The 57,050-nt window shown below is 66.5% G+C and carries 45 protein-coding genes and 3 tRNA genes (1 of these 48 only partly in view); 29 read left to right on the top strand and 19 right to left on the bottom strand.

The annotated features are described in order from the left end of the window. The 8 genes from recA to DOM66_RS00730 form a co-directional block, all read left to right on the top strand. Positions 1 to 738 carry the 3' portion of a recombinase RecA gene (gene recA, locus DOM66_RS00765; protein ID WP_035475546.1) on the top strand. Its footprint begins 330 nt before the window's first position, so the window shows 738 of its 1,068 coding nt (coding positions 331-1,068); its start codon lies beyond the left edge, outside the window; its stop codon occupies positions 736 to 738. 94 nt (positions 739 to 832) lie between these two features. Further along, a complete protein-coding gene (locus DOM66_RS00760; RefSeq protein ID WP_110688977.1) occupies positions 833 to 1,288 on the top strand; it encodes a regulatory protein RecX in 456 nt (151 codons plus the stop codon). 604 nt (positions 1,289 to 1,892) lie between these two features. Continuing rightward, the gene (gene alaS / locus DOM66_RS00755) at positions 1,893 to 4,496 is read left to right on the top strand and encodes an alanine--tRNA ligase (RefSeq protein ID WP_110688976.1); all 2,604 of its coding nucleotides are present in this window, start codon (positions 1,893 to 1,895) and stop codon (positions 4,494 to 4,496) included. Between the two features lie 65 nt (positions 4,497 to 4,561). Then, positions 4,562 to 5,806, top strand: coding sequence for an aspartate kinase (locus DOM66_RS00750; protein ID WP_110675099.1), 1,245 nt, complete (start codon positions 4,562 to 4,564; stop codon positions 5,804 to 5,806). A 229-nt stretch (positions 5,807 to 6,035) separates the two neighbouring features. Continuing rightward, on the top strand, positions 6,036 to 6,233 hold the full coding sequence (gene csrA, locus DOM66_RS00745) for a carbon storage regulator CsrA (protein WP_035475538.1): 198 nt from the start codon (positions 6,036 to 6,038) through the stop codon (positions 6,231 to 6,233). Between the two features lie 212 nt (positions 6,234 to 6,445). Continuing rightward, a tRNA-Ser gene (locus tag DOM66_RS00740) sits at positions 6,446 to 6,538 on the top strand. 97 nt (positions 6,539 to 6,635) lie between these two features. Next, positions 6,636 to 6,712: transfer RNA gene (locus DOM66_RS00735), tRNA-Arg, on the top strand. Between the two features lie 58 nt (positions 6,713 to 6,770). Further along, positions 6,771 to 6,847: transfer RNA gene (locus tag DOM66_RS00730), tRNA-Arg, on the top strand. 216 nt (positions 6,848 to 7,063) lie between these two features. Here DOM66_RS00730 and DOM66_RS00725 read toward each other — a convergent pair. From DOM66_RS00725 to DOM66_RS00695, 7 genes are all read right to left on the bottom strand, one after another. After that, positions 7,064 to 8,059, bottom strand: a complete 996-nt coding sequence (locus DOM66_RS00725) for a tRNA dihydrouridine synthase (RefSeq protein WP_110689155.1) — start codon at positions 8,057 to 8,059, stop codon at positions 7,064 to 7,066. Positions 8,060 to 8,248: 189 nt separating this feature from the next. Then, positions 8,249 to 9,748 carry a tripartite tricarboxylate transporter permease gene (locus DOM66_RS00720; RefSeq protein WP_245392333.1) on the bottom strand — a complete coding sequence of 500 codons (1,500 nt, stop codon included), beginning with the start codon at positions 9,746 to 9,748 and terminating at the stop codon, positions 8,249 to 8,251. A 22-nt stretch (positions 9,749 to 9,770) separates the two neighbouring features. Beyond that, the gene (locus tag DOM66_RS00715; RefSeq protein ID WP_110688974.1) at positions 9,771 to 10,301 is read right to left on the bottom strand and encodes a tripartite tricarboxylate transporter TctB family protein; all 531 of its coding nucleotides are present in this window, start codon (positions 10,299 to 10,301) and stop codon (positions 9,771 to 9,773) included. Then, positions 10,298 to 11,320, bottom strand: coding sequence for a Bug family tripartite tricarboxylate transporter substrate binding protein (locus DOM66_RS00710; protein ID WP_110675096.1), 1,023 nt, complete (start codon positions 11,318 to 11,320; stop codon positions 10,298 to 10,300). Before DOM66_RS00710 ends, DOM66_RS00715 begins: the two co-directional genes overlap by 4 nt. 103 nt (positions 11,321 to 11,423) lie before the next feature. Continuing rightward, a complete protein-coding gene (locus tag DOM66_RS00705) occupies positions 11,424 to 11,954 on the bottom strand; it encodes a chromate transporter (protein ID WP_110675095.1) in 531 nt (176 codons plus the stop codon). Then, the gene (locus DOM66_RS00700; protein ID WP_245392332.1) at positions 11,951 to 12,514 is read right to left on the bottom strand and encodes a chromate transporter; all 564 of its coding nucleotides are present in this window, start codon (positions 12,512 to 12,514) and stop codon (positions 11,951 to 11,953) included. Before DOM66_RS00700 ends, DOM66_RS00705 begins: the two co-directional genes overlap by 4 nt. A gap of 17 nt (positions 12,515 to 12,531) precedes the next feature. Continuing rightward, positions 12,532 to 14,160, bottom strand: a complete 1,629-nt coding sequence (locus tag DOM66_RS00695; RefSeq protein ID WP_110688972.1) for a gamma-glutamyltransferase family protein — start codon at positions 14,158 to 14,160, stop codon at positions 12,532 to 12,534. A gap of 316 nt (positions 14,161 to 14,476) precedes the next feature. Here DOM66_RS00695 and DOM66_RS00690 point away from each other — a divergent pair, with 316 nt between their 5' ends. Continuing rightward, the gene (locus DOM66_RS00690) at positions 14,477 to 15,151 is read left to right on the top strand and encodes a GntR family transcriptional regulator (RefSeq protein ID WP_110688971.1); all 675 of its coding nucleotides are present in this window, start codon (positions 14,477 to 14,479) and stop codon (positions 15,149 to 15,151) included. A gap of 53 nt (positions 15,152 to 15,204) precedes the next feature. Here the strand turns inward: DOM66_RS00690 and DOM66_RS00685 are convergent, their stop codons facing one another. Together DOM66_RS00685 and DOM66_RS00680 are read right to left on the bottom strand one after the other, a co-directional pair. After that, positions 15,205 to 15,822, bottom strand: a complete 618-nt coding sequence (locus DOM66_RS00685) for an IMPACT family protein (protein ID WP_110675091.1) — start codon at positions 15,820 to 15,822, stop codon at positions 15,205 to 15,207. Continuing rightward, complete coding sequence (locus tag DOM66_RS00680) at positions 15,822 to 16,295, bottom strand: LexA family protein (RefSeq protein ID WP_035472589.1); 474 nt, start codon at positions 16,293 to 16,295, stop codon at positions 15,822 to 15,824. The genes DOM66_RS00685 and DOM66_RS00680 overlap by 1 nt, the downstream gene beginning before the upstream one ends. Before the next feature lie 163 nt (positions 16,296 to 16,458). On the opposite strand from DOM66_RS00680, the gene smc reads away from it, so the two are divergent. The 4 genes from smc (at position 16,459) to DOM66_RS00660 (ending at position 23,964) form a co-directional block, all read left to right on the top strand. Continuing rightward, complete coding sequence (gene smc, locus DOM66_RS00675; protein ID WP_110688970.1) at positions 16,459 to 19,965, top strand: chromosome segregation protein SMC; 3,507 nt, start codon at positions 16,459 to 16,461, stop codon at positions 19,963 to 19,965. A gap of 210 nt (positions 19,966 to 20,175) precedes the next feature. Continuing rightward, positions 20,176 to 21,453: a cell division protein ZipA gene (zipA, locus tag DOM66_RS00670; protein ID WP_110688969.1), complete on the top strand. Its 1,278-nt coding sequence runs from the start codon at positions 20,176 to 20,178 to the stop codon at positions 21,451 to 21,453. A gap of 203 nt (positions 21,454 to 21,656) precedes the next feature. Then, positions 21,657 to 23,690, top strand: a complete 2,034-nt coding sequence (gene ligA, locus DOM66_RS00665) for an NAD-dependent DNA ligase LigA (RefSeq protein ID WP_110689154.1) — start codon at positions 21,657 to 21,659, stop codon at positions 23,688 to 23,690. A gap of 1 nt (position 23,691) precedes the next feature. Then, a complete protein-coding gene (locus tag DOM66_RS00660) occupies positions 23,692 to 23,964 on the top strand; it encodes a YheU family protein (protein WP_110688968.1) in 273 nt (90 codons plus the stop codon). Between the two features lie 220 nt (positions 23,965 to 24,184). Here DOM66_RS00660 and DOM66_RS00655 read toward each other — a convergent pair whose 3' ends face one another. Continuing rightward, complete coding sequence (locus DOM66_RS00655) at positions 24,185 to 25,498, bottom strand: 2-hydroxycarboxylate transporter family protein (protein ID WP_110675087.1); 1,314 nt, start codon at positions 25,496 to 25,498, stop codon at positions 24,185 to 24,187. Positions 25,499 to 25,766: 268 nt separating this feature from the next. Here DOM66_RS00655 and DOM66_RS00650 point away from each other — a divergent pair, with 268 nt between their 5' ends. Together DOM66_RS00650 and DOM66_RS00645 are read left to right on the top strand one after the other, a co-directional pair. Next, positions 25,767 to 27,431, top strand: a complete 1,665-nt coding sequence (locus DOM66_RS00650) for an ATP-binding protein (RefSeq protein WP_245392331.1) — start codon at positions 25,767 to 25,769, stop codon at positions 27,429 to 27,431. Continuing rightward, positions 27,428 to 28,162 (top strand): response regulator, encoded by a 735-nt coding sequence (locus DOM66_RS00645; protein WP_232825177.1) that lies wholly within the window; start codon positions 27,428 to 27,430, stop codon positions 28,160 to 28,162. The genes DOM66_RS00650 and DOM66_RS00645 overlap by 4 nt, the downstream gene beginning before the upstream one ends. A 105-nt stretch (positions 28,163 to 28,267) precedes the next feature. On the opposite strand, the gene mnmC is transcribed toward DOM66_RS00645, so the two are convergent. The 3 genes from mnmC to DOM66_RS00630 all read right to left on the bottom strand — a co-directional run bounded on the left by mnmC (position 28,268) and on the right by DOM66_RS00630 (position 31,333). Continuing rightward, positions 28,268 to 30,304, bottom strand: a complete 2,037-nt coding sequence (gene mnmC, locus DOM66_RS00640; protein ID WP_110689152.1) for a bifunctional tRNA (5-methylaminomethyl-2-thiouridine)(34)-methyltransferase MnmD/FAD-dependent 5-carboxymethylaminomethyl-2-thiouridine(34) oxidoreductase MnmC — start codon at positions 30,302 to 30,304, stop codon at positions 28,268 to 28,270. Between the two features lie 178 nt (positions 30,305 to 30,482). After that, positions 30,483 to 30,782 (bottom strand): YciI family protein, encoded by a 300-nt coding sequence (locus DOM66_RS00635; RefSeq protein ID WP_110688967.1) that lies wholly within the window; start codon positions 30,780 to 30,782, stop codon positions 30,483 to 30,485. Further along, a complete protein-coding gene (locus DOM66_RS00630) occupies positions 30,782 to 31,333 on the bottom strand; it encodes a septation protein A (protein ID WP_110688966.1) in 552 nt (183 codons plus the stop codon). The genes DOM66_RS00635 and DOM66_RS00630 overlap by 1 nt, the downstream gene beginning before the upstream one ends. A 101-nt stretch (positions 31,334 to 31,434) precedes the next feature. On the opposite strand from DOM66_RS00630, the gene DOM66_RS00625 reads away from it, so the two are divergent. Both DOM66_RS00625 and DOM66_RS00620 read left to right on the top strand, forming a co-directional pair. After that, positions 31,435 to 32,421 carry a PHP domain-containing protein gene (locus DOM66_RS00625; protein WP_110675082.1) on the top strand — a complete coding sequence of 329 codons (987 nt, stop codon included), beginning with the start codon at positions 31,435 to 31,437 and terminating at the stop codon, positions 32,419 to 32,421. A gap of 136 nt (positions 32,422 to 32,557) precedes the next feature. Then, positions 32,558 to 33,178: an L-threonylcarbamoyladenylate synthase gene (locus DOM66_RS00620; protein WP_110675081.1), complete on the top strand. Its 621-nt coding sequence runs from the start codon at positions 32,558 to 32,560 to the stop codon at positions 33,176 to 33,178. A gap of 143 nt (positions 33,179 to 33,321) precedes the next feature. On the opposite strand, the gene DOM66_RS00615 is transcribed toward DOM66_RS00620, so the two are convergent. From DOM66_RS00615 to DOM66_RS00605, 3 genes are all read right to left on the bottom strand, one after another. Continuing rightward, positions 33,322 to 34,110: a 5'-nucleotidase, lipoprotein e(P4) family gene (locus DOM66_RS00615; RefSeq protein WP_110675080.1), complete on the bottom strand. Its 789-nt coding sequence runs from the start codon at positions 34,108 to 34,110 to the stop codon at positions 33,322 to 33,324. A 204-nt stretch (positions 34,111 to 34,314) separates the two neighbouring features. Then, the gene (locus DOM66_RS00610; protein WP_110688965.1) at positions 34,315 to 36,015 is read right to left on the bottom strand and encodes a methyl-accepting chemotaxis protein; all 1,701 of its coding nucleotides are present in this window, start codon (positions 36,013 to 36,015) and stop codon (positions 34,315 to 34,317) included. 92 nt (positions 36,016 to 36,107) lie between these two features. Further along, complete coding sequence (locus DOM66_RS00605; protein WP_110675078.1) at positions 36,108 to 37,001, bottom strand: ion transporter; 894 nt, start codon at positions 36,999 to 37,001, stop codon at positions 36,108 to 36,110. A 352-nt stretch (positions 37,002 to 37,353) separates the two neighbouring features. Between DOM66_RS00605 and DOM66_RS00600 the strand changes: the two genes are divergently transcribed. After that, complete coding sequence (locus tag DOM66_RS00600; RefSeq protein WP_110688964.1) at positions 37,354 to 39,285, top strand: GGDEF domain-containing phosphodiesterase; 1,932 nt, start codon at positions 37,354 to 37,356, stop codon at positions 39,283 to 39,285. 60 nt (positions 39,286 to 39,345) lie between these two features. Here the strand turns inward: DOM66_RS00600 and DOM66_RS00595 are convergent, their stop codons facing one another. Beyond that, positions 39,346 to 40,257: a CYTH domain-containing protein gene (locus tag DOM66_RS00595; RefSeq protein ID WP_110688963.1), complete on the bottom strand. Its 912-nt coding sequence runs from the start codon at positions 40,255 to 40,257 to the stop codon at positions 39,346 to 39,348. A gap of 127 nt (positions 40,258 to 40,384) precedes the next feature. Here DOM66_RS00595 and DOM66_RS00590 point away from each other — a divergent pair, with 127 nt between their 5' ends. From DOM66_RS00590 to glrR, 6 genes are all read left to right on the top strand, one after another. Beyond that, a complete protein-coding gene (locus DOM66_RS00590) occupies positions 40,385 to 41,065 on the top strand; it encodes a TIGR00153 family protein (protein ID WP_110675075.1) in 681 nt (226 codons plus the stop codon). A 53-nt stretch (positions 41,066 to 41,118) separates the two neighbouring features. Beyond that, positions 41,119 to 42,387 (top strand): inorganic phosphate transporter, encoded by a 1,269-nt coding sequence (locus DOM66_RS00585; protein ID WP_110675074.1) that lies wholly within the window; start codon positions 41,119 to 41,121, stop codon positions 42,385 to 42,387. Between the two features lie 106 nt (positions 42,388 to 42,493). Further along, the gene (argA, locus tag DOM66_RS00580) at positions 42,494 to 43,804 is read left to right on the top strand and encodes an amino-acid N-acetyltransferase (protein ID WP_110675073.1); all 1,311 of its coding nucleotides are present in this window, start codon (positions 42,494 to 42,496) and stop codon (positions 43,802 to 43,804) included. A gap of 807 nt (positions 43,805 to 44,611) precedes the next feature. Beyond that, complete coding sequence (locus tag DOM66_RS00575) at positions 44,612 to 46,111, top strand: sensor histidine kinase (protein WP_110688962.1); 1,500 nt, start codon at positions 44,612 to 44,614, stop codon at positions 46,109 to 46,111. Beyond that, positions 46,108 to 46,641, top strand: a complete 534-nt coding sequence (locus tag DOM66_RS00570; RefSeq protein WP_110688961.1) for a hypothetical protein — start codon at positions 46,108 to 46,110, stop codon at positions 46,639 to 46,641. Before DOM66_RS00575 ends, DOM66_RS00570 begins: the two co-directional genes overlap by 4 nt. Before the next feature lie 154 nt (positions 46,642 to 46,795). Next, positions 46,796 to 48,175, top strand: coding sequence for a two-component system response regulator GlrR (glrR, locus tag DOM66_RS00565; protein WP_110675312.1), 1,380 nt, complete (start codon positions 46,796 to 46,798; stop codon positions 48,173 to 48,175). Between the two features lie 86 nt (positions 48,176 to 48,261). Here glrR and DOM66_RS00560 read toward each other — a convergent pair whose 3' ends face one another. Then, on the bottom strand, positions 48,262 to 49,209 hold the full coding sequence (locus DOM66_RS00560; protein WP_110688960.1) for a LysR substrate-binding domain-containing protein: 948 nt from the start codon (positions 49,207 to 49,209) through the stop codon (positions 48,262 to 48,264). A gap of 109 nt (positions 49,210 to 49,318) precedes the next feature. Between DOM66_RS00560 and DOM66_RS00555 the strand changes: the two genes are divergently transcribed. Then, positions 49,319 to 50,143, top strand: coding sequence for an NAD(P)H-dependent oxidoreductase (locus DOM66_RS00555; protein WP_110688959.1), 825 nt, complete (start codon positions 49,319 to 49,321; stop codon positions 50,141 to 50,143). 52 nt (positions 50,144 to 50,195) lie between these two features. Here DOM66_RS00555 and xseA read toward each other — a convergent pair whose 3' ends face one another. Continuing rightward, complete coding sequence (gene xseA / locus DOM66_RS00550; protein WP_110688958.1) at positions 50,196 to 51,578, bottom strand: exodeoxyribonuclease VII large subunit; 1,383 nt, start codon at positions 51,576 to 51,578, stop codon at positions 50,196 to 50,198. 244 nt (positions 51,579 to 51,822) lie between these two features. Between xseA and guaB the strand changes: the two genes are divergently transcribed. From guaB to DOM66_RS19405, 4 genes are all read left to right on the top strand, one after another. Beyond that, positions 51,823 to 53,292 (top strand): IMP dehydrogenase, encoded by a 1,470-nt coding sequence (gene guaB, locus DOM66_RS00545; RefSeq protein ID WP_110688957.1) that lies wholly within the window; start codon positions 51,823 to 51,825, stop codon positions 53,290 to 53,292. 170 nt (positions 53,293 to 53,462) lie between these two features. Next, complete coding sequence (gene guaA / locus DOM66_RS00540) at positions 53,463 to 55,037, top strand: glutamine-hydrolyzing GMP synthase (RefSeq protein ID WP_110675066.1); 1,575 nt, start codon at positions 53,463 to 53,465, stop codon at positions 55,035 to 55,037. Between the two features lie 128 nt (positions 55,038 to 55,165). After that, positions 55,166 to 56,278: a DUF262 domain-containing protein gene (locus DOM66_RS00535; protein ID WP_223161858.1), complete on the top strand. Its 1,113-nt coding sequence runs from the start codon at positions 55,166 to 55,168 to the stop codon at positions 56,276 to 56,278. A gap of 8 nt (positions 56,279 to 56,286) precedes the next feature. After that, a complete protein-coding gene (locus DOM66_RS19405; protein WP_157958954.1) occupies positions 56,287 to 56,916 on the top strand; it encodes an MAE_28990/MAE_18760 family HEPN-like nuclease in 630 nt (209 codons plus the stop codon). The last annotated feature ends 134 nt before the right edge of the window (positions 56,917 to 57,050 follow it).

Genomic DNA, 57,050 nt, shown 5'->3' with positions numbered 1-57,050 from the left:
GACCTCGACCAGCTGCTGGTGTCGCAGCCGGATACCGGCGAGCAGGCGCTGGAGATCTGCGACATGCTGGTGCGCTCCGGCGGCGTCGACGTCATCATCATCGACTCGGTGGCAGCGCTCACCCCGCGCGCCGAGATCGAGGGCGAGATGGGCGACTCCCACGTCGGCCTGCAGGCGCGTCTGATGTCGCAGGCACTGCGCAAGATCACCGGCAACATCAAGAACGCCAACTGCATGGTGGTGTTCATCAACCAGATCCGCATGAAGATCGGCGTGATGTTCGGCAGCCCCGAGACCACCACCGGCGGCAACGCGCTGAAGTTCTACTCCAGCGTGCGTCTCGACATTCGCCGCATCGGCTCGGTCAAGCAGGGTGACGAGGTCACCGGTAACGAAACCCGGGTCAAGGTGGTCAAGAACAAGGTGGCGCCGCCGTTCCGCCAGTCCGAGTTCCAGATTCTCTACGGCAAGGGCATCTACCATGCCGGCGAAGTGATCGATCTGGGCGTGCAGTGCAGCCTGGTCGACAAGGCTGGTGCCTGGTACAGCTACAAGGGCAGCAAGATCGGTCAGGGCAAGGCCAACGCGGCCCAGTACCTGGAGGAGAATCCGGCGATCATGACCGAGATCGAGGATCAGATTCGCGCCCAGCTGCTGGCTGTCGCCGCGCCCAAGGAGAAGGAAAAAGAGAAGGAAGCCGAGGCTGCGGCCGACGACGCCAACGACTCGCTGCTGTAGATCGAAAGGTAGGTGAAGGTTGGATTGAAGTCGGCGAAGTTTGGGTTGAGGGAAAGATTGGTGTTCAGGTCGGCGCCGAGGAGGGCGGCACGCCATGGCTGATGCTGCTGACATCCCACCCCGGGAGCGGGCGATCGCGCTGCTGGCGCGCCGCGAGTACAGCCGCGCCGAGCTCGAGCAGCGTCTGGCGGCCAAGGGCGTCGAGCGTGATGAGATTGCCGTCACCCTGGATGCGCTGGCCGCGGAGGGGTTGCAGTCCGACACGCGCTTCGCCGAGATCTTCGTGCGCTCCCGGGTGCAGCTCGGTCACGGCCCGGTGCGGATCTGCGGTGACCTGGCCCAGCGCGGGATCGACGACGCCCTGGCGGCGCTGGCGTTCGAGGCGGAGGCGCCGGACTGGCAGGACCTGGCGTGTCAGGTCCTGGCCAAGCGCTTCACGGGGCCCGGTAGCACGCCCCGTGAGCGGGCCAAGCGCGAACGCTTCCTGGCCGGTCGCGGGTTCGGCTTCGATCAGGTGCGCCACGCCATGCGCCACGCCTGGGAGGATTGAGCCTCCGGGCTGGTTGGCGTGGCGCCGCTCTTTCACTGGCTTGCGCGCTCTTTCTTGCCCCGCGCGTGCGCTCTTCGTCTCACGCGCCTTGCCTTGGCGCTTCATTCTCAGTCTGACCTGGCAGCGCACCCTTGGTGCGCTGCTCTCGCATCGTTTCTTCTCGACCCTCGCACCGCGCCCCTCTCGCCACGATCCTCTCGCAGGGTCCCTTCACCTCGCCCCCGGCGCCACGCTCCTTCATCGCAGCTGTTGTGCGCGCCGCTGTCTGCGTTCTCCTCCTCACGGGTGACAGGACGCCTGCCCATCAGGGGCATGGTGCACGCCGGAGAGGGGGATCCGACCCGCCCGGCAGTGGCGAATGGCGGCGACATGGGTGTCGCACTCGACAGACTCACAGTCGACCACGTTATACTAACGCGCCTTGCGATGGCCGCAGGGGGCAGCGCCTTGCCCGCTGAGACGGCCGTCTGCGCGTCGCCACGTGGTCCGTTTGCCGCCGTGGGCACGCCTATCGTCACGGACTTTCGCCAAGGTCCTTCGCCGGGGTCTCTTGTCACGGACTCTCGCCATGGACTCTGCCACGGACTCTCGCTACGGATTGTTTATGAAAAGCGCAGCTATCAGACAGGCTTTCCTGAACTACTTCGAGGAGCGCGGACACACCATCGTGCCTTCTGCCTCTCTGGTGCCGGAAAACGACCCGACGCTACTCTTCACCAACGCCGGCATGGTGCCGTTCAAGGATGTCTTCCTGGGGCGCGACCCACGGCCTTACGTGCGCGCCACCTCGGCCCAGCGCTGCGTGCGCGCCGGCGGCAAGCACAACGACCTCGATAATGTCGGCTACACCGCGCGCCACCACACCTTCTTCGAGATGATGGGCAACTTCAGCTTCGGCGACTACTTCAAGCCCGATGCGATCCGCTTTGCCTGGACCTTCATCACCGAGGTGCTGGGGCTGCCCAAGGAGCGTCTGTGGGTCACCGTGCACCACAGCGACGAAGAGGCGGCGACCATCTGGGTCGACGAGATCGGCGTCGATCCGGCGCGGGTGTCGCGGCTCGACGAGGACAACTTCTGGCAGATGGGCGACACCGGCCCGTGCGGCCCGTGCTCTGAGATCTTCTACGACCACGGCCCGGAGGTGTGGGGTGGCCCGCCGGGAAGCCCGGAAGAGGACGGCGACCGCTACATCGAGGTGTGGAACCTGGTCTTCATGCAGTTCGACCGGGATGCCAACGGCGAGCTGCACCCGCTGCCCAAGCCGTCGATCGATACCGGCATGGGCCTGGAGCGCATGGCGGCGGTGATGCAGGGCGTGCACTCCAACTACGAGATCGATCTGTTCCAGGCGCTGCTGGCGGCGGCCGCCGAGCTCACCGGTCACGCCGATACCACCACGCCGTCACTGCGCGTGATCGCCGACCACATTCGCTCCTGCGCCTTCTTGATCGTCGATGGCGTGCTGCCCTCCAACGAGGGGCGCGGCTACGTGCTGCGACGGATCATCCGCCGCGCCATCCGCCACGGTCACAAGCTCGGCGCCAGCGGCACCTTCTTCCACAAGCTGGTGGCGGCGCTCGACGCCGAGATGGGTGACGCCTATCCCGAACTGCGCCAGGCGCGGGAGCAGATCGAACGCGTGCTGCTCAAGGAGGAGGAGCAGTTCGCACGCACCCTCGACCACGGCATGGGGCTGCTCGAAGCGGCGCTCGCCTCCCTCGACGGTGAGGTACTGTCGGGCGAGACGGTGTTCAAGCTCTATGACACCTACGGCTTCCCCTATGACCTGACCGCCGATGTCTGCCGCGAGCGCGGCGTGACCCTCGACGAGGCCGGCTTCGAGCGCGAACTGGAAGCGCAGCGCCAGCGTGCCCGCGCCGCCAGCCAGTTCGGTGGCGACTACGAGGCCGCGTTGAACCTCGAGGGCAGCACCGAGTTCACCGGCTACGACCGGCTGGAGGATAACTCCCGGGTCACTGCGATCGTCGACGCCGAAGGCAACGAGCGCGTGACCCTCGAAGCGGGGCAGAAAGGGGTGGTGGTGCTCGACCGCACGCCTTTCTACGCCGAGTCCGGCGGTCAGGTCGGCGACACCGGCTATCTGCGCGGCGATGGCGCGCGCTTCCAGGTCACCGACACGCGCAAGCAGTCGGGCCATCACCTGCACGAGGGCGTGCTGCTCGAGGGTGAGCTGAGCGTGGGGCAGACGCTGACCCCGCAGGTCGACGCCTCGCTGCGCCAGGCCACCATGCGCAATCACTCCGCCACCCACCTGCTGCACGAGGCGCTGCGGCGGACCCTGGGCGATCATGTCCAGCAGAAAGGGTCGCTGGTGAGCGCCGAGCGCCTGCGCTTCGACTTCAGCCACTTCGAGCCGGTGACGCCGAATCAACTGGCGGAAATCACCCGCATCGTCAACGCTGAGATCCTGGCCAACGCGCCGACCCACACCGAGCAGATGACCCTCGACCAGGCCAAGGCCAAGGGCGCGCAGGCGCTGTTCGAAGCCAAGTACGCCGATTCCGTGCGCGTGCTGACCATCGGCAGCGACGGCTTCTCGATCGAGCTGTGCGGTGGCACCCACGTGGCGCGTACCGGTGATATCGGGCCGTTCCATATCGTCGCGGAGTCCGGCACCGCCGCTGGTGTGCGCCGTATCGAAGCGGTCACCGGGCACCAGGCGCTGGCGTGGTTCGCCGCCCAGGAGCGCGAGCTGAACGCCGTGGGCGCGCGGCTCAAGGCGCGCCCGGAGCAGGTGGTCGAGCGGCTGGACAGCGTGCTCGAACGCCAGCGCACGCTGGAGAAGGAACTCGAGCGGCTCAAGGCCAAGCTGGCCAGCGCGGCCGGCAACGAGCTGCTCGACGCCGTACGCGACGTCGCCGGCGTGCGCGTGCTCGCCACCCGTATCGAAGGGGTCGGGGGCAAGGAGCTGCGCGGCCTGCACGACCAGCTCAAGCAGAAACTGGGCTCTGGCGTGCTGGTGCTCGGCGCGGCGCAGGAGGGCAAGGTCAGCCTCATCGCCGGGGTCACCGACGACCTCACCGGGCGTCTGAAGGCGGGGGAACTGGTCAACCACGTGGCAGCCCAGGTCGGTGGCAAGGGCGGCGGGCGTGCCGACATGGCGCAGGCCGGCGGCAGCGACCCGAGCCAGCTGCCGCAGGCGCTCGACAGCGTGCATGCGTGGGTGGCCGATCAGTTGGGCTGAACCGACATACACGGCGGCCGCCACCCCAGGGCGGCCCACAACGCTAGGGAGTGACGAACAGACTCATGGCGCTATACGTACAAAAGTTTGGTGGGACCTCGGTGGGAACCGTCGAGCGGATCAAGGCGGTCGCGGAGAAGGTCAAGCGCTTCCGCGACAACGGTCACCAGATCGTGGTCGTGGTCTCCGCGATGAGCGGCGAGACCAATCGTCTGATCGACCTCGCCAGCCAGATCAACGAGGACCCCACCCCGCGCGAAATGGACATGCTGGTCTCCACCGGCGAGCAGGTCACCATCTCGCTGCTGGCCATGGCCCTGCATCAGCTGGGCGTACCGGCCACTTCCTACACCGGGGCGCAGGTGGGTATTCGTACCGACAGTGCGCACACCAAGGCGCGTATCCAGCGTATCGAGACCGATGACCTCAAGGACGATCTGGACGAGGGTCAGGTCGTGGTGGTCGCCGGTTTCCAGGGGGTGGACGAAGAGGGCAACATCACCACCCTCGGGCGTGGCGGCTCCGACACCACCGGCGTGGCGCTGGCCGCGGCCCTGGGCGCCGACGAGTGCCAGATCTACACCGACGTGGACGGGGTCTACACCACCGACCCACGGGTCTGCTCCAAGGCGCAGCGCCTGGAGCGCATCACCGTCGAGGAGATGATCGAGCTGGCCAGTCTCGGCTCCAAGGTGCTGCAGATCCGCTCGGTGGAGTTCGCCGGCAAATACAATGTACCGCTTCGCGTGCTGTCGAGCTTCGAGGAAGGGCCCGGCACGCTGATCGTGGCAGACGAGGAAATCGAATCGATGGAAGAACCGCTGATCTCCGGTATCGCCTTCACCGCCAACGAAGCCAAGCTGACGCTGCTCAACACCCCTGATGTTCCCGGGGTCGCGTCGCGCATTCTCGGCCCGATCGCCGACGCCAACATCGAAGTCGACATGATCGTGCAGAACGTGGCGCCGACCGGCGACTACACCGACTTCACCTTCACTGTGGGCAAGGGCGACTACAAGCAGACCATGCGCATCCTCCAGGATGACGTGATTCCGGCGCTCGGCGGCGGTGAGCTGCGCGGCGACGACAACATCGCCAAGGTCTCTCTGGTCGGCGTGGGCATGCGTTCGCACGCCGGTGTGGCGTCCAAGATGTTCCGCGTGCTGGCCGAAGAGAACATCAACATTCGCATGGTCTCGACCTCCGAAATCAAGATCTCCGTGGTCATCGACGAGAAGACGATGGAACTCGCCGTGCGCGCGCTCCACACCGCCTTCGGCCTCGACAAAGACAGCATCCAAAGCGAATAACCGAATAAACCTTCAAGAATGTCTCAGGCGTTCTACGCTTAGGGTGAGTTGGACGAAGTGAAAGGAAGAGAGCGCTTCTTCAACGTAGCCGAGGGTTGTCATGGAACGGCGTCATTGGCCTGGTTGGCCTTATGACGCATAATCGCTCCTCGGGCGGTGAGCGACCGCCGCAAGCGGCCCGAGAGCGTGACCCGAGAATGGAAGAAGGCCCTGAGAAGGAGATCAGACAATGCTCATCCTGACCCGTCGAGTGGGAGAGACTCTCATGATCGGCGACGACATCACCGTCACCGTCCTGGGAGTGAAAGGGAATCAGGTGCGCATCGGCGTCAATGCGCCTAAGGATGTGGCCGTTCATCGCGAAGAGATCTATCAGCGCATCCAGCGTGAGAAATCCGAAGACGAAGATGGCGGTCCCGGCGTATAGCGCAGCGCGCATACTGGAACCGTCTGGGCTGGTGAAGTCGTCCCCTTTATCGGCTCGGGCTCGTCTCGGAATCCTCCTCTTACGCTCTCTATCCCACGCCCTGCCTCGCCTCTCGCGGTAAACCATTCATCCTTTGAGGTTTTTTTGAAAAAAGTTTGGGCTTCGACTGGACAAGCCCCGGCGAAATGGGTAATCTACGCGCCGTCGATCAGGGAGAGGTGGCCGAGTGGCTGAAGGCGCTCCCCTGCTAAGGGAGTATGGGGTTTATAGCCTCATCGAGGGTTCGAATCCCTCCCTCTCCGCCATTGATCGTGAGGTTTGACCTTCGAGTCGTGGCACAGATCGACAATCGCAGTGACAGCCAAGACGTCGACTGCGAATCGCGACAAGCATCAGTGACAAGCGCCCGTAGCTCAGCTGGATAGAGTACCTGACTACGAATCAGGTGGTCGGAGGTTCGAATCCTCCCGGGCGCGCCACTCACTGAAAGCAGCATCGCACAGCAGTACCAGGGACTTAGCGTCTCGACCGATTTTAGCGCCCGTAGCTCAGCTGGATAGAGTACCTGACTACGAATCAGGTGGTCGGAGGTTCGAATCCTCCCGGGCGCGCCATACAGATGACACCCGCATGCTTCGGCATGCGGGTGTTTTCGTTTGGGCGCAGGCGGTGTCGAGGCGCAGCGCCGGTATGGGCACTGCCGGACGCCGGACAGCGTCCGCTAGCGCGTCGCGACCGGATCAGGCAGGGCAGGGGCTCAGGAGAGCGTGGCGCCAGAGCGTGATGGCCATGGTGGCCGGCTGTCGCGCCCTGGCCGGCCCGCTGGCGCCTCAGGCCGGTGTCGGTGCCGGGGAGGTCGCGGGTTCCGTGGCCGGATGCGCCAGCCCCGCCAGCCCCGCCAGCAGCGGCGCCAGCGCGGTCTCCCGGCGCAGCGCGGTGAAACGTGCGGCGGCCTCGGCATCGCGTCCGCGCATGATGTTGAGCCACTGCTTGAGCAGCGAGACGATGAACTTCTCCGCCATCCCTGCGGCCTGCTTGCGCGCGGCGTAGTGGCACAGCACCTCGGCGCGGGCAGACCACGGTGTCGCTGCCAGGCGCTCGCCGCCGCTCGCCTGCCAGTGGCGGATGCGGCGCGCCAGCCACGGGTCGGCGAGCATGCCGCGGCCGAGCATGACATCGTCGCAGCCGGAGAGCGTGCGCGCCTTCCAGTACGCTTCGAGCGTCCAGATATCACCGTTGACCACCACCGGCACGCTGACAGCGGCGCGAATCTTGGCGACCCACTCCCAGTGCGCCGGCGGGCGGTAACCCTCGCGCCGGGTGCGCGCGTGCACCACCAGCTCGTGGGCACCGCCAGCCTCGGCGGCCAGCGCGCAGGCCAGCGCCACCCGGCGGTCGTCGAAGCCCAGGCGCAGCTTGGCGCTCACCGTGGCGCCGCGGGCGGCGGCCACCTCGGCGACCGCCGCCACTGCGCGCCCCACCCGCACCGGCGTGCGCAAAAGCGAGGCGCCGCCATCGTGGCGATTGACCATCTTGGCCGGGCAGCCGAAGTTGAGATCGAGTCGGGTGGCACCCAGGGTGATCGCCTGCTCGGCATTGGCTGCCAGCGCCGCGGGGTCGGAGCCTAGCAGCTGCAGTGTCACCGGGGTCGCGGTCGGGGTCAGCGGCCCTGCCGTGCCGGCCTCGGCCAGTTCCGGGCAGTGGCGCAGGAAGACCCGCGGCGGCAGGCGCGCATCGACCACGCGCACGAACTCGGTGACGCACCAGTCCAGCGCGCCATCGGCGCTGAGCAGTGCCCGAGTGTCGGCGTCGATCACGCCCTCCATGGGTGCCAGGCCGAGACGGCCGGCGGGGGAGGGCTCGAGGTGGAAGAGCGAAGAGGGCTGTGCCATCGCGATACGGATCATCCGGCCTGGAAAATTCGGTCGCTAAGCTAGCACAGCCGTCCCTGCGCGTAACGCCTGGCGTGCACTTTCGTCGGTCTCACCGGCGCGGGGCGCGCCGATGACACCCGATCAGCCTGGCCTGCGCTGCTTGAGCAGGCGCCGAATGCTGAAGGCGACCGACAGCGCTGCCAGTACCAAGAGCGCCAGCGAGATCGGACGGGTGAAGAACAGCGTCCAGCTCTCGTCGGCCATCAGCGCGCGGCGCAGGTTGGTCTCGGCGATCGGCCCCAGGATCACCCCCAGCACCAGCGGCGCCAGCGGATAGTCGAGCTTGGCCAGCAGATAGCCGACCAGCCCCACCCCGATCAGCAGGTAGAGGTCGGTCACCCGGTTGTTGAGCGCCAGTGCGCCCACCGCGCAGCACACCAGTACCACCGGCACGATGATCGACTTGGGAATCTCGGTGATGCGCAGGAACCAGCGCAGGCTGAGCAGGCAGAACACCAGCACCATGCCGGCGGCGAGGAACATCGCCAGGAACATGCCGTAGACCAGGTCGGGATTGTCCATGATCAGCCGCGGCCCGACGCTGATTCCCTGTACCATCAGTGCCGCCATCAGCACCGCGTCCACCGCGCTGCCGGGGATGCCCAGCGCGATCATCGGGATCAGCCCGCCGCCGGCGGTGGCGGAGTTGCCCGACTCGGAGGCGACCACGCCATCGGCGATCCCGGTGCCGAAGCGCTCCGGGGTCTTCGAGGCGCGCTTGGCCTGATCGTAGGCGATCAGATTGGCGATGCTGCCGCCGGCGCCGGGTACCGCGCCGATCACCACTCCCACCAGCGACGAACGTAGCAGGTTGAGCGGGCGCGAGAGCACCTCGCGCATCACCGCCAGCGGGCGGACGGCGATGTGGCCCTCGATCAGCGCCTGCCCCTGGCGCAGCTCGTCGGGGTTCTCCACCTCGCCGGCGAGCTGGCTGACCGCAAAGATCCCGATCAGCACCACCAGGAACGGCAGGCCCGCGGCGAGCAGGTCGAGATCGAAGGTGAAGCGTGCCACGCCCATCATCGGGTCGGGCCCCACGGTCGCCACGAACAGCCCCAGCAGGCTCATCATCAGCCCCTTGAGGATCGAGTGTCCGACCAGACTGGCGACCACGGTGATGGCGAACAGGATCAGCGAGAAGTACTCCCACGGCCCCAGCTTGACCGCGATCAGCGCCAGCGGTGGCGCCGCCACGATCAGCACCAGCGCGCTGATCAGGGCGCCGAAGAACGAAGCCCAGATGCCCAGGCCCAGGGCGCGCCCGGGCTCGCCGCCGCGTGCCATGGGGTAAGCGTCGAAGGTGGTCGCCACCGACGAGGGGGTGCCGGGGATACCCAGCAGGGCGGCGCTGATCAGCCCGCCGGAGCAGCCGCCGACATATACCGCCAGCATCGTCGCCACGCCCTGCAGCGGTGGCATGCTGAAGGTCACCGGCAGCGTCAGCACGATCGCCATGGTCACGGTGAAGCCGGGGATGGCGGCGGCGATCACCCCGGCGACGACGCCGATCAGCATGCTGATCAGGGTCGCCAGCGAAAATAGCTGTTCCACGCTCGACAGCAAAGCATCGGTCATTGGCATGCAGATATCCCTCGTCGTCGGGCTACCACAGCCGCCCTGTGGGCAGCGGGATCTGGAACACCTGGCCGAACAGCAGATAGAGGCCCAGGCCGAACGCCACGGCGACGATCGCCGCCACCAGCAGACGCCGCCCACGGCGGGCGCCGAGCAGCCACTGCACCGCCAGCAGGAAGCTCAGCGAGGCGAGCGGGAAACCGAGCCACGGCATCGCCAGCGCATAGAGCGAGAATGCCGCCAGGGTGGCGAAGGCCAGCCGCCGCTGGTAGAGCCAGGCGAGGGTGCCTGCGCCGCGCCTGGCCTGGCCCAGCGCCATGGCCGCCTGCAGCGCGAGTGCCAGGTTGAACAGGATCAGGGTGCCCAGGACCAGGCGCGGAAAGGCGCCCGCGCCCAGCGGCTCCCACATCGAGGAGGGCAGGTCGCCGGCGTCGACGAACAGCGCCGCGAACAGGGCGCCCAGGGCGAGATTGAACAGCAGGTTGGCCAGCACCGCACCACGGGTGCCGTCGGCCGCCGGCCCCGTGGGGGCGGCGGCCGGGACGCTGTCGGTGCTCATCGGGCCAGCTTGCCGGAGAGGCGCTGGACGGTGGCGTCGACCTCGGCCAGATAGTCGGCATAGGCCGTGGGGCCCATGAAGTCGACCTCGGCGCCGAGCGCGTGCATCTTGTCGACGAAGGCGGGGTCCTTGGACATCGCCTCGAAGTCCGCTGCCAGCGTCTGCACCTTGGCCGGGTCGATCCCCTTGGGCGCGACGATGCCGCGGTTGATGCTCAGCTTGAGAGTATCGTAGCCGAGCTCCTTGAAGGTCGGCACGTCCGGGGTCTGCGCCGGCCGCTGCGGGGTGCCCACGGCGAGGAAGCGCAGATCGCCGTTGTCGACGAAGCCCAGCGAGGAGGAGATGTCACCGATCGCGGCGTCGATGTGCCCGCCCACCAGACCGCGAATGCGCGCGCCGGTCCCCTCGTAGCCGACGTAGCGGAAGGAGGCGCCGATGGCGTCCTCGATCATTGCCCCGTGGACATGCGGAATCCCGCCGAGGGTGGCACCGAAGCGCACCTTGCCGGGGTTCGCCTTGGCGTAGGCGGCGAAGTCGGCGAAGGTCTCCCAGCCGCTGTCGGCGTTGACCACCAGATACTGCGGCGACGAGGCCAGCGAGGCGATCGGCTGGAAATCATCCCAGTCGAGCGGGGTGAGACCGGTGGCGTGGGCCGCCATCAGCCCCTCGTGGACCTGGCCCAGGGTGTAGCCGTCGGGATCTTTCTGGGCGAGGGCCTTGAGGCCCAGGGTGCCGCTGACCCCGGGCATGTTGATCACCGGCAGTGGCTGGCCGAGGTACTGCTCGGCGGCGTTGGAGATCACTCGCATCAGGGAGTCGCTGCCGCCACCCGGCGACCAGGGCACGATGAACTCGATGGCGTGGTCGGGGTAGTCGTCGGCCTGGGCGGCGCTGCTCAGGCCGAGCACGCCCAGCCCCAGCGAGCCCAGACCCAGGCCGGTGGCGAGGGAGGCGATGGCGGCGCTGGCGCCAAGTCGGCGGCGCGCGCCACCGGTAGTCTTGATCAGTCGAGGAAACATCGAATCGTCCTTTATTGGCATTGGATATGGCGTCGGATGTCGTCTGTCGCAGATTGTCGTTATGGCCCGGGATGCCTGCCGCGATCACCGGGGATCGGCCAGCTCAGCCGAGCAGCAGCCCTCCATAGATGAGTCCGAGCAGGACTGCCCAGATCGGGTGGAGCTTGAAGCGCCACAGCAGCAGCGTGGCCGCGGCGCCGATGATCGCCACGTGCAGCCAGCCGGCGTTGTCCACGCCCTCGGCGGCGAACGACCAGGTCAGGTAGGCCATCAGTACCATGATCACCGGGCGCACCCACTGGCTCATCGACTTCACCTTGATCGAGTCGCGGTAGCGATAGAGGGTGCCCAGTGCCACCAGCATCAGCAGCAGCGACGGCGCCACGGTGGCGAAGGTGGCGACCGCACTGCCGCCGATGCCGGCGACGTCATAGCCGATGTAGCCGGCCATCTTGGTGGCGATCGGGCTGGGCAGGGTGTTGCCCAGCGCCAGGGTCTCGGCGAACTGCTGCGAGGTCATCCAGCCGTAGCGGCCGACCACCTCGTTCTCGATCAGCGGGATGATGGCCGGGCCGCCGCCATAGCCGACGATGTTGGGAATGAAGAACGCCAGGAACAGCTCCCAATAGATCATGAGCTGGCCTCCTTGCGCCGCCGGTTGCGCTCCGGCCGCAGCAGAGCCGCGACCAGGATGGCGCCGATCACCAGCCCCGGATGGATATCGAGTCCGTAGATCAGCCCGCCGGCCACGACACCCATGACCAGGCTGGCGATCCAGCCCAGCGCAGCCCGGGACTTCTGCCAGAAGTCCCAGGTCAGCTGCGCCATCATCACCATCACCACCGGCACCACACCCTGGCTCATGCCCTCGATCCAGCGCTGGTCGCGGTAGCGGGTGAACAGCCCCAGCAGTGCCACCATGGCCACGATGCAGGGCAGGATCTGGGCCAGTACGGCGATCAGGCAGCCGCCGAGGCCGCCGACCCGGTAGCCGATATAGCCGGCCATCTTGGTCGCGATCGGCCCCGGCAGGGTATTGCCGATGGCGAGCACATCGCCGAATTCGGTGTCATCCATCCACGCATGGCGCGTGACCACTTCGGCCCGCACCAGCGGAATCATCGAGGGGCCACCGCCGAAGCCGAGCAGGCCGACGCGCAGGAAGGCGAGAAACAGCTGCCACTGGGTTCGCATGCCCTGATTCCGCATGGTCAGAGCACCGCGATGCTGGAGTCGGTGCGCGGCTCGGTGCCGCCGCAGTAGACCCCGGTGTCAGGGTGACGCAGGATGATCTGGCCGCGGCCGTAGCTGGTGCTGTCGATCGCCAGCGAGACCTGATGGCCGCGCGCGGCCATGTCGCGTACCAGATGCAGCGGATAGCCGGGCTCGATGCCGATCTGGCGCCCGCCCATCCACTGCCAGCGCGGGGCGTCCAGCGCTGCCTGCGGGTTGAGCCCGTAATCGATCAGGTTCATCACCACCTGCATATGTCCCTGTGGCTGCATGAAGCCGCCCATCACCCCGAACGGCCCCAGGCCGATGCCGTCGCGGCTGAGAAAGCCAGGAATGATGGTGTGGAAAGTGCGCTTGCCGGGGGCGAGCACGTTGACGTGGTCGGCATCGAGGCTGAAGCCGTGGCCACGGTTCTGCAGCGAGATGCCGGTGTCGGGGACCACCACGCCGGAGCCGAAGCCGTGATAGTTGCTCTGGATATACGAGACCATGTTGCCGTCGGAATCCGCGGTGGCCAGATAGACCGTGCCGCCGGCCTGGGGCTTGCCCGGCTCGGGGTCGATGGCGGTGGCGCCGATCAGCCGCCGGCGGGTGTCGGCGTAGGCGTCGCTGAGCAGCGCCGCCACGCTGGTGCGCATATGGCCGCTGTCGGTGATGTGGTGGTGGCCATCGGTATAGGCGAGTTTCATCGCCTCGAGCTGGCGATGCAGCAGCTCGGGGTCGTCGCGCACGCTGGGGTCGAAGCCCTCCATCAGCCGCAGCGCCATCAGCGCCACCATGCCCTGGCCGTTGGGCGGAATTTCCCAGACCTGATAACCGCGGTAGTCGGCGGCGATCGGCTCGACCCACTCCGGGGTATAGCCGGCCAGATCCTCGGCGCGCAGATAGCCGCCGGTCTGGCGCGAGAAGGCGTCGATGGTCTGCGCCAGCGCGCCGCGATAGAAACTCTCGCAGCGGCTCTCGGCCAGCGCCTCCAGGGTAAGTGCCTGGGCCTCGTTGCGGTGCAGCTCACCGGGCCTGGGCGCACGGCCGAGGGGCGCGAAGGCGTCGAGCCACGGGGCCACCGCGGGGTCGTCGGCGCGGGCACGGAACTCACCCTCGGCGCGCTGCCACAGGGCGCTGATCACTGGCGACACCGGAAAGCCCTCCCGCGCGATACGGATCGCCGGTGCCAGCAGGGTGGCGAAGTCGAGCTTGCCGAAGCGCTGCGACAGGGTGGCCCAGGCCGCCGGCGTGCCCGGCACCGTCACCGGCGTCCAGCCGTGCAGCGGCATCTCGCTGTGGCCGGCCGCGCGTACCGCCTCCGGGGTCAGCGCGGCCGGCGCATGGCCGCTGGCGTTGAGGCCGTGGAGCTGGCCGCGGCCATCCGCCTCGGCCATCCACACCAGGGCGAAGGCGTCGCCGCCGATGCCGTTGCCGCTGGGCTCGACCACGCTCAGCACCGCGGCGGTGGCGATCGCGGCGTCGACCGCGTTGCCGCCCTGGGCCAGCATGTCGCGCCCCGCCTGGCTGGCCTGGGGCTGCGAGGCGGCAACCATGCCACGCTGCGAATAGGTCGCGCTGCGACGCGAGGGGTAGGGGTTGTTGTGGTCGAAGGCGAGGCTCATGGCGGCGATCCCGAGTGCGCTTGTTGTTGAAATTCGTACTCCGGGCCGCGGCACCGTGCGGTGTCCTGGGGCCGGGCGAAGACGTGGTCGCCCTAGGGTACGATCGGTTATGCTAGAAAAATCGATTTTTTACTATGACGTCGATTTTACACGAGGGTCAAGCGCTACCCGGCCGAGAGGGGTGGATGTTGCCTGCGGGCAGCGGGAAATCGGGGCGCGGACGGCGGCGGATACGTAAGCGGATGGCGCTGGGTCTGCCTATCACACAGACAGCCAGATCGAGGCGCACGCCATGGAACAGAGGGCGAGGCAACGCATGAGTGTGAGACAGGCGCCGGCGACGGCGCTGGATGCCACCACGGCGGCGAGTCAGGTCTACGCCGCGCTCAAGCGCGATCTGATTCGCGGGCGCTTCGTCGCCGGCGAGAAGCTCGCGATCAACCATCTCAAGGAGACCTACGCGGTGGGCCTGAGTCCGCTGCGCGAGGCGCTCAACCGCCTCGCCGCCTACGGGCTGCTGGCGCAGGAGAACCAGCGCGGCTTTCGCGTGCCGGCGCTGAAGCGGCGCGAGCTCGACGATATCGCCGGGCTACGCCAGCAGTTCGAGGTCCAGGCACTGGAGGCGGCGCTGCGCCAGGGTGACGCGCAATGGGAGGCGGAGCTACTGGCGGCCTTTCATCGGCTCAAGCGCGCCGACGAGCAGCCCGATGCGCTCGAACACTGGGAGCAGATGCATCTGCAGTTCCACCGCCGCCTGCTCGAACCCTGCGGCTCAGCGTGGCTTTTGCGCTTCATCGAGCAGCTACACGACCAGTTCGATCGCTACCGGCGCATGGCGCCGGCGCATCAGGATATTCGCGCCCAGCTCGACGTGCAGCACGCCGAGCTGGTGGAGCTGGCGCTGGCGCGGGGGATCGCTGAGGCGCGGGAGCTGATCCACGCCCATATCCAGCTCTCCTACGATGTGGCCAAAAGCGCCTGCAGCGAGTGAAGGGGAGCCTGCAGCGAGTGATGGGGCGCCTGCAGTGAGCAGGTGCGCGTTGCCTACTCGTCGAGGCGTTCCAGCTCGCCACGCAGACGCTGCTCCAGCAGCGCCAGATCGAGACTGTCATCCGCGGGCCAGGCCAGCGTCAGGGCGACGCCCTGGCCGTCGTAGTCGGCGGCTTCCACCGGCACGTCGTTGGCCTGCAGCCAGTGGCGCGCCTGGGCCTCGAGGGCGAAGCCGACGCGTACCCGCCGCGCGCGGCGCTCGGTGAATTCGCGCCGTGGCAGGCTCTCCAGCGCCTGGGTCACCGCCTGGGTATAGGCGCGTACCAGGCCGCCGGTACCCAGCTTGATGCCACCGAAGTAGCGTGTGACGACCACCGCGATCTGGCCCAGGCCGCTGCCCTCCAGCGCCTGGAACATCGGCCGGCCGGCGGTTCCGCCGGGCTCGCCGTCATCGGAGAAACCGATCGCCACCTGCTCGCCGGGGGCGCCGGCGATGAAGGCGGAGCAGTGGTGGCTGGCATCGGGGTAGGTGGCGCGTGCCTCGCTCAGCAGGCGGTCGAAGGCGGCGGCGTCCGGGGCGTGGGCGACCCAGGTGACGAAGCGACTCTTGTCGATCTCGAGACTGTGGGTGTGGATCGCCCCCGGCGCCAGTGCGGGAATCGCATAGCGCATCAGGCCGCCTGGGGCGGATTGCGCATGACGCCCATCACCAGTCCGAGCACCTGCACGTCCTCGTTCTTGAGAAAGATCGGGGCCATGGTGTCGTTGGCCGGCTGCAGGCGCACGCCGGATTTCTCGATGAACAGCTTCTTCAAGGTCACTTCCTGGTTGTTGATCAGTACCACTGCGGTCTCGCCGTTCTCGGCGGATTCGTAGCGCTCGATGATGATGATGTCGCCATCGAAGATATTGCAGTCGATCATCGAGTCGCCGCGCACGCGCAGGGCATAGGTGTTGCGTCGCACCAGCTGGGCGGGCACGTGGACGGTGGCATCGTCCAGGCACGCCTCCATCGGCAGGCCGGCGGCGACCTGGCCCAGCAGTGGAATCTCGACCAGATCGGTGGCGTCCACCGACTCCCAGTGGCCGTCGATCAGGGGCAGGTGGGGCTGGCGCTGCAGAAAGCTCGGTGCGGAATTTGTCATCGTCTTCTCCCGAGGAAACGGCTTCATCATAGCAAGCCGGCGGTGGGCGGCAAGGCGCCGACGACGACGGCCGGCGCGCGCGGGCTGGATATCGCCCCCGCGGTGCCTTAGGCTCTGCCGATTCGTTTCGCGGTGCGCTTATTCAAGGAGTCGTGCAGTCGGCATGCGCCTCAAGTCGATCAAACTGGCGGGTTTCAAATCGTTCGTCGATCCGGTCACGGTACCGTTCGACGGCAACATGACCGCGATCGTCGGCCCCAACGGCTGCGGCAAGTCCAATGTCATCGATGCGGTGCGCTGGGTCATGGGGGAGTCCTCGGCCAAGACCCTGCGCGGCGAGTCGATGACCGACGTCATCTTCAACGGCTCCAGCGGCCGCGCGCCGGTGGGCCAGGCCTCCATCGAGCTGCTTTTCGACAATCGCGACGGCAGCCTCGGTGGCGCCTACGCCGGCTACGCCGAGATCGCGGTCAAGCGCCAGGTCACCCGCGACGCCCAGTCCAGCTACTTCCTCAACGGCCAGAAGTGCCGCCGCCGCGATATCGCCGACATCTTCCTGGGCACCGGTCTGGGGCCGCGCTCCTACGCCATCATCGGCCAGGGCATGATCTCGCGCCTGGTCGAGGCGCGTCCGGAAGAGTTGCGCACCACCCTCGAAGAGGCGGCCGGCATCTCCAAGTACAAGGAGCGCCGGCGCGAGACCGAGAACCGGCTGCGGCGTACCCAGGAGAACATCGAACGACTCGACGATATCCGCGAGGAGCTCGACAAACAGCTCGAACGGCTCAAGCGCCAGGCCGACGCCGCACGCCGCTACCGCACCCTGAAAGAAGAAGAGCATCGCCTGCGCGGCGAGCTGGCGCTGCTGCGCGAGCGCGCGCTGCGTAGCCAGCAGCGTGAAGAGGCGGCGCGGGTCGGTGAGTACGAGAACCAGGTCGAGCGCGAGGTGCTCGGTCTGCGTCAGTGCGAGAACCGCCTGGCCGAGGGGCGCGAGCGGCATGACGAGATCGCCGCCGAGCTGGAGCAGCACCAGGCGGCTTTCTACCAGACCGGAGCCGATATCGCGCGGCTGGAACAGTCGCTCGAGCATGTGCGTCAGCGCGACCAGCAGCTCGCCGCCGATCTCGACGCCGCCCGCCGCGAGCGCGACGCGCTCTCGGCGCTGGCCGGCGAGGACGACGCCCGCGGCGAAGCCCTGGCCGAACGCCTCGAAGCGCTGGCACCCGAGGCCGAGCTGGCCGATGAGACGCTGCTGACGCTGGCGCAGAGCCTGGAGGAGGCCGAAGCCGAGGCCGATGCCCACCAGGCGGAGTGGGAGCGCATCGATCAGCAGGCGCGGGACAGCCGCCACCGGGCCGAGCGTGAGCAGGAGGCGATCCAGCGTCTGGAGCGCCAGAGCGAGGAGCTGGCGGCAGAGATCGAACGCCGCCAGCAGCAGCGCGCGGCACTTCCCGACGTCAGCGAACTCGAGGCCGAGCGGAGCGAACTGCAGGCGGCGCTGGCGATTCTCGACGAGCGCCAGGAGACCCTGACGATCCGCCGCGAGGCGCGTCAGGAGGAGCGCGAACAGGCCCGCGAAGGGCTCGCTGCGGCCCAGCGCGAGCGCGATGCCCTGCGCGAGACGCACCACCGCGCCCAGGGCGAGATCGCCTCGCTGGAGGCGCTGATCGAGGCCGCGCTGGCGGATGACGACAGCGCCCTGACCGAGCAGCTGGCCGCGCACTCACTGGACACCGCCCCCCGGCTGGCCGAGTGCCTCGAGGTCGAGCCGGGCTGGGAGCGCTGCGTGAGCTGGGTGCTGGCGCCCTGGCTCAAGGCGCGGGTCGCCGACCTGGCCCCGGCACGGGAGGCGTTGGAGCAGTTGGCGAGTGGCGAACTGCCGCTGGTCGCCCCGGGGGCGTCGACAGCGCCGGTGCCTGCCGGCTCGCTCGCCGCCAAGGCCCGCGGCAGCGCGGCGTTGGGTGCGCTGCTCGGGGCCGTGCGCTGTGTCGACGATCGCGCCAGCGCCTGGGCCGCACACCCCGAACTCGCCCCCGGTGACAGCGTGATCACCGCCGACGGGCTGTGGCTCGGCCACGGCTGGGTGCGCCGGCTGGGCGAGCAGGATGCCCAGGGCGACAGCGTGCTGCTGCAGCGTCAGCGGCGGGAGTCACTGGTGCTGCAGGTGGCGGAGATCGACCAGCGCCTGGCAGCGCTGGTGCAGACCCTAGACGCGGGCGAGGCGGCGATCGAAGAGAGTGAGCGCGGACTCGAAGCGCTGCGCCAGGCGGAGCTCGACCTCTCCCGCGAGCGCCAGCAGCAGGCCACGCGGCTGGCCACCCTGGAGAGCCGGCTCGAGCACAGCAGCGCGCGCGCCGACGAACTCGCCGCCGAGTGCGAAGCGCGCCAGGGGCGCCTGGAAGAGACCCGCGAGACGCTGGAAGAGACCCGCGAACGCTGGCAGCAGGCGCTGGCCGAGGTCGAGACGGGGGCCAGCCAGCGCGCCGGCATGGACGCCACCCGCCAGCAGGCGCGTGAGCGCCTGGCCGAGCTGCGTCGCCAGCAGCAGCAGGCAGGGCAGCGCCAGCAGCAGCTGGCGCTGGAGCGCCAGCGTCTCGAGACCCAGCGCGGCGAGCTGGCGCAGCAGGCGCAGCGCAGCCGCAGCCAACTGGCCGCGCTGGAAGAGCGCTGCGCCGGGCTGGCGGCCGAGCGCGAGCGCCTCAACCAGCCCGATGACGACCAGCAGGTGCGTCTGGCCGAGCTGCTCGAACAGCGCAGCCAGCAGGAGACCGCCCTCAACCAATGTCGCGACCGCGCCAACCAGCTCGGCGAGATGCTGCGCCAGAGCGAGCTCGAGCGCCAGCAGCACGAGCGCGATCTGGAAGGGCTGCGCACCCGTCTGCAGGAGGGGCGCATGCAGCTCCAGGCGCTCGCGCTCAAGGCCGATGCCCAGGCCGAACAGCTCGCCGAGCAGCAGCATGACGCCGAGGCCCTGGGCGCCGCGCTCGATCCCAACGCCACCGAGTCGGCTTGGCAGACCCGGCTCGAGGAGACCGGTGAGCGCATCCGTCGCCTGGGCGCGATCAACCTGGCGGCGATCGAGGAGTACGACCAGCAGGCCGAGCGCCGCGACTACCTCGAGGCCCAGCACGCCGAGCTCAGCGAGGCGATCGAGACCCTGGAGCGTGCGATCCGCCGCATCGATCAAGAGACCCGGACCCGTTTCAAGCAGACTTTCGAGCAAGTCAATCAGGGCCTGATGACGCTTTTCCCCCGAGTCTTCGGCGGCGGGGCCGCGTGGTTGACCCTGACCGGGGAGGATTTGCTGGAGACCGGGGTGGCCATCATGGCGCGCCCCCCGGGCAAGAAAAACAGCACCATTCATCTGCTCTCCGGGGGGGAAAAGGCACTCACCGCACTGTCGCTGGTGTTTGCCATCTTCCAGCTCAATCCGGCGCCTTTTTGCATGCTCGACGAGGTCGACGCGCCGCTGGACGATGCCAATGTGGGGCGCTATGCGAAACTGGTGAAGGAGATGTCCGAGAGCGTGCAGTTCATCTTCATCACCCACAACAAGATTGCCATGGAAGCCGCCGAACGATTGATGGGAGTGACCATGCAGGAGCCGGGCGTCTCACGCCTGGTCGCGGTCGGGGTCGACGAGGCGGCATCGATGGCGGAGGCGTCCTGAGCTTGCCCGAAATAGCCAAAGCGGCTATCGGCGTAATAGGATGTCGAGCATTAGGGAAAATTGAAGGGCGGTTGCTGGCGGGCAAAAACTTTACTTGACAACGAAAAAAAGTCGCCCATTTTAGGAAAATCACGCTATGCTAGAGCCCACATGCCGCAAGCATGTTGTCCTCTACCCGCATAGTGGCACCGCGAACAGGCAAGACGACCCATGGAACTAAGAGAGTGGCTGATCATCCTGGGGCTGGTTTTGGTGGCGACCATCGTGATCGATGGCTTTCGTCGTCTACAGCGCCAACGTCGTGTTCCGCGCCTTGACCAGGCGATGGAATCCAGCGGAAGCGACGCCGAATCCCACGTGGATCCGGAAGAGGAGGCCCGTGCGGCCGAGATCAACTGGGAATTGCCCAATGGAGGGGCACGTGTCGTCCGGCCGGCGACGTTCGAGCGCAGCAGTGATGGCGCCGAACCCATCCGCCCGGCCGAACCCAAGCGTCAGGAGCGGATTCCCGACGATCAGATCAAGGGCGGTGTGTTCGGCCGCTACAAGTCGCGCACCTCGTTCGCCGACATGCAGGAGAATGTCAGGAGCGCGATGAAGGCCGGGGCCAAGCGGGTCAGCGACTCCGCCCATCGCCTGGGTCAGAAACGCGACGAGGCCGCGGCCGCGCGCGACGAGGCTGCCCACGCCCGCGCGCAGGAGCGTCTGCATGAAGAGCCGCGTCTGTTCACCGCCGAACCCGCCGAGGCGAGTGATGGCCGGCAAGCGCGCGCTGACACACCGCACCTGGATGCCTCGCGTCTGCAGATCACCGCGCTGACACCGGCCGGCGAGATGCCGGCTGCGAGTGAAACGCCCAAGGCTGCCGCGGAGGCAGTCGAGGTACGCGAAACTGCCGATGCGACGACTTTCGATCAGGCAGCTTTCGATCGGGCGACCCAGGACGAGGAAGCGCCGCGGCGCGACGTGGTCACCACGCATCCGGCGGTGGAGCGCGCCAAGCGCCATCACGTCAGTGCGGCACGGGCCCGCGAAACCCTGTCGAATGCCGAGGAAGTCATCGTCATCAGCGTGCTGGCGCGGACGGAAGAGGGCTTCGACGGCACCACGCTGCTCAACCTGATGCTGGCCTGCGGCCTGCGCTTCAGTGAAATGGGTATCTTCCATCGCTACGAGACCGAGGCGAGCGACAGCGAGCTGCAGTTCTCGATGGTCAACGTGCTCAAGCCGGGCGTGTTCGATCTCGACAAGATGGATGAGATCGTCACCCCTGGGGTCACCTTCCTGATGCCGCTGCCCGGCGCCAATGACACCGCCGCGGCGTTCGAAGCCATGCTCGAGACTGCGATGGTGCTGGTGCGCCATCTGGGTGGCGAGCTCAAGGACGAGAACCACAGCGTGATGACCGCACAGACGATCGAGTTCGCGCGCCAGCGGGTGCAGGAGTTCGAGCGCCGCCACCGGCTGCATCGCTATCAGGCCAACTGACACAGCCCGATACGACACGCGGTAGCGGTATTGATGACGGGGCCTTCGGGCCCCGTCGTCGTTGATGGGCCCAGCCTGCGCGATGGCCACTGCCTGCGTGACGGCCCCTGCCTGTACCGGCAGTGGTGTCATCGATGGCGTTCGGCCTGCCCGCCGCCTTCCGCTACAATGCCCCCACCCTGTCAGCGATCGAACCGGACGCCATGAGCCAGACCCCACAAGCGGCGCAGGATCGCGCCGCGACCCTGCGTCAGCAGCTCGAAGACGCCAACTACCACTACTACGTCGAAGACGCGCCGCAGCTCACCGATGCCGAGTACGACCAGCGCTTGCGCGAGCTGCAGGCACTGGAAGCCGAGTACCCTGAGCTGGCGACGCCGGACTCGCCGACCATGCGCGTCGGTGCCAAGCCCGATAGCGGCTTCCCCGAGATCGAGCACGTGGTACCGATGCTGTCGCTCGACAACGCCCTCGACGAAGAGGAGCTGCTGGCGTTCGGCAAGCGGGTGGCCAAGGGGCTGGAGCGCGACGCCTCGGCGCTGGTGTTCTGCTGCGAGCCCAAGCTCGATGGCCTGGCGGTATCGCTGGTCTACGAAAATGGCTATCTACGCTATGGCGCGACCCGCGGCGATGGTCGCACCGGCGAGGAGATCACCAACAACCTGCGCACCCTGCGCTCCATCCCGCTCAAGCTGCGTGGCGATCAGTGGCCGGCGCTGCTCGAGGTGCGCGGTGAGGTCTACATGCGTCACTCCGGGTTCGAGGCGCTCAATGCCCGCGCCCTGGAGAACGGCGACAAGGTCTTCGCCAACCCGCGCAACGCCGCGGCCGGCAGCCTGCGCCAGCTCGACCCCGCGATCACCAACCAGCGCCCGCTGGAGTTCTGCGCCTATCAAGTGGCGCGCATCGAGAGCGATGTCGAGCTGGCCGCCACCCACTCCGGGCGCATGGCCCTGCTGCGCGACTGGGGCCTGCCGACCAATCCCGAACTGGCGGTGGTGGAGGGGATCGACGGTGTGGTCGACTTCTGCCGCCGCCTGGGGGAGAAACGTGAGTCGCTCGACTACGATATCGATGGTGCGGTGATCAAGCTCGATGCGCTGAGCGATCACAACGTGCTGGGCTTCGTCTCACGCGCGCCGCGCTGGGCGATCGCCTTCAAGTACCCCGCCCAGGAGCAGGTGACGCAGCTGCTCGACGTCGAGTTTCAGGTCGGACGGACCGGCAAGCTGACCCCTGTGGCCAAGCTCGAACCGGTGCAGGTGGCCGGGGTCACCGTCTCCAACGCCACCCTGCACAACATGGATCAGATCGCGCGGCTGGATCTGCGCATCGGCGACAGCGTGAGGATCTACCGTGCCGGCGACGTGATCCCCAAGGTGGTCGAGGTGGTGCGCGAGCAGCGCCCGACAGATGGTCGCGAGATCGTGCTGCCGGAGAGCTGCCCGGTATGCGGCTCGCGGGTCGAGAAGCTCGACGGCGAGGTCGATGCGCGCTGCTCCGGTGGACTCTACTGCCCGGCGCAGCGCAAGGAGGCGCTCAAGCACTTCGCCAGCCGCCGCGCGCTGGATATCGATGGCCTGGGCGAGAAGCTGATCGATCTGCTGGTCGAGCGCGAGTGGGTCGAGACCCCCGCCGACCTGTTCCGGCTCGAGGCTGCGCGCCTCGCCGAGCTGCCGCGGCTGGCGGAGAAGTCCGCCAACAACCTGGTCAAGGCCCTGGAGACGGCCAAGCACACCACGCTTGCGCGCTTCATTTATGCCATCGGCATCCGCGAGGTGGGCGAGACCACCGCGGCCAATCTGGCGCGCCATTTCGGCACCCTCGAGGCGCTGCGCCACGCCGAGCTGGAGGCGCTGGAAGCGGTCGCCGACGTCGGCCCGGTGGTCGCCCATCACGTTCATACCTTCTTCCGTCAGAGCCATAACCAGCAGACGCTGGACGACCTGATCGCCGTCGGCGTGACCTGGAAGGAGGAGGAGGTCGGCGAACGTCCGCAGCCGCTGGCGGGCCAGACCTGGGTGCTCACCGGCAGCCTTGAGAGCATGACCCGCGATGACGGCAAGGCGCGCCTGCAGGCGCTGGGGGCCAAGGTCGCAGGCTCCGTCTCCAAGAAGACCGCCGCGGTGGTCGCCGGCGAAGCGGCGGGAAGCAAGCTGGAGAAGGCCATGCAGCTCGGGGTCGAAGTGATCGACGAGGCCACCTTCATCCAGCGTCTGGCCGAGTGGGAGGGTTGAGATGAGCCGTTTCGTCGAAGTCCCCCACCGCATGCTGCCGGCACAGACGCTGGATGCGCTGCTCGAGACCTTCGTTACCCGTCAGGGATACGACACCACCGACGTCGCCAGCGACATGCACGACTGGGTGCGCGAGCTTCGGCGCCAGCTCGAACGCGGCGAGCTGCTGATCGTCCACGATCTGCAGACCGAGTCGACCGAAGTGATGACGCTGGCCCAGTGGCAAAGCTTCGGTCGCGCCGTGGCCGACGACGAGGAGGAGGGCGACTGGTAGGTCGTCTGGCGCGTGAATGAACGCCACAAATGACAACGGCGCCCGCAGGCGCCGTTTTTCACTGCATTCACCCGAAGTCTAGGGCTCGTACGAAAAGTCGGCGAGCGAAGGCAAGACAAGGCAAAAATCGGCGAAAACGCGGAGTTTACGGGGTGTAAATGAGCATTTTGAGCCGATTTTTAACGCCGTATTGCCGAGCGCAGGCAGTTTTCGTACGAACCTAGGTGAAGAACAGCGGCACCACGATGCTCGAGATCAGCAGGATCAAGGCGCCGCCGAGGCGCGATGAGATCTGCGCGAACGGCATCAGCTGCATGCGCTTGGCCGCGGAAAGCACGGCGACGTCGCCGGTGCCGCCCATGTTGGCCATGCACAGGCCGGCGGTGATGGCCGACTCGATCGGATAGAAACCGACCAGCTTGCCCACCAGCCCGGCGCCGAAGGCCGCACCGGCGACCACCGCGAAGACGATCAGGACGTAGGTGACCGAGATGGCGTCGATGACCTGGCCGAGATCGGTGTAGGCGATGCCGATACCGAACAGCAGGGCAAAGGTCCAGTTCTTGGCGACGAACTTGAACCACTGCGCCGCGGCTTCGTTGACCGACTCCGGCACCACGTTGACGATCTTGAGCACGGCAACCAGCACGATCATCAGCGCGTAGGGGTGCAGCGGAATGAAGTCACCCAGGATCTCGCCGGCGACGAAGAAGGTCAGCGCCGCGACCAGGCCGATGCCCAGCTTGGAGAGGTCGGGATTGCTCTCGCGCTCTTCGATCTCCACCCCCGGCATCATCTGCCCGTTGCCGGTCAGGCTCGGCATCCGGTTGCCCAGACCGTTGAGCAGGCCGGCGATGATGATGGCGAAGACGTTGCCCAGCGCCAGTGCCGGGACCAGGATCGAGATGTAGTAGCTTGCCGGCTGACCCAGGAGCTGCTCGTAGATCTGGCTCATCGGCACTGCGCCGGCGCCCATGCCGCCGCCCATGATCGGCAGCGTGATCACCACCACCGCATCCTGCGGCGAGAAGCCCAGCAGCCAGCCCACCGCCACCGCGAACAGCGCCGCGAACAGCACCGCGCAGGTCAGCGGCAGGGCGTAGCGCGAGCCGACCTTGACCAGCACCTTGGAGTCCATGCCCAGGATGCTGCCGGTGATCAGCGCGGCGATGTAGAAGTTGAGAAAGCCGCCGCTCTTCATGAACTGGGTGACGTTGTCGGTGACGTCGGTGGGCAGCCAGTTGACGTAGGCCAGCGCCGCGGCACCGAAGATGGCGAGAATCGCGCCACCGCCGAGATAGCTCTTGATGATCGGCAGGCGGTCGCCGAGGAAGCCGAGCAGCTCGCCGAAGATCATCATCACCAGCAGCGCGCCGATCATGCCGGTGGGAATCGTATCCGTGGCGATGGCGGCGATCAGCACCAGCGTGGCGATGGCGAACAGCGGTAGCGGAATGCCGAAGATCGGCGTCGACAGCCAGTGGCGCGGTCGGGCCGACTCGGCGTGAGCGTTTTGCGTCACGGTTGCGGTCATGGTTCACTCCCAGAATTGCGCGCCCTGCCGGGCGGGTAGGCAGCAGGATAAGAAGCGAGGCGGCGGCGGCCAAACTTTCTGAAGTTAACTAAGCCTTAATAAAATATTGAAAGGGAGCGGCGCGGTGCCGGCACAAAGCGCCTGGCCGGGGAATACCCCCTTGGTCTAAAACCACGGCATCTAGAACGAGGCGGCTAAAACGTCAGCCTCGAGCCGTGATCCGACATCACACCCCCCGATTTGCCCGTGCCACCCTCGGATAGCCATCGTGAAACGACTGCGTCTCAGTGCCCAGATCTTCATCCTCGTCGCCAGCATGATCGTGCTGACCCTGGGGGTGGCTTTTCTGCTGTTCGACTACCAGCTCAAGGCGAACCTCGAGCGCGCCCAGGGTGAGCGGGTGATGGGGCTGGCGGCGGTACTCGCCGACCGCAGCGACATCCGCCGGGCGCTCGAAGCCACGCCGGTCGTTCATGATGCCGACTCGGCCCTGCGCCAGCACATCGAACGTCTGCGCGAGCGCCTGGGGGTCGACTTCATCACCGTGATGGATCGCGACCATCTGCGTCTCACCCACCCCGATCCCCGGGAGGTGGGGCGCCACTTCCGCGGCGGTGACGAGGGGCCGGCGCTGGCGGGCGAATCCTATGTATCGCGCTCCGAGGGCACGCTCGGGGTGAGCATCCGCGGCTTCGCCCCGGTGCGTGCCGACGACGGCCGGGTGATCGGTGCGGTGGCCACCGGTGTCACCCTCTCCCGTGTCGGGCTGCTGCTGGCCGAGAAGCGCCAGGTGGTGCTGCTGGGCACCCTGCTGCTGATGCTCGTCGGCGGTCTCGGCGCCTGGTGGCTGGCGCGCTACATCAAGCGCATCCTGCTCGGCTTCGAGCCGCACCAGATCTCGCAGTGGGTGCAGGAGCGCCAGGCGCTGCTGGCGTCGCTCCACGAGGGGGTGCTGGCGATCGATGCCGGCGGTGAACTGAGCCTGATCAATCCGGCGGCCCGCGAGCTGCTGGCGCCGGTGGGGGCGGCACCCGCCGCCGACGTGCCCGCCACCACCCTGGCCCAGCTGTTCGGCGACGGCACCCCGGCGCTCGACCAGCGGCTGACCCTCAACGGGCGCGCGCTGATCGTCAACCGGGTGCTGATCCGTGAGGGGGCCCGGCCCCGCCGCCGTGGGCGTGAGGCGGCCACCGAGCGCGGCGCGGTGCAGGGTGACGAGACCCGCGGCGGCGGCAGCGTGGTGACCCTGCGCGATCGCAGCGAGGTCAACCGCCTGGCCGAGGAGCTGACCGGGGTCAGCCGCTACGCCCAGGCGCTGCGGGCTTCCACCCATGAGTTCAAGAACCGCCTGCACGTGATCCTGGGGCTGGTCCAGCTGCGCGACCTGGGGCGCCTCGAACGCTACCTGCACGAACTCGACGATACTCTGATCGCCCCCGCCGCGGCGCGCGTTTCGGGGGTCAAGGACCCGGTGCTGGCGGGCTTTCTGCTGGCCAAGGGCAGCGAGGCGCGGGAGCGGCGCATCGAACTCGAGGTCGAGCTGGAGAGCGATATCCCGGCGGCGGCCGAGGAGGAGGTGTGCCACCTGCTGGTGACGATCATCGGCAATCTGCTGGAGAACGCCTTCGAAGCGGTCGCCGGGCGCGACGAGCGCCATGTCACCCTGACCCTGGGGCTGGATGCCGGGGCGCTGTCGCTGCACGTAGCCGACAGCGGTTGCGGCATGGACGCGGCCCAGCGCGGCGAGGTGCTGGAGCAGGGGGTGTCGACCAAGGGCGAGGGGCGCGGCTACGGTCTGGCGATGGTGCGGGCCCACGTCGACTCCCGCGGCGGCCATCTGGCGATCTATTCCACCCCCGGACGTGGCACCCTGGTCGAGGTGACATTACCCTACGCGGTAGCCCCATCCTGGATTACCGACGGAGTGACATGAGCATGCGTGTACTGGTGGTAGAAGACGACCCGATGGTCATGCGGCTCAACGTCGAGTTTCTCAATCGTATCGAGGGGGCCAGCCTGGTCGCCCAGTGCGAGGATCTGCCCGCCGCGCGGGACGTGCTGCAACGCGAGCCCGTCGATCTGCTGCTGCTCGATGTCTATCTGCGTGAGCACAACGGCCTGGCGCTGGTGCGCGAGCTGCGCCGCCAGGCCCGTGATATCCAGATCATCCTGATCACCGCGGCCTCGGAGATGGAGACGGTGCGTGAGGCCAAGCACCTGGGCGTCGACGACTACCTGGTCAAGCCGTTCGAGTTCCAGCGCTTCCAGGAGGCGCTGAGCCACTGTCTGGATACCCATCGGCGGCTGGCCGGACTGCCGGCGCGCGCTCACCAGCGCGACGTCGACGCGCTGTTCCGCCGCGATGGCGCCGTCGCGGCGCCGCCCCAGCGCCCGGGCGACCTGCCCAAGGGGCTCACCCTCAATTCGCTGTCACAGGTGGCGCGAGCCGCCGCCGAGCACCACGAAGCGACCTTCACCACCGAGGCGCTGAGCGAGGATACCGGGATGTCACGGGTGTCGGTGCGCAAGTACCTCAAGCATCTGGTGGACCAGGGCGTGCTCGAAGAGTCCTTCCACTACGGCCATATCGGCCGCCCCTCCTTCACCTACCGCTGCCTCGACGCCGAGACGCTGGCGCGGCTGGGCGGTACGCCGGCCCCCTGAGCGACTTCTTTTCGAGACCCCTCGACCGGCCCAGGCTATCGATGGCGCAAGGCGACCGACAGCTTCAGGTGACCGATAGCGGGGCCCGCGATGGCGGGCCGCCACTCACGCCTGCCGGATCAGCTCGGCGATCAGCCGCCGCCCCGGGTGCAGATGGTCCACCAGCTCGCGCTCCAGCGGCAGCGGCTCGTCGTGAAGGCGAGAGGCGATCAGCTCGGCGCACAGCGGTGCGCTGACCAGCCCGCGGGAACCGTGGGCGGTGCTGACCCAGAGCCCCGGGTGGTGACGACCGGGGGTGGTGAAGCGCTGCCGCGCATCCTTGGCCAGCGCGGCGTACTCCTGCCGCCATCCGGCGCTGTCTGGCAGCGGCCCGGCGTAGGGTGTCTTGTCCGGGCTGGCGGCGCGCACGCTGGCGCGACCGTCGAGCGCGGCCAGGGCCGCCGCCTCGCCGTCGGCGCAGAGCGTGGCGTGCAGCGCCGGGGCGGTGCGCGAAAGCTCATCCAGGTTGCGCTGCTGGTCGGCCTCGCGCAGGCGCGTATCGCCATCTTTGGGGGTGAAGGTGGCGCCGAAGGTGAGCCTGCCCGCGTAGGGCGGCAGCACATAGCCCTCGCCGCACAGCACCTGCGCCGGGGCGTCCGGTGCCGTCCACGGCAGGCTCGCGATCTGGCCGCGTACCTGCTGCAGCGGCAGGCCGTCGAGCCAGGCACCACTGGCATGGCCGCTGGCGAACACCACTTGATCCACCTGCAGCTGGCCATCGGAAAGCGCGAGCTGCCAGCCCGCGTCGATGGCTTCGAGCGAGTCGAGCGTCGCACGGCGGTACTCGACCCCCGGTGTCGCCGCCAGCCGCTGGCACAGCGCCGCCGGGTCGACCCAGCCCGCCAGCGGGTAGGCCAGCGCCGAATGCGCCAGCGGCGTGCCTGCCAGCTCGCTGGCGCGGGCCGCATCGCAGCCGCTGACCAGCGTCTCGGGTAGAACGTAGTTGTCCAGGAAGCGCTGCTGGCGGCGCTGCTCGCGTTCGCCGATGGCGAGCTGCAGCAGGCCGCTATCGCGCCACAGGCTGCGTTCCGGGTCGAGGGCCGCCAGCCAGCGCTGCACGTAGAGCAGGGCAGCCAGGTAGAAGCGGCTCTGCCGGTTGGTCTCCGCCGCCAGTTTCACGTAGAGCGCCGCCTGTGGATTGCCCGAGGCGCCGCTGGCGATACCCCCGCGGTCGATCAGGCTGACCCGGCTACCGCGGCGCGCCAGCGCCTCGGCCACGCTGGTGCCGGCGATACCGGCGCCGATCACTGCCACATGCTGGGCGGGGCGCGGCGGCGGCGGGATGAACCAGGGCGTGGCCGCGCGCGGCGCGGAGCGCCGTGTCGGGCACTGTGACGCGTGCGGGGTTGTCAGCCCATCGGGCTGCCATTCACCGCGCAGCATCTCGCGCTTGCGGCCGAACCCGGGCACCTTGCGCCAGCGGAAGCCCTCGGCGGCGAGGCCGCGTCGGACCAGCCCGGCACAGGTGAAGGTGGCGAAGGTGGCGCCCGGACGGCTGGCCGAGGCCAGCGCGGCGAACAGCGCCGGCTGCCACATGTCGGGGTTCTTGGCCGGGGCGAAGCCATCCAGGAACCAGGCATCCACCTGGCCGTCGAGCCGCGCCAGGCAGGCGGCGGCATCGCCGAAGTGCAGATCCAGGGTCACCCGCGGCGAGAGGCGCAGGCGGTGGACGCCCGGTACCGGCTGCGGCCACTGCGCGATCAGGGCCTGGGCACGGGTGGCGAAGTCCGGCCAGCTCTGCCACACCCGCTGCAACGCCTCGCGCGAGAGCGGGTGCTTCTCGGTAGAGATCAGATGCAGCCGCGCCGCGGCAGGGGCGTGCTGTTCGAAGCACGCCCAGGCGCACAGCAGATTGAGCCCGGTGCCGCAGCCGGTCTCGCCGATCACGAAGGGGCGTGCGGTGTCCCAGGTGCGGAAGCGGCGCGGCAGGTCGTTGTTGTCGAGGAACACGAACTGCGTCTCCGCGCGGCCGTTGTCGCGGGAGAAGTAGACGTCGTCGTAGCGGGTCGAGAAGGGCGCTTCCTGCTGCGCGGCATCCTGGCGCCAGTCGAGTTCCGCTGGCTCCAGGCGCTCGCCGAAGACGGCGAGTCGATCGTCGGTCATGGGGGAGAAGGTCTCGCAGTGGCCGGTTTTTTGCGCGTAGGTGATCAAAAAATGATCGACTCGCGCCAGCGGACGTCGTTTCCGGGGCAGCGAAAGGCGTCCGCGGGATCTTCACAACGTTATCCACAGCAGCTGTGAAAAAGCCCTCACCGAAGACTTGTGGATAACGCTCGGCGGTTCAGGGCAGCACGTGCTTGAACGGTTTGACCTCGACCTGGGCGTAGACGCCGGCGGCGACGTAGGGGTCGGCCTCGGCCCAGGCCCGGGCGGCTTCCAGCGACTCGAACTCGGCCACGATCAGACTGCCGCTGAAGCCGGCTTCGCCCGGGTCCTCGCCGTCGATGGCGGGGAAGGGGCCGGCCAGGATCAGGCGGCCGTCGTCGCGCAGCGCTTCCAGCCGCGCCAGGTGCGCCGGGCGCGCTTCGCGGCGCTGTGCAAGGCTCGAATCGTTGTCGTGACCGATGATGGCGTAGCGCATCAGGAGGGCTCCTCAGGGGTGGAACGGGACATGTGACGTGCCAGGAACAGCGCTTGTCCGACCACGAACAGCAGCGTCAGTCCGAGCATGCCGAACAGCTTGAAGTCGACCCAGGTCGCTTCGTCGTAGTGGGTGAAGACGAAGACGTTGAGGATCGCCATGGCGAAGAAGAACAGCACCCAGGCGAGATTGAGACGCCGCCAGACCGCCGCCGGCAGTGACACCGCCTTGCCCATCATGCGCTGCGCCAGGGTCTGGCCGCCGAACAGCGGCGAGAACAGGAAGGCGACGCCGAACAGGGCGTTGATCACGGTCGGCTTCCACTGGATGAACGCCGGATCGCGGAAGGCGATGGTGGCCCCGGCGGAGGCGATCACGATGATCGAGGTGATCAGCAGCATCTTCTCGATGCGCCGCTGGCGCCACCACACCACGCCGAGCTGGATCACGGTGGCGGGGATCAGGATGGCGGTGGCGCTGATGATATCGCCGGTCAGATGGTAGACGGCGAAGAAGATCGCGATGGGTAGGAAGTCGAACAGCAGTTTCATGCGCAGGGCTCCGAGAGGGCGGGGCGCGGATTGACCGCGACGGCGGCGGCCCTCACCATGTGCGGCCTATTCTGACAAAGACGCCCCCCGGCGTCATGCCCATGTCCGTTGCTGCCAGCGATTCCGAGAAGACCGCCGCGCCGTCCGAACGAGCGCCGTTGACCGCCGCCACCTCGCTGGACGAGGCTCGCGGCATCGATCTGCACCTGCACTCCAGCGCCTCCGATGGCCGGCTCACGCCCACCGAGCTGGTGGATCTATGCCATGCCAAGGGGCTTTCGCATATCGCGTTGACCGACCACGACACCCTGGCGGGGGTCGCGGAGGCGCGCGAGCGCTGCGCCCACCACGGCATGCGCCTGCTCTGCGCCAGCGAGCTGTCGTGTCAGTGGCGCGGCATGACGATTCATGTCGTGGCGCTGCTGCCCCAGGGGCCGAGTGCGGCATTCGACGTCAGCCTCGTGGGGCTGGCCGAGGCGCGGGTGCGGCGTGCCGAGGAGATCGCCCGGCGGCTGGAGAAGCTGGGACTCGACGACGCCCTGGCGCGGGCGCGGGCGATCGCCGGAAGTGAGCGCCCACTGGGGCGGCCCGATTTCGCCCAGGCGCTGGTCGATGCCGGGCTGGCGGCGGACCGCCAGGCGGCGTTCAAGCGCTACCTGGGGGCCGGCAAGCGCGGTGACGTCAAGACCCACTGGCCGGCGCTCGAGACGGTGGTCGGCTGGATCGTCGAGGCTGGCGGTGTCGCCGTGGTCGCGCATCCGCTGCGCTACGGCATGACCCGGCGCAAGCGCGACCTGCTGTTCGAGGCCTTTATCGGCGCTGGTGGGCAGGCTGCGGAGTTAGTGAGTGGTTACCAGAATCGCGATACCACCTTCGACCTCTCGCGCCAGCTCGCGCACCATGAGCTCTACGGCTCGCTCGGCAGCGACTTTCACTTCCCTGGCGGTGCGCTGGCGCCCGGCACCCTGAGCCCGGCGCCGCGCTCGCATGTGCGTCCGGTGTGGGCGCATCCCGCCCTGGCCGATTTCGTCACGCCTATCGAGCCGTCTCCCACCGAGCCGTCTCTGGCGGAACCCTCTTCAACCTGAGTCTTAGCGGCAGGCGCCAGGCGCGCCATCTGTTACGCTGACGGTGAATGGCGCCGCTCGCGGCGCCTTGCGTCATTCCGGTGCGCCGCCAGCGCGCGGCGGCCGTGGCGGGATCCGACCCCAAGGAGGGCACGACATGACCCAGTTTTTCCAGATCCACGCGCAGAATCCGCAGAAGCGCCTGATCGATCAGGCGATCGGTATCCTGCGCCAGGGTGGCGTGGTCGCCTATCCGACCGACTCCGGCTATGCGCTGGGCTGCTGCCTGGGCGAGAAGAAGGCGATCGAGAAGATCAAGTGGCTGCGCCAGCTCGACGACCGCCACAACTTCACCCTGGTCTGCTCCGATCTTTCCGAGATCGGCACCTACGCCAAGGTCGACAACAGCGTCTTCCGCCTGCTCAAGTCGCACACCCCCGGGCCCTATACCTTCATTCTCAACGCCACCACTGAAGTGCCGCGTCTGCTGCTGCACCCCAAGCGGCGCTCGATCGGTGTACGCGTACCCGACCACCGCATCACCCATGCGCTGCTCGAGGCCCTCGGTGAACCGCTGATGAGCGTGACCCTGATCCCGGTCGACGAGGAGCTGCCGATGACCGACGCCGAGGAGATCCGCGAGCGTTACGGAGCGCACATCGATCTGATCATCGATGGCGGCGCCTGCCATCTGGAGCCGACCACGGTGGTCGATCTGCGCGACATTCCGCCGACGCTGGTCCGCGAGGGCCGCGGCGACCCCGCGCCGTTCCGCTGAGGCGCGTGCCGCGATACGTCACTGCGGCAATTCACGAGCGACAGTCGGTGCCTGTAAAGCCAGCGCCCCCGCCGGGAAACCCCGGCGGGGGCGCTGCGTTTTGATCATCCCGCCTGGCGGCCGGCGTGGCCGCCCTATCGTGATCAATCCGTCTTGAGCGGGGCCGCCCAGCCCTCCAGCGTCGCGTCGCTCCAGCTGCCGTAGCTGGCATTGGGGAACATGATCCAGTCGTCGCCGAAGTGCGCCGCCTGCTCGGCCACCAGACGCTTCTGGGTTGCCAGGTCAGCGTGGTGGAAGTCGCCGGAGAAGTCGGCCAGGGAGTCGCCGAGCTGCAGCACCAGCTGATAGTCGCGCTCGATGGCGGCGCGGCGCTTGGCCTTGGAGGGCCCCAGCAGGCGCACCTGGGCGTCGTTGACCTGAGGCAGTCGCAGCGCCTTCAGCGTCGCCAGCGTGGCGGCCTTGTTCTGCTGATAGCGGTCGGAGACGTAGAAGATCGTCACACCGTGAGCGTTGGCGTAGTCGAGGAAGGCCCGTGCCCCGGGGATCAGACGCGGATGCCCCTCGCGCTCCCACACCTTCCAGGTATCCCAGGTGGTGAAGTCGTGACATGCCTGCATGTCGCGCACCAGCAGCGCGCTGTTGTCGATCACCGTCTCGTCGAGATCGGTCATGATCGCCAGATTGGTGGCATCGGGGTGGGCGGCGATCTTCTGCGCCAGGCGCATCGTGGCCAGGGCGTAGTTCTGACGCTGCAGTGCCTGGATCTCCGCGGACTGCTGCTGGTAGCGCAGCGCCATGGCGTACTCCTTGGGCGCACACTCGCTGGCGCTTGCGGTATTCGACGTCTCGGCACTGGCATTGGCGGCGAACAGCAGGCCTCCGAGCAGCAGGGCGCTGGCGACACCGCGGCTGAGATGGGCGTTGATTGTCATCTTGTTCTCTCCTGACATTGGCGATGCCCGCGTGTCGCGGGCGACCCGGCTACCATAGAGAAGCGCCGGCGGCGCTTCAAACCGCACCATTCGGCGCTTTCCGGCGTGCCGCGCTGTTCCGGCCACGGCTGTTGGTCATATTGGCCGGTCATATTGGTCGGTCATATTGGCCGGCTGAGTTGGCCGGCCTGACAGGCTGGCGTGCTATACCGAGAGCGCTTCCAGATGGCGCTCGTGCGCCTGGCGGGCCGCCGGCCGGGCAGCGTGCGCGTCGGCGCTGGGGTCGTTGGCCGGTGTCCGCTGCGACATCTCGGCTTCGCCATCGAATTCCACGGCGGTCTCCCGCTCGGGGCCGGCGTCCGGCGTCTCCCCGGCGCCGAGCCGGAATGCCTCGACGCTGTCGCGCTGACGCTGGGCCCGGGCCTCGAGGTCACGGGTGGCATCCAGGGTCTGCGCCGCCAGCTCGACGTTGCGCTGGGTCGCCGAGTCGATCGAGGCGATGGCCTGGTCGATCTGCGCAATGCCCTCGTGCTGCTGCTGGCAGGCGGTGGTGATACTGTCGAGCAGCTCGCTCAACTGACGGCTGGAGTCGACCGCGGTATGCAGCGACTGGCCGGCCTGGGTGAGGACGTCGGCGCCTTGCTGGACCTGCTGATGGGTGCCCTCGATCTGCTCGCGGATGGTCTTTGCCGCTTCCGAGGAGCGCGACGCGAGATTCTTCACCTCGGCGGCGACCACCGCAAAGCCGCGGCCGTGGTTACCGGCCCGGGCGGCCTCCACCGAGGCATTGAGCGCCAGCATACTGGTCTGGTAGGCGAGCGAGTCGATCATGGCGATCACTTCGAGGGAGGCCTGGGAACGTGCCTGGGCGGCTTCCATCTCGTTCACCGCGGTGGCCATCTGCTGGCCGCTATGGTCGAGATGTCGGCGGCTCTCGTCGGCCAGATTGCGGCCGCGCTCTGAGTGCTCGGCGGTGTGCCCGATGGCAGCAGTGATCTGCTCCATGCTCGACGAGGTCTCCTGCAGCGCCTGGGCCTGCTGCTGGCTCTCGTCGTTGAGGGCGTGACTGGCCTGGGACAGGCGCCGGGCGTCGGCGCTCAGCGCGTGGCTCTCCTGCTGGAGCTGGGCGACCAGCGCCGTCAGCGAGGCTTGCATCTTCGCCACCCCCTGCTTGAGCTGGCTCATCTCGCGCATGCCGCTGGTGGCCAGGCGCTGGGCCAGATCGCCGGCAGCGATGCCGGTCAGGTGCGAGCGCACCCGGCTCAGCGGATGCAGCAGGTGACGATTGACGCTGTAGAAGGCCAGCGCGAGCAGCGCCAGGGTGATGATTGCCGCCACGCCCAGGCCCAGCTCCAGCGCATCGACGTTGCGCTGCATGGCCTTGAGACTTTGACTGGCGTTGGTGGCGCCGGCCTGATTCAGCGCATCGAGCGCCTGGTCGAGTTCGTCGGTGAGCGTGTTGGTGTGCTTGACGCTCTCCTGGTAGGCCGACAGGTTCCAGGCCTTGAGCGCCTTGAAGCCGGGCTGGATACCGTCATCGACCAGCGCCTGGAAGCGTGCCTTGAGATCCACGTCGTTGTGTCCCGGCGCGAGCGTGTCGAGGGTCTCGCGGGCACGGGCGAAGGTGGTTTCGGCCTTGGCCCAGGTCACCTTGGCGGCCTTGACCTTGAGTCGGTTGTAGTCGGTCTGGTAGCTGTCGAGCAGGACCCGGGTCTGCATCAGGTCGGAGTAGATGGCGCGTGCCGTACCCAGGCGTTCGACGTTGAGGTGGTAGACGGAGGAGAAGGCGGCTTGCGCCTGTTTCATGGCGATATAGCTGCCGCCACCGATCAGCCCGATGAGCACGGCGAAGATGGCGAGCAGGGCGATCAGCCCGCTGCGAAGGGTCAGGCGAAACGGTTTCATGGCAGGCTCCTGGGGGCAGACGTCAATGCCTTCGGGAGTCTGTACGGCGAGTATCACAATATGATGACAAACGGTTACAATGCTGGCGAAGTTCAGTCGTCCCCGGGCGCCTTGTCCTGTTCCACGGACTCCTCGGGGGCGTTGGGGTCCTCGCTCTCTTCGTCGAGCCAGGTGCCGCACAGGCGGCAGTAGCGCGAGTCGCGTTCATGGCCCTCGTGGCCGCAGCCGGGGCAGGCTTCGTCGGAGTAGCGCTCATCGCGGATCGAGCGGATCACCTCGGCCGAAAACACGCCGGTGGGGACCGCCAGGATCGAGTAGCCGAGTATCATCATGAAGGCGGAGATGAACTGGCCGACCGGAGTGACCGGGGCGATGTCGCCATAGCCCACGGTGGTCAGGGTGACGATCGCCCAGTACATCGAGCGCGGCATGCTGGTGAAGCCGGCTTCCGGCGGTTCGATCATGTAGATCAGCGCGCCGAAGATGGTGATGATCAGCAGCACCGTGATCAGAAACAGCAGGATCTTGCGCTGGCTGCGGCGCAGCGCCTGCAGTAGCAGGCGGCCCTCGCCGACGAACTCCATCAGGCGCAGGACTCGGAACACCCGCAGGACGCGCAGGACACGCAGGACCAGCAGTGACTGGGCGCCGGGCAGAAACAGGCTGAGCCAGGTGGGGAGGATGGCGAGCAGGTCGAGCACGCCATAGAAGCTCTTCAGATAGCGCAGCGGGCGTTCCAGGCAGTAGAGCCGGAGCGCCAGTTCGAACGTGAAGATCAGCGTGAATACCCACTCGCTCAGGAGAAACCACTCACCGTAGCGCTGATGCAGGTGGGGCACGCTGTCGACGAAGACCACCATCACACTGAGCAGAATCAGCGTGATCAGCACGATGTCGAAAGTTTTGCCCGCGCGGGTATCCGATTCGAAGATGATCTGGAACAGCTGCTTGCGAAAGTTGGATTCCCCGGACTGCATGATGGGCATGCCCTGTATGTGAAACGGTGAGACAAAGGGGTAGCACCAGCGCGTGCGCCCCGGATGGCGTTAAACGTCTGCCGGCCGTGGCCGATAATCCGAGAAAGCACGGCTTGCGCAAGCGGGCAACCGCGTTGTGTCGGATACGAGCCGCCGCGGTGCCCGCCACGCTCGAATCAGTGTAACCGTGTACCTTCTTTCAGGCAGCCTTGGTCATGAGGGGATTCAATCAAAGGCTATGGATCGACCATCGCGAATCCACGCCGGGTGGTGCGGCAGTGCGCCGCGACATGCGACGCCGGAACATGAGCTACCGTGATATGAGGCATCGTGACATGAGGCACCGCGAGGACCCGCAGGGATGAGTGGATCATCGAAAGCCGCATCCGAGGCGCGCGACGAACGCCTGATCGCCCAGATCGGCGCCATCGGCGACCAGCTGTACCAGGCCGTCGACGGCTCCTTCGACTTTGACGTCCATACCGACAGCGACGAAATCGCGATCCAGGAGCTGGCCCGGCTCAACAACGTCACCCTCGATGCGGCGCGGCGCACCATCGGCGAGTTGGAGCAGGCCCGGCGTGAGCTCGAAGCGCGGGTCGAGGAGCGCAGCCAGCGCCTCAACCTGATTCTGAGTGCCTCCAACGATGGCATCTGGGAGTGGGAGATCGATTCGGGCCAAGTCACCCTGTCGCCGCGCTGGGCCAGCATGTTGGGGCAGCACGCCGCCGAGACTCGCCAATCCCTGGAGAGCTGGCTGGCACTGATCCATGCCGCGGATCGTCCGGCGGTGGAGCGTGCGCTCTACCAGCATCTGGATGGGCTCAGCGATGCGGTCGATATCGAATATCGTGTGCGCAACGCGCGCGGTGCCTGGCGCATGATGCTGTGTCGCGGGCTGTGCCAGCGCGACGAGCAGGGCCGCGTGCTGCATATGGCCGGCACCCTGAGCGATACCACCGAACAGCGCCTGAGCGACCCGCTCACCGGCCTGCCCAATGGCGCCTATCTCGACCTGCTGCTGCAGGAAACACTGGCCAGTGTGCCGCGTCCGCCGCTGTCGCTGGTCAAGTTCCAGCTGCTCAACGTGGCGCAGCTGTTCGACGGCTCTGCGGTCCAAGACGCCATTACCGCCCTGCGTACGCTGTTGCAGAAGCTGCGCCAGCGCTTGCCCGCCCGGGTCGCGTTGATGGCGCTGCCCGAGCACACCTTCGCCATGGTGCTGGAGCTCGATGCCGTGGCCGAGCTCGACCGTCTGCTCGAACCGGTCGAGGCGCTGTTCGCCGAACCGGTGGCGATCGGCGGGCGTCTGGTGTGGATGTCGCATGTCAGTGGGGTGGCGATCGTCAATCCCCAAGAGGTCACCAGCGCCGAAGAGTGGCGCCATCAGTCGCGTCTGGCCCTGGCCAGCGCGCGCCAGTCGGATGTCGGCACCCGTTGCTACTACAGCGAGTCGCTGCGCCAGTGGGAGCGGCAGCAGGGGCATGCGGAGCAGTTGATCCGCGCTGCGCTGGCCAACGCCGGGGTGCGCTGTTTCCTGCAACCGATCGTCGATATCGTCAGCGGCACGGCGCGGGGGTTCGAGGCGCTGATGCGCCTGGAGGACCCGGACGAGGGACTGGTCAATCCGGGCACCTTCATCGAGGTGGCTGAGCGCACCGGCCTGATCTCCCCGCTCTGGGAGATGCTGATGGATCAGGCACTGCCGGTCCTCAACGACCCGGGCATGCTCGCACGCTTCGGCGATGACTTTCTGATCAGCGTCAATCTGTCGTCGCGTCAGCTGATGGATTCGCGTCTGCTCGATCTGATGCTGGCGGCCTGCGAGCGCCACGCGGTGCCGCAGTCGCGGCTGCAGGTCGAAGTGACCGAGAGTGCGGTGCTGAGCGATCCGGTGCGTGCCTCACGCATACTCGAGCGCATGCGTGCCGCGGGCATCCAGGTGGCGATGGATGACTTCGGCAGCGGCTACTCGTCGCTGGCGCAGCTCACCTCGCTGCCGCTGGACACGGTCAAGATCGACCGCAGCCTGGTGCTGGATGTGGACACCTTGCCGCGCAAGCAGCACGTCCTGGCAGCGGTGGTCGCGCTGTGCCAGCGCCTCGAGCACGGCGTGGTGGTCGAAGGGGTCGAGGACTGGGAGACGGTGACGATGCTGCGCGAGTGGGGGGTGCGCGAGATCCAGGGTTTCTTCTACGCTCGGCCGATGCCGATGGCGCAACTGATCAAGCAGTTCGAGCTGCCGCTACCGCTGGCGGCGGCCGGCGCGTCGGCCAACGATGCCGCCGGCTAGGGTTCCACGCCGCTACTCTCAAGCCTCTACTCCCACGCCTCTACTCCCACGCTTCAGCCTTCAGCCGAGCCGACGCAGTGCCAGCCACGCCGTACTCGCCCACGGCATCTCACCGCCGCTCAGGGGGGCCGAGAGGGTCGCCAGTGCCGGGTGGGCGTCCCGCGTGGCCAGGGCCGCCAGGCGTGTCTGGGCGCAGCGCAGCCAGGCGGGGTCGCCGCTGTCCTGCCAGGTGTCCAGCGCCTCGATCAGCGTATCCAGGGTCGCCTCCGGCTCATGCGCCGGCGGCCGCGGCCAGCCTTGGCGCAGGGCGCCGGCGCGGCTTGCCTTGCTGTGGTTGGCCGGGCGCGCTGCCAGCGGCGTCCCGCTGGCGGATGCCTCTGCGGGGCTGTTCTCTTGCTTGCTCTGATGCCCGTCCTCGCCGGCCGGCTGGCACAGCCTGGCTGCCAGCCGCCACAGCGCTTCCGGTGCCCCTGCCTTCAGCTCCAGCTCCAGTTCGCGGATCGGCAGGGTCGCGCCGTCGGCGCGGATCTCGCCCTGATCCAGGGCGATCTCGATCTCGTCTTCGCCCTCGCGGTAGCGCCAGGTGTGGCGTTCGAAGTCGGTGGTGAAGGCTGGGCGCAGGCGGGTCAGATCGATGCCGGCCAGGGCCGGATGGTCGAGTTCGCGCAGCCCGGCTTCGTCGAGCCCGGCGGCATTGCACGGGCGGTCGTCGAGCGACCACTCCCACTCGCCGCGGCTCGACAGGCCGCCGCGGCTGACGGCGGCGCTCTTGAGCGTCTGCACGCGCTGCTCACCGATCCGGCGCACGCGCAGGGCGACCCGCGCCGCTTCCAGCTCGCCGTCCGGGGTGTCGTAGTAGAGATTGCCCAGCGAGTGGACGGCGGCGCTCAGCCCCTGCAGCAGGGGATGCTCGGCCAGCCGTGCCGGCGCGGACTCGGCGAGCGCCAGTTTGAGTTCGATTTCGTCGCTCATGTGCGCTCCCGCGTTGGCTTGAATGGGAAACTGTAAGCCTTCGTGTCGCGTTCATGAATTTTTCATGACGCCCCGAGGCGCAATCATTATACTGGCGCCGCCACTTCCAACGCATCCAGGCCACGCTATGGTGAGTACCAATCCGTTCTCGGCACTGTTTGGACGTTCGCCGTTCCAGCCGCTGTTGGCCCACATCGTCAAGACCAGCGAGTGCGCCGGTCAGCTCCTGCCGTTCTTCGACGCGGCGCTGAGCGGTGATTGGGATGCAGCGCGCGGTTACCGCGAGGCGATCACCCAGCTCGAACACGAGGCGGACGAGCTCAAGACCCAGCTGCGCCTCAACCTGCCCAATACCATGTTCCTGCCGGTGTCGCGTTCCGACCTGCTCGAACTGATCAGCGTGCAGGACAAGATCGCCAACAAGGCGCGCGATATCACCGGCATCATGCTCGGCCGCAACATGAATATCCCCGACCCGCTGGCCGAGCCGATGCGCGATTACCTGCGCACGGCGGTGGCCACGGTGGATCAGGCGCGCAAGGCGCTGGAAGAGCTCGAAGACCTGCTCGAATCCGGGTTCGGCCGCAACGTCGCCGACGTGATGCAGAACCTCATCCGCGAACTGCACGAACTCGAGCACCAGGCCGACGACCAGCAGATCGCGATCCGTCGCCAGCTGTTCCAGCTCGAAGCCGAGCTGCCGCCGGTCGACGTCATCTTCCTCTACAAGATCATCGAATGGATCGGCGAGCTGTCCGACCGCGCCGAGCGTGTGGGTAGCCGCTTGCAAATTCTGACGGCCCGCTGATCGCGGGCCTTCTGTTTACGCCTTCGTCACGCCACTCATAGCGAACTGAGCCTATGTCCATCATTGCGCAATACGGTGATGTCTTCATCATTCTCGCCTGTGTTTTCGGCTTCTTCATGGCTTGGGGGGTCGGTGCCAACGATGTCGCCAATGCCATGGGAACATCGGTCGGCTCCAAGGCGATCACGATCCGGCAGGCCATCATCATTGCGGTGATCTTCGAGTTCCTGGGCGCCTGGCTTGCCGGGGGCCAGGTCACCGAGACGATTCGCAAGGGCATCATCGACGCCAGCCTGCTGCAGCAGGACCCGCAGATGCTGGTCTACGGCATGCTCGCCTCGCTGCTGGCGGCCGGGGCCTGGCTGATGATCGCGTCGTTGAAGGGGTGGCCGGTCTCTACTACCCACTCGATCGTCGGCGCCATCGTCGGCTTCGCCATCGCCGGGCTGGGCGTGGACTCGGTGCACTGGGGGGCGGTCGGCACCATCGCCCTGAGCTGGATCACGTCGCCGCTGATCGCCGGGGTCTTCGCCTATGTGCTGTTCCGCTCGGTGCAGGTGCTGATCTTCGACAACCCCGATCCCTTCGCGGCGGCCAAGCGCTACGTCCCCGGCTACATCTTTCTGGTCGGCTTCATCGTCTCGATGGTGACCCTGGTCAAGGGGCTCTCCCACGTCGGGCTCGCGCTGAGCTTCGGCGAGAGCCTGCTGCTGGCGACCGCCTTCGGCGTGGTGATCATGCTCTTCGGGGTACTGCTCGAGAACCGCATCAACCGCGGCGAACGTCGTTCGCGTGGGCAGTACGATTTTTCCAGCGTCGAGCGCATCTTCGGCGTGCTGATGATGTTCACCGCCTGTGCCATGGCCTTCGCCCACGGCTCCAACGACGTCGCCAACGCGGTCGGTCCGCTGGCTGCGGTGATCAGCGTGGTCGAGAGTGCCGGCAACGTCGGTGGCTCGGCGGCGATGCCGTGGTGGGTGCTGGTGCTGGGTGGCGGCGGTATCGTGGTCGGCCTGGTCACCTATGGCCACAAGGTGATCGCCACGGTGGGCACCGGGATCACCGAACTCACCCCGAGCCGCGGTTTCGCCGCCACGCTCTCCGCCGCCTCCACGGTGGTGCTGGCGTCGGGTACCGGGCTGCCGATCTCGACCACCCATACCCTGGTCGGCGCGGTGCTGGGTGTCGGCCTGGCCCGCGGCATGGCCGCACTCAACCTGCGCGTGCTCGGCTCGATCGTCCTTTCGTGGCTGATCACGCTGCCCGCCGGGGCGCTGCTGTCGATCATGTTCTTCTTCATGTTCAAGGGCATGTTCGGCTAGCGCTGGCACGAAAACTGGCCTTGCCCGCGCCGACGCGCGGGCGGGGCGCTCTGGTATAGTGATGGCTCGCCCCCCGAGCCAACCCACTTGCCGGAGCATCCCTCCATTGGATTCGCGTTTTCCCTTCGTCGACTGGTTCCGTAACTCGTCCCCCTATATCAATGCCCACCGCGGCAAGACATTCGTCATCCTGATCGAAGGGGCGGCGATGGCGTCGTCGCGCTGGGACCAGCTGCTGCAGGATCTGGCGCTGCTGCACACGCTCGGCGTGCGTCTGGTGCTGGTCTATGGCATTCGCCCGCAGGTGAGCGCGGCGCTGGAGGCCGAGGGCATCGAAGTGGAGCGGGTCGAAGGGCGCTGGGTAGCCCACCGCGCGATCATGGATCACGTCGAGCGCATCGCCTCGCGCCAGCGTCTGGATATCGAGGCGCAACTCTCGCTGGGGCTGCCCAACACGCCGCTGCACGGGATCGAACTCACCGCGGTCTCGGGTAACCTGGTCACCGCCAAGCCGCTGGGCGTGCGTGGCGGGGTCGACTTCGATCACAGTGGCGAGGTGCGCCGGGTGCGCAGTCAGGCGATCGAGAGCCTGCTCGCCGGCGGCAATCTGGTGATCCTGCCGCCGCTGGGCTACTCGCGCACCGGCGAGGTGTTCGACCTCGACGCCGCCGATATCGCCCAGCATGTCGCCGTGGCGCTGAAGGCCGACAAGCTGATTCTGCTCGGTGAATCGGCGGGGCTGCACGATGACGACGGCCAGCTGCAGCGCCAGCTCGGCCCGGCCCAGGGGGAGAGCCTGCGTCAGCAGGCCGACCCCGGCAGCGAGCTGTGGCGCCATCTCGGCGCCGCCTGCGAGGCGGCCCGCCACGGCGTGGCGCGTACCCACCTGCTCTCGTGGCACGACCACGACGCCCTGCTGGGTGAGCTCTTCACCCGCGACGGGGTGGGCACCATGATCACCCAGAACCGCTACGAACAGCTGCGCCAGGCGGTGCTGGACGACGTTGGCGGTCTGCTGGCGCTGCTCAAGCCGCTGGAGGCGCGCGGCATGCTGGTAGCGCGGACCCGCGAGCGTCTCGAGCACGAGATCGACGACTACGTGGTGATCGAGCGCGACGGCATGATCATCGGCTGTGCCGCGCTGCACCGTTTCCCCGAAGCGGCGATGGGGGAGCTGGCGTGTCTCGCCGTGCATACCGATTACCGCCGTGGCAGCCGCGGCGACACACTGCTCAGCGAAGTCGAGCGCCGCGCCAGGCGCCAGGGGTTCGCCCAGCTCTTCGCCCTGACCACCCACACCACGCACTGGTTCTTCGAGCGTGGCTTCGAGCTGTCCAGCACCGAGGCGCTGCCCGGGCTCAAGCGCGAGGCCTACAACCAGGCTCGGCGCTCCAAGGTGCTGTTGAAGTCGCTCTGAAGCGACACCTTTTGGCCCGGGTTTCGGGTCGGGGTGTCTCTTTATGGATACATGTCAAGTTTCTGATCAATAAGCATTTATTGAAAATCGCCGATAAAGCGTCGCTCATTGCCGACGCTTTGGCGCGCCAATTCCTTCCGTTGCCACCGTGTCTCCCTCCCGTCGATGATCGTCGCTGTTTGTGCCATTAATAAGTTGTTGTTTTTAAAATAAAAATAAAAAATTGGCACACCCTTGGCAATATCATTCTCCGAGAGCGACGAGACGAATCTTCCGAGTTCGTCTCATCGAGTCTCGCCGCGGCCCATCATCACCCTGTGCCGGGCCCGGTGAACTCGAGAGCGTCCGCTCCACGCGATGTGTGACTTAGGTTGCGATGAGACGGGTGCGGCCTGCGGGCAAGGAGATGCACCATTAGGGCAAGGACGCCCCGGCAAGGATGCCTTCCCCCTCCTGCGAGGGGACCATTTTATGACCGGCCGCTGCGGCGACCGGTTCAGGACTGGGACAGGCGGTTCGCCGCCACGTGTTACGACAGCCCCTGATTGGCAGATGTCGTCATCGCGGTTCCAGGGGCCTCGCGGCCCGCGGTACGCCTTCGAACAGCTGATTCAGGCAGTTTTTCAAGGGCGTTCCAGTAACCCTTCAGTTCCCTGCGTACCTTGGGCCGGCTCTGCCGGCCCTCTTTTTTTGCGGCTTCTGCAGCTGCGCCGGGGCGCCTGTGTCAGCGCATGGGCATTCAATAAAAATGTTATCCTTGCGGAACGATCCATGACTCAAATGGGCCTCCTGCACAGAGCCACGCTTATGACTTCCGAGCTCTCCCGGCGCTGGCGCCCGCGCTCACTGATGCAACTGGTACTGCTGGCGTTCCTCTTCGTCATGCTGCCGATCGCGATTCTCATGTTCCAGGCCGGCCAGGCACTCTCCCAGCTCTCCTCGCTGGCCGACCAGAGCGCGCGCCAGGCAGTGGAGGAGACCCGCCGCGCGCGCATGCTCAGCTCGCTGGCGCTGCAGATGGAGCGCAGTGCGCGCCAGTACGCGGTGATCGAAGAGGAGGGGCTGCGCGACATCTACAACGAGAAGTCGCGTCAGTTCGGCGAGCTGCTGGCCCAGCACCGGGCGCTGATGGGTGACAACCCCGACTTCCAGTCGCTGGCTAAGCGCTATGCCAAGCTCGCAGTGCTGCCGCAGATGCCCAGCGACGACATGGACGCCTTCCTCGATCGCTTCTCCGGCTTCGCCAATGAGTCCGACGCCGTGCGCGAGGCGACCAATACCCTGATCGACGAGCGCATCGCCAACATCCGCAAGCAGGCCAATGCGGTGAAGGCGCGGCTGTGGATGCAGTCGGCGGCGCTGGTTTCCGCCAGCCTCATGCTGATGCTGTTCTTCACCTGGCTGATCACTCGCCCCATCCGCCAACTGGAGCAGCGCATCTTCGGGCTCGGCAGCGGTGAACCGGAGACCACGCCGGTGCGTATCCAGGGCCCGGCTGAGCTGGTTCAGCTGGGCGATCGCCTGACCTGGTTGGCGCAGCGGCTCTCCGAGCTGGAGGCCCAGAAGCAGCAGTTCCTGCGCCACATGTCCCACGAACTCAAGACCCCGCTGGCGAGCATCCGTGAAGGCACCGCGCTGCTCTCCGATGGCGTCGCCGGCGAGCTCAACGAGCGCCAGGACGAGATCGTCGGGCTGATCGACGACAACGGCCAGGAGCTGCAGCGCCTGATCGAGCAACTGCTCGACTACAACCTGCTGCAGAACAGCCGCTGCGTGACGGTGACCCGCTTCGACCTCGCCACGGTGATCCAGGAGGTGCTGGCCAAGCACCGCCTGGCGCTCGACAGCAAGGGGATGCAGGTGACCAGCCCGCACCATCCGATGATCTGGCAGGCCGACCGCGAGCGTACCGCGCGCATTCTCGACAACCTGATCTCCAACGCCATCGCCTATGGCGAGGATGGCGGCCGTCTGACCATCCGCCTGGCCCAGCAGCGCGACGAACTGACGCTGGATGTGGCCAACAGCGGCGAGCCGATCGCCGAGGCCGACCGCGAGCATCTGTTCAAGGCGTTCTACCAGGGCAGTGCACGGCGCAAGGGGCCACTCAAGGGCTCGGGGATCGGACTCTCGATCGCCGCCGACTGCGCGCGCCTGCAGCAGGGCGATCTGACCCTGGCTGCGGATACCGAACTGCCGGTCTGCTTCCGTCTCACCCTGCCCTGGGTCGAGCCGGCGGCGGCCGACGATAACGAGGCCAGTGGCCCCACGGGCACGCTGACCCATGACGCAAGGACGATGACATGATCACGCGAATGAAGGGCGTGCTGGCGCTGACCGCGCTGGTGCTTCTCAGCGGCTGCCAGTCGCTGACCGGCACGGCTGCATCGCCCCAGGGGTGCGGCGAGGTGCCGACGTTTGCCGACAACGTCTGTCTGCTCGACTCCTGGGTCGCCTTCGGGCTCGACGCCCAGCGCGCCGACAAGGAGTGGCGCGAGATGATGCTCGACCGGCTGGCCGGCTCGCGCCCGGACCAGAAGGCCGCCCGCGCGGTGGTCCTGGGGTGGGATGCCCCCCAGGACTGGCGTCGGGCCTCCGAGCTCTACAAGGCGAGTATCAACAGCGCGCCGACGCGCCTGCAGCCGCTTCTGCAGCAGTGGCTCAATGGCCTGGAGAAGCGCCGCCAACTCTATGCCCAGCGCGCCAGCAGCGCGGGCGAGGGCGGAGATCAGGCGCTCAAGCACGAGAACCAGGCGCTGAAACAGCAGCTCAAGGAGATGTCGGACAAGCTCGACGCGCTCACCGACATCGAAAGAACGATCAACTCACGCGACTGAGCCATCGGCTCGTGCGGCGGCTTTGACCCTGCGCGAGCCTGTCACACCGAACGTGACCGGTCTGTCCGATGACAGGCCGCGCGATGGCAGGAGGAGTCCATTCATGTCTTTGCAAACCGACGTCACCAAGCGCCGCCCGACGCGTACCCCCGCCATGCAGCCGGGTCGCTCGGCCAACACCGCGCACATTCTGCTGGTCGACGACGATCCCAGCCTGCTCAAGCTGTTGGGCATGCGCCTGGAGAGCCGTGGCTTCCGTGTCACCACCGCGGAGAGCGGCCGCGCCGCGCTCAGCCACCTGGCCGACGACACCCCGGACCTGGTGCTCTCCGATCTGCGCATGGACGAGATGGATGGGCTGGCGCTGTTCCACGAACTGCAGCGCCGGGTGCCCGGCATGCCGGTGATCATTCTCACTGCCCACGGCTCGATCCCGGATGCGGTGAGCGCCACTCAGCAGGGGGTGTTCAGCTTCCTGACCAAGCCGGTCGACCGCGACGAGCTGTTCGCCGCCATCGACGAAGCGCTGGCGCAGACACCGACCACCCGCGGCGAAGGTGGCGAGATGTGGCGCTCCAAGATCATCACCCGCAGCCCGCAGATGGAGCGCATTCTGGAGCAGGCCTACATGGTCGCTGCCTCCGATGTCAGCGTGCTGGTGACCGGCCCCAGCGGCACCGGCAAGGAGCTGCTGGCCAACGCCATGCACCAGGCCAGCCCGCGTGCGGACAAGCCGTTCGTGGCGATCAACTGTGGCGCGCTGCCGGAGCAGCTTCTGGAGAGCGAGCTGTTCGGCCACGCCCGCGGCGCCTTCACCGGCGCAGTCAGCCAGCACGAGGGGCTGTTCCTGGCCGCGGACGGCGGCACCCTGTTCCTCGACGAGATCGGCGACATGCCGCTGACCCTGCAGGTCAAGCTGCTGCGCGCGCTGCAGGAGCGCCAGATCCGCCCGCTGGGGAGCACCAAGTCGGTGCCGATCGACGTGCGCATCATCTCGGCGACCCACCGCGACCTCGACCGCGCCATGCACGAAGGCGACTTCCGCGAGGATCTCTACTACCGCCTCAACGTGGTCAATCTCAAGCTGCCGCCGCTCAAGGAGCGCGCCGAGGACATTCCGCTGCTGGCCAAGCACATGGTGGCCCAGGTCGCCGCCCGGCATAAGCCCTTCGTCAAAGGCTTCTCGCCGGAGGCGCTCAACCTGCTCGCCTCCAGCGCCTGGCCCGGCAACGTGCGCCAGCTGGTCAACGTGGTCGAGCAGTGCGTGGCGCTGACCAGCACGCCGATGATCCCCGAAGCGCTGGTCTCCCAGGCGCTGGCGGCGGAGGAGAACGCGCTGCCCTCGTTCAGCGAAGCGCGCGCCGGCTTCGAGCGCAGCTACCTGATCAAGGTGCTCAAGATCACCGAGGGCAACGTCACCCAGGCGGCGCGTATCGCCGGGCGCAACCGCACCGACTTCTACAAGCTATTGGCCCGCCACGACCTCGATCCCGGCGCCTTCAAGCCCACCGCGATGCCTGATACCACGAGCTGAGCGCGGCCCACCCGTTCGTCTCTTGCCCGGCTGATGCCGCCGCCATGGCGGCTCAGCCGGCGCCGGCCAGCCGCCGATATGGCTGTCTACCCCGCGCTCTCCTGCCCCACCGACGTTTCCTGCTGAGCCGAGCCGTGCGCCTGGACCAGCCCTTCGAGGCGCTGACGTAGCCAGCGCTGCAGCGGATGGGTGGTGGTGCGCTCGTGCCACAGCAGGGCCATATCGAACCCGGGCACGATCAGCGGCGGCACCAGTCGCTGTAGCCGTTCGCCACGCCCCGCGGCGACCCGTGAGGGCACCAGGGCGAGCAGCTCGCTGCGCGCCACGATCTCCGGCACGACCAGGAACCCCGGTGCCGAGAGCGCGACACGGCGGCGCCGGCCGACCGCCGCCAGGGCGTCGTCCACCGGCCCGTGAAAGCCGCCGCCCTGGGGTGAGACGATGACGTGCTCCAGCGCGCAGAAAGTATCGAGATCGAGCGGGTCGCTCACCTCGGGGTGCCCGGCGCGGGCGATGGCCACGTAGTGCTCGTGGTAGAGCCTGCGCATGCGCAGAGTGTCCGGCGCCATCTCCGGCATTGTCAGTGCCAGATCGACCTCACCCCGGGCCATCTGCGCCGCTAGTGCGGCGTGGTCCAGCGTGCGCCAGGCGATCGCCAGCCCCGGGGCCTCGCGTCTCAGCGCCAGGGCCAGTGGCAGCAGCACCGCGTACTGTACGTAATCGCTGGCGGCGAGGGTCACCGTGGCACTGGCGGTGGCCGGGTCGAAGGGGCTGGTGCTCGCCACCACCTGGCGCACGCTCTCGAGGGCCGCGTGCAGCGGCGCCTGCAGCTCCAGTGCGCGCTGGGTCGGGATCATGCCGCGCTGGGCGGGCAGCAGCAGCGGGTCACCCAGCAGCTCACGCAGCCGGGTCAGGCGGGTGGAGATCGCCGGCTGGCTGAGATGCAGGCGATCGGCGGCACGGCTGACGTTGCGCTCCGCCAGCAGGGTGTCGAGGGTCACCAGCAGATTGAGGTCCAGCCGCTCGATATCCATTCAGTTTATACCTGGCAATAAAATATCCAATTTCAAAGATACCAGAGCCGGCGGCAAGATCGTGATCGACCCCGCACATCCGCGGAACGACCACCGACAAGGAGCCGGCATGTCCCATATCCTGATCGTCCACGCCCACCCCGAACCGCAGTCGCTGACCAGTGCGCTGAAGGACCTGGCGGTGGCCACCCTTGAAGCGCAAGGGCACGAGGTGCAGGTCTCCGACCTCTACGCCATGCGCTGGAAGACACTCGCCGACCGCGAGGATTTCACCGAGACGTTCGATGCCGAGCGGCTGAGCTATATCGCCGAGTCCCGCCACGCCTACGCCGCCGATACCCAGACCGCGGATATCGCCGCCGAGCAGCAGAAGCTGTTGTGGGCCGATGCGGTGCTGTTCAGCTTTCCGCTGTGGTGGTTCGGCATGCCGGCGATCCTCAAGGGCTGGGTCGACCGGGTGTTCGCCTTCGGCTTCGCCTATGGCGTGGGGGAGCATGGCGGCGAGCGCTGGGGCGACCGCTACGGCGAAGGCATGCTGGCCGGGCGCCGCGCCATGCTGATGGTGCCGATCGGCGGTCGCGCGCCGCACTACAGCGAGCGCGGCGTCAACGGCAGCCTGGAGGAGATTCTGTGGCCGATCCACCACGGCACGCTGTTCTATCCCGGGCTGACGGTCATGCCGCCGTTTCCGGTCTATTCGAGCGACCGCCTGGACGATGCCGGCTGGCAGCAGGTGGCGGCGGATCTCGAGCAGCGCCTGGCGGGGCTGTTCAGCGATGCGCCGATCGCCTATCGGCGCCAGAACGGCGGCCATTACGACGGCGAGCAGCGGCTCAAGCCGGGGCTAGGGAAGGGTGAGGGTGGTACGCGGATTCATCTCGTGCAGCCGGGTGACCCGGAGCAGCGTCCGGCGCGAAGGGTGGGGCAGAGCTGAAGCGCATCAACGCTGAAACGGGTCCCTGAGGGTTGTATCACCGCTGTGGTTTTTAGCCCTTCAGGCGGCGCTTCACTTCCAGCTTCAGACGCCCCTCGCCGAGGCGGGCGGTGAGCGTCTGCCCCGGCTGGGTCTGGCTGGCGGCGCGGATCACCTGGCCGCTGTCATCCTGCAGGATGGCGTAGCCGCGTCCGAGTACCGCCAGCGGGCTGACCGCATTGAGCTCCCGCGCCACCCCTTCGAGCCGCTGGCGCTCCTGGCGCAGCCGCATCTGCTGGGCGGCCTCGAGGCGCGTGCCCAGGCGCTCGACCCGCTCGCGGGCCTGGCCCAGGGTGCGGCTGGGGTCGAGCAGGGCAAAGCGGCGCTGGGTGGCATCGTAACGCTGGCGCTCCTGTTGCAGACGCTGGCGCATCGCCAGACGTAGACGCCGCTCCAGCCCATCCAGGTGCTGGCGCTGCTGGGCCAGACGCTCGCCGGGATGGCGTAGGCGCGCGCGCAGGTGATCCAGGCGCTGCGCCTCGGCATCGGCACGCTGCTGCCAGGCGCGCACCAGCCGACCGCGCTGCTGGGCCAGCCCCGCGCTCAGCTCGCGGCGGTCCGGCACCAGCCGCTCCGCCGCCGCCGAGGGGGTCGGCGCGCGCAGATCGGCGGCGAACTCGGCCAGGGTGAAATCCACCTCGTGGCCGATGGCGGCCAGCACCGGCAGGCGCGAATGAAAGATCGCCCGCGCCAGATGTTCGTCATTGAATGCCCATAGGTCTTCCAGGCTGCCGCCGCCGCGGGTAACCAGCACGGCGTCGAACGGCTCGGGGGCGCCCGGTGCCCGCTCCGCGACCGGCGTCTCGGCGTCCCGCCGCGCCTGGCGGTTGATCAGCGCGAGCGCACGGATCAGCGCCAGCGGCGCCTCGCGCCCCTGTACCGGCGTCGGGAACAGGCTCACCTTGGTCAGCGGCCAGCGCGCCGCGAGCACCGCCAGCACATCGCGGATCGCCGCGCCGCTGGGGGAGGTGATCAGCGCCAGATGACGCGGCGGATAGGGCAGGGCGCGCGCATTGGCGAACACGCCCTCGGCCTCCAGCTGGCGCTTGAGCCGCTCGTAGGCCGCCATCAGTTCGCCTTCGCCGCTCGGCTGCACGGCATCGACGATCAACTGATAGTCGCCGCGCGGCTCGAAGATCGACACCCGTCCGCGCACCTTGATCCGGTCGCCATCCTTCAGCGGCGTGCGCGACAGGCTCGCCCGGTTGCGGAAGAACGCGCACTTGAGCTGGGCCTTAGCGTCTTTCAGGCTGAAGTAGATATGCCCGGAAGCGGGACGCGCCAGCCCCGATATCTCGCCCTCGACCCAGCAGTCGCCGAAGCCGCGCTCCAGCATCTGGCGGGCCTGGCGGTTGAGATCGCTGACAGAAAGGGCCTGGGGCGTCGGGGCGGGCATGCGGGTTTCCAGCGCTCGGGGGTGGCCCGGCAGCGTAACACGAAGGCCGCCACGGGCGGCAGCGCGACCCGTCGGGCCACTTCGGCCGCGTGTGACTTCTCTATCGGGATTGAGCGTCATCGACCAAATGACTATAATGCGCGATTAACTTTTCGCAGCACCCGCCGAGTCGTCAGTCCCCAGGCCCGGCGCCGGACGGGCGTTGCCACCGGCCCCCACCACCTGCCAAATTGGGTTTCCGACTATGCTACGTATGGCGCAAGAAGCTCTTACGTTCGATGACGTATTACTCGTACCCCGCTACTCGGATGTCCTGCCCAGAGACGTCGACCTCAGATCCCGCCTGACCCGCAAGCTGACCCTCAACATCCCGCTGCTCTCTTCCGCCATGGACACCGTCACCGAAGCGCGCCTGGCCATCGCCATGGCCCAGGAAGGTGGCATCGGCATCATCCACAAGAACATGACCATCGCTCAGCAGGCGTCGGAAGTGCGCAAGGTCAAGAAGCACGAGAGCGTCATCGTCAAGGACCCGGTCACCGTGGGCCCGAACGCCAAGCTTCAGGACCTGCTCTCGATGGCCGAAGAGTACGGCTACTCCGGTTTCCCGGTGGTCGAGGGCGAGACTCTGGTGGGCATCGTCACCGGGCGTGACATGCGCTTCCAGCCTGACCACAGCGACACCGTCGAAGCGATCATGACCCCGCGGGACAAGCTGGTCACCGTGCTCGAAGGCACCGATCTCGACACCATCAAGTCGAAGCTGCAGGAAAACCGCATCGAGAAGATCCTGGTCGTCGACAAGGACTTCCACCTGCGCGGCCTGGTCACCGTGCGTGATATCGAAAAGGCGCGCACCTATCCCAACGCCGCCAAGGACTCCGATGGCCGCCTGCTGGTGGGTGCCGCCGTGGGCACCGGCCCGGAGACCCCGGAGCGGGTCGCGGCGCTGGTCGAAGCCGGCGTCGACGCGCTGGTGGTCGACACTGCCCATGGCCACTCCAAGGGCGTGATCGACCGCGTGCGCTGGGTCAAGGAGCACTACCCGGAGCTGCAGGTGATCGGCGGCAACATCGCCACCGGTGACGCCGCCGTGGCGCTGGCCGAAGCCGGCGCGGATGCGGTCAAGGTGGGCATCGGCCCCGGCTCCATCTGCACCACCCGCGTGGTTACCGGTGTCGGCGTCCTGCAGATCACCGCGGTGTCCAACGTCGCCGAGGCGCTTGCCCCCTACGACATCCCGCTGATCGCCGATGGCGGCATCCGCTACTCCGGTGATATCGCCAAGGCGATCGTCGCCGGTGCCAGCACGGTGATGCTGGGCAGCATGCTCGCCGGTACCGAAGAGTCCCCGGGCGAGGTCGAACTGTTCCAGGGCCGTACCTACAAGGCCTACCGCGGCATGGGCTCGATGGGCGCCATGTCCCAGAGCCAGGGCTCCTCCGACCGCTACTTCCAGAGCAAGGAAGAGGGCGTCGAGAAGCTGGTGCCGGAAGGGATCGAAGGCCGAGTCGCCTACAAGGGCCAGATGAGCGCCATCGTGCACCAGATGATGGGCGGCCTGCGCGCCTCCATGGGCTACACCGGCTGTCACAACATCGACGAGATGCGCACGCTGCCGGAGTTCGTCAAGATCACCGGCGCCGGCGTGGTCGAGTCCCATGTGCACGACGTGCAGATCACCAAGGAAGCGCCGAACTACCGCGGCGCCTGATCGTTAGTGATTCTGGAACCCTTTGAGCATCGCTCGAAAGGTTTCACGTCATGGCCGAGTGCCCCCACCAGGGACTCGGCCATCGACACAGTTTCCCGCCATTTCCGGCTTTGTCAGCGGCGCCTAACAGCGCCGCTGCTCGTTTAAGACTCACACCCAGGGCTCATTCGATGACCGACATCCATTCGCACAAGATCCTGATTCTCGACTTCGGCTCCCAGTACACCCAGCTGATCGCTCGCCGCGTGCGCGAAATCGGTGTCTACTCGGAGATCCGCGCCTTCGATATCACCGAAGAAGAGATCCGCGAATACAACCCCAACGGCATCATCCTCTCCGGCGGGCCGGAGTCGGTCTCCGAGCTGGGCTCCCCGCGTGCCCCCGAGTGCGTGTTCGAACTGGGCCTGCCGGTGTTCGGCATCTGCTACGGCATGCAGACCATGGCGGAACAGCTCGGCGGCGCCACCGAAGGCTCCGACAAGCGTGAGTTCGGCTACGCCCAGATCAACGTCTCCAGCGAAGACGACCTGCTCGGTGGCATCAAGGATCACGTCGGCCACGATGGCGGCGCACTGCTCGACGTCTGGATGAGCCACGGCGACAAGGTCGCCCGCGCCCCGGCTGAGTTCACCGTCACCGCCTCGACGCAGAGCTGCCCGATCGCCGCCATGAGCTGGGCGGAAAAGCGCTTCTACGGCGTACAGTTCCACCCGGAAGTGACCCACACCCTGCAGGGCCAGCGCATCCTCGAACGCTTCGTGCTCGAGATCTGCCAGGCCGAGCGGCTGTGGACCCCGGCCCAGATCATCGAAGATCTGACCGAGCGCGTCCGCGCCCAGGTCGGCGACCGCCACGTACTGCTCGGCCTCTCCGGCGGGGTCGACTCCTCCGTGGTCGCCGCACTCCTGCACAAGGCGATCGGCGATCAGCTCACCTGTGTGTTCGTCGACAACGGCCTGCTGCGCAAGCAAGAAGGTGACCAGGTGATGGAGACCTTCTCCCAGCACATGGGGGTCAAGGTGATCCGGGTCGACGCCGAAGACGAGTTCCTGACCAAGCTCGGCGGTGAAAACGACCCCGAAGCCAAGCGTAAGATCATCGGCAACACCTTCATCGACGTGTTCGACCGCGAAGCGGCCAAGATCGACGGTGTCGACTTCCTCGCCCAGGGCACCATCTACCCGGACGTGATCGAATCCGCCGCCAGCAAGACCGGCAAGGCCCACGTGATCAAGTCGCACCACAACGTCGGCGGCCTGCCCGAGACCATGAAGCTCAAACTGGTCGAACCGCTGCGTGAACTGTTCAAGGACGAAGTGCGCAAGCTCGGCCTGGAACTCGGCCTGCCCTACGACATGGTCTACCGTCACCCCTTCCCGGGGCCGGGCCTGGGCGTGCGTATTCTCGGCGAAGTCAAAAAAGAGTACGCCGACATCCTGCGTGAAGCCGATGCCATCTTCATCGAAGAGCTGCACAACGCCGACTGGTACCACAAGACCAGCCAGGCCTTTGCCGTCTTCCTGCCGGTGAAATCGGTCGGCGTGGTCGGCGACGGCCGCCGCTACGAATGGGTCATCGCTCTGCGCGCCGTCGAAACCATCGACTTCATGACCGCCCGCTGGGCCCACCTGCCGTACGAGTTGCTCGAAAAGGTCTCTAACCGCATCATCAACGAGATCAGCGGCGTTTCCCGCGTGACCTACGACGTCAGCAGCAAGCCGCCGGCGACGATCGAGTGGGAGTGAGTGGCGCTAGGTATCAGATGCCTTCCATGATTAATGATTATAGGAGAGCCCGCCATCTGGCGGGCTTTTGCTTTGTTGTGGGTGAAATGGTATTTTTCAGTTGTCCAGATATCTAATAGGTGGAAAAAATGAGCGGGCTTGTACAGCAGATTGATGAAAAGAGTAAAGAAATAGCTACTGACTCTTATCCCATGTCAATCGGAGAGCTTGTCAATCTATATCGTGATAATGAAATCAATGTTCACCCCGAGTTTCAGCGTTTTTTTAGGTGGAGTAATCATCAAAAATCAAGATTTATAGAGTCATTGCTGTTAGGTATTCCCATTCCTTCGATTTTTGTGGCTGAAAAGGAGGATGGGACTTGGGAGGTTGTTGATGGACTTCAAAGGTTTTCAACTATCCTAGAGTTTATGGGGATTTTAAAGACCCCAAAAGGAGAGATTAGAGAGCCACTAGTTCTTGAAGGAACCAAGTATCTCCCTTTGTTAGATAATATGTGTTGGGATAGTAATCTGGCTGATGGTGCATTTCAACTTCCCAAACCCGCGCAGCTAAAAATAAAGAGGTCTAAATTGGATCTTAAGATTGTTCTTAAGGCCAGTGATCCAGCATCGAAATATGAGCTTTTTCAGAGGCTTAATACAGGTGGCTCTCTCGCGACAGATCAAGAAGTAAGAAATTGCATCCTTATAATGATCAATCCTGATTTTTTTGAGTGGGTTTCTGATATGGCCGGGAGGCAAGAATTTCAGGATTGCCTTCCGTTAAGTGAGCGGCAAAGGCAAGAGCAATATGACTCTGAGCTTTTGATAAGATTCTTGGCTTTAGCTGAGGAGAAGATTGAGAATTTAAAAAAGATATCTGAGCTCGGAGTGTATCTGACGGACGTTGTAGTGAATATGGCGGAGGATGATGATCTGGATAGAAGTAGGATAGAGTTGGCTTTCGTCGAAACTTTTTCTGCTCTCAGCAGAGTGCTTGGGGAAGAAGCTTTTAAAAAGTTTGATCCTTCGAAAGAAAGAAGCCTCGGTGCTCCTTTGATTTCTGTATTTGAGTGCATGGCACTTGGTCTTGGGAATTACTATCTTAGGTATGGGAGAATGCCAAGTGATGTTAAAATCAAGGAGGTCCACGAGAAGTTATGGGTGAATGAAAAATTCAAGAGAGCAGCCTCATCAGGCGTAAGGGCTTCTAGCAGAATTCCTGTTACTGTGGAAGTTGGCAGAGAGCTTTTTGAATAATGAAAATAATGTCTTCTTTTCAATTGAATGAGGTTTTGAATGCTGAAATAGCATGGAGGAAAAAAGAGATCATATCAGTAAGAAAAGCAGTAGAAGGAGGAGGGGGAAGATCTGGCCCGATCTTAAGAGCTTCAATGTTGATTTTATATGCGCACTGGGAGGGGTTTATAAAAAAATGCTCGGAAATGTACTTGTGCTACGTGCAATGTAAAAGGCTTCCTCTTTCCGAGCTAGGAGCAAATTTCCAAGCGCTAGTTTATAGGCAGACTTTCTCAAGTGGGTTGAGCGACAAGGGGGTGTCACAATGGGTTAGAATGGCAGAGCACTTTCGTCAGTGTTCAAATAAAAGGGTCAATATACCTTGGCAAGGAGTTCTTGATGTGCACGGTAATTTGAGTTCCGTGGAGTTTTTTAAAGTCTGTCAGCTTGTTGGGATAAACTATCGGGATGATTGGAAGAGCAAGGAGTTAAAGATTGATGGTGCGTTAGTCGGGGTTAGGAATAGTATCGCTCATGGAGAGTTTTGCAAAATCGAATATGAAGATTACCTTGAGGTTGAAGGTCTTGTTGTTGATCTCATTAGTTCTTTCAAGAACGAAATAGAAAATTCCGCCATCATGGGTGGCTATAGAGCTTAGAGGGGGTGTATCAAGTTTTGCTAGTGGCTGATCAAAAAGCATTGTTTGTAATGCTCCTCTGGTTTCTGAAAACCCTCCGCGCTAATGTTGGATGTTTTTTGCTTGACTATTGGTATAGGAATGTTGTTTAAACT

Origin of the sequence: Salinicola endophyticus (genome assembly GCF_003206575.1) — a bacterium.
Lineage (GTDB): Bacteria > Pseudomonadota > Gammaproteobacteria > Pseudomonadales > Halomonadaceae > Salinicola > Salinicola endophyticus.
The sequence above is the reverse complement of the archived record's forward strand: the minus strand, read 5'-3'. Positions and strand labels throughout refer to the sequence as shown.

What these genes read in the sequence shown, in the direction of transcription:
- DOM66_RS00725 (WP_110689155.1), bottom strand. Translation starts at nt 8,059, where the DNA reads ATGGAGGGCGTGATCGACGCCGACACTCGGGCACTGCTCAGCGCCGAT.
- DOM66_RS00535 (WP_223161858.1), top strand. Translation starts at nt 55,166, where the DNA reads ATGAGCGGGCTTGTACAGCAGATTGATGAAAAGAGTAAAGAAATAGCT.
- DOM66_RS00635 (WP_110688967.1), bottom strand. Translation starts at nt 30,782, where the DNA reads ATGCGCTACGCCATCATCGGTCACGACAACGATTCGAGCCTTGCACAG.
- DOM66_RS00560 (WP_110688960.1), bottom strand. Translation starts at nt 49,209, where the DNA reads ATGGATATCGAGCGGCTGGACCTCAATCTGCTGGTGACCCTCGACACC.
- DOM66_RS00655 (WP_110675087.1), bottom strand. Translation starts at nt 25,498, where the DNA reads ATGACCGCAACCGTGACGCAAAACGCTCACGCCGAGTCGGCCCGACCG.
- DOM66_RS00645 (WP_232825177.1), top strand. Translation starts at nt 27,428, where the DNA reads ATGAGCATGCGTGTACTGGTGGTAGAAGACGACCCGATGGTCATGCGG.
- DOM66_RS00710 (WP_110675096.1), bottom strand. Translation starts at nt 11,320, where the DNA reads ATGTTTCCTCGACTGATCAAGACTACCGGTGGCGCGCGCCGCCGACTT.
- DOM66_RS00705 (WP_110675095.1), bottom strand. Translation starts at nt 11,954, where the DNA reads ATGATCTATTGGGAGCTGTTCCTGGCGTTCTTCATTCCCAACATCGTC.
- DOM66_RS00610 (WP_110688965.1), bottom strand. Translation starts at nt 36,015, where the DNA reads ATGAAACCGTTTCGCCTGACCCTTCGCAGCGGGCTGATCGCCCTGCTC.
- DOM66_RS00625 (WP_110675082.1), top strand. Translation starts at nt 31,435, where the DNA reads ATGTCCGTTGCTGCCAGCGATTCCGAGAAGACCGCCGCGCCGTCCGAA.
- DOM66_RS00615 (WP_110675080.1), bottom strand. Translation starts at nt 34,110, where the DNA reads ATGACAATCAACGCCCATCTCAGCCGCGGTGTCGCCAGCGCCCTGCTG.
- DOM66_RS19405 (WP_157958954.1), top strand. Translation starts at nt 56,287, where the DNA reads ATGTCTTCTTTTCAATTGAATGAGGTTTTGAATGCTGAAATAGCATGG.
- ligA (WP_110689154.1), top strand. Translation starts at nt 21,657, where the DNA reads ATGAGCCAGACCCCACAAGCGGCGCAGGATCGCGCCGCGACCCTGCGT.
- DOM66_RS00660 (WP_110688968.1), top strand. Translation starts at nt 23,692, where the DNA reads ATGAGCCGTTTCGTCGAAGTCCCCCACCGCATGCTGCCGGCACAGACG.
- zipA (WP_110688969.1), top strand. Translation starts at nt 20,176, where the DNA reads ATGGAACTAAGAGAGTGGCTGATCATCCTGGGGCTGGTTTTGGTGGCG.
- smc (WP_110688970.1), top strand. Translation starts at nt 16,459, where the DNA reads ATGCGCCTCAAGTCGATCAAACTGGCGGGTTTCAAATCGTTCGTCGAT.
- DOM66_RS00690 (WP_110688971.1), top strand. Translation starts at nt 14,477, where the DNA reads ATGAGTGTGAGACAGGCGCCGGCGACGGCGCTGGATGCCACCACGGCG.
- DOM66_RS00680 (WP_035472589.1), bottom strand. Translation starts at nt 16,295, where the DNA reads ATGACAAATTCCGCACCGAGCTTTCTGCAGCGCCAGCCCCACCTGCCC.
- DOM66_RS00760 (WP_110688977.1), top strand. Translation starts at nt 833, where the DNA reads ATGGCTGATGCTGCTGACATCCCACCCCGGGAGCGGGCGATCGCGCTG.
- DOM66_RS00585 (WP_110675074.1), top strand. Translation starts at nt 41,119, where the DNA reads ATGTCCATCATTGCGCAATACGGTGATGTCTTCATCATTCTCGCCTGT.
- mnmC (WP_110689152.1), bottom strand. Translation starts at nt 30,304, where the DNA reads ATGACCGACGATCGACTCGCCGTCTTCGGCGAGCGCCTGGAGCCAGCG.
- DOM66_RS00605 (WP_110675078.1), bottom strand. Translation starts at nt 37,001, where the DNA reads ATGCCCATCATGCAGTCCGGGGAATCCAACTTTCGCAAGCAGCTGTTC.
- DOM66_RS00715 (WP_110688974.1), bottom strand. Translation starts at nt 10,301, where the DNA reads ATGAGCACCGACAGCGTCCCGGCCGCCGCCCCCACGGGGCCGGCGGCC.
- csrA (WP_035475538.1), top strand. Translation starts at nt 6,036, where the DNA reads ATGCTCATCCTGACCCGTCGAGTGGGAGAGACTCTCATGATCGGCGAC.
- DOM66_RS00575 (WP_110688962.1), top strand. Translation starts at nt 44,612, where the DNA reads ATGACTTCCGAGCTCTCCCGGCGCTGGCGCCCGCGCTCACTGATGCAA.
- guaA (WP_110675066.1), top strand. Translation starts at nt 53,463, where the DNA reads ATGACCGACATCCATTCGCACAAGATCCTGATTCTCGACTTCGGCTCC.
- DOM66_RS00555 (WP_110688959.1), top strand. Translation starts at nt 49,319, where the DNA reads ATGTCCCATATCCTGATCGTCCACGCCCACCCCGAACCGCAGTCGCTG.
- DOM66_RS00695 (WP_110688972.1), bottom strand. Translation starts at nt 14,160, where the DNA reads ATGAGCCTCGCCTTCGACCACAACAACCCCTACCCCTCGCGTCGCAGC.
- DOM66_RS00595 (WP_110688963.1), bottom strand. Translation starts at nt 40,257, where the DNA reads ATGAGCGACGAAATCGAACTCAAACTGGCGCTCGCCGAGTCCGCGCCG.
- DOM66_RS00750 (WP_110675099.1), top strand. Translation starts at nt 4,562, where the DNA reads ATGGCGCTATACGTACAAAAGTTTGGTGGGACCTCGGTGGGAACCGTC.
- DOM66_RS00685 (WP_110675091.1), bottom strand. Translation starts at nt 15,822, where the DNA reads ATGCGCTATGCGATTCCCGCACTGGCGCCGGGGGCGATCCACACCCAC.
- DOM66_RS00590 (WP_110675075.1), top strand. Translation starts at nt 40,385, where the DNA reads ATGGTGAGTACCAATCCGTTCTCGGCACTGTTTGGACGTTCGCCGTTC.
- guaB (WP_110688957.1), top strand. Translation starts at nt 51,823, where the DNA reads ATGCTACGTATGGCGCAAGAAGCTCTTACGTTCGATGACGTATTACTC.
- xseA (WP_110688958.1), bottom strand. Translation starts at nt 51,578, where the DNA reads ATGCCCGCCCCGACGCCCCAGGCCCTTTCTGTCAGCGATCTCAACCGC.
- DOM66_RS00700 (WP_245392332.1), bottom strand. Translation starts at nt 12,514, where the DNA reads ATGCGAACCCAGTGGCAGCTGTTTCTCGCCTTCCTGCGCGTCGGCCTG.
- DOM66_RS00720 (WP_245392333.1), bottom strand. Translation starts at nt 9,748, where the DNA reads ATGCCAATGACCGATGCTTTGCTGTCGAGCGTGGAACAGCTATTTTCG.
- DOM66_RS00630 (WP_110688966.1), bottom strand. Translation starts at nt 31,333, where the DNA reads ATGAAACTGCTGTTCGACTTCCTACCCATCGCGATCTTCTTCGCCGTC.
- alaS (WP_110688976.1), top strand. Translation starts at nt 1,893, where the DNA reads ATGAAAAGCGCAGCTATCAGACAGGCTTTCCTGAACTACTTCGAGGAG.
- DOM66_RS00600 (WP_110688964.1), top strand. Translation starts at nt 37,354, where the DNA reads ATGAGTGGATCATCGAAAGCCGCATCCGAGGCGCGCGACGAACGCCTG.
- DOM66_RS00620 (WP_110675081.1), top strand. Translation starts at nt 32,558, where the DNA reads ATGACCCAGTTTTTCCAGATCCACGCGCAGAATCCGCAGAAGCGCCTG.
- glrR (WP_110675312.1), top strand. Translation starts at nt 46,796, where the DNA reads ATGCAGCCGGGTCGCTCGGCCAACACCGCGCACATTCTGCTGGTCGAC.
- DOM66_RS00570 (WP_110688961.1), top strand. Translation starts at nt 46,108, where the DNA reads ATGATCACGCGAATGAAGGGCGTGCTGGCGCTGACCGCGCTGGTGCTT.